Origin of the sequence: Dysosmobacter sp. Sow4_B12, from assembly GCF_052116665.1 — a bacterium.
In the GTDB taxonomy this organism is placed as follows: domain Bacteria; phylum Bacillota; class Clostridia; order Oscillospirales; family Oscillospiraceae; genus Oscillibacter.
The window spans coordinates 1-45,468 of sequence record NZ_JBQKKR010000017.1 but is presented as its reverse complement, the minus strand read 5'-3'; the positions used below and the strand labels follow the sequence as shown (position 1 = coordinate 45,468).

The 45,468-nt window shown below is 51.3% G+C and carries 48 protein-coding genes and 3 pseudogenes; 26 read left to right on the top strand and 25 right to left on the bottom strand.

Annotated features, from left to right (window positions below; all coding sequences use genetic code 11):
• The 15 genes from ACTQ4R_RS12005 to ACTQ4R_RS11935 all read right to left on the bottom strand — a co-directional run.
• Window positions 1–225: hypothetical protein (locus ACTQ4R_RS12005; protein WP_441628988.1), on the bottom strand; the 225-nt coding region annotated here is incomplete at its 3' end.
• A gap of 69 nt (window positions 226–294) precedes the next feature.
• A complete protein-coding gene (locus ACTQ4R_RS12000) occupies window positions 295–1,314 on the bottom strand; it encodes a PfkB family carbohydrate kinase (protein WP_441628986.1) in 1,020 nt (339 codons plus the stop codon).
• Between the two features lie 36 nt (window positions 1,315–1,350).
• Entirely contained in the window at window positions 1,351–2,007 is a 657-nt protein-coding gene (locus ACTQ4R_RS11995) for a bifunctional 4-hydroxy-2-oxoglutarate aldolase/2-dehydro-3-deoxy-phosphogluconate aldolase (protein ID WP_441628984.1), read from the bottom strand.
• Between the two features lie 285 nt (window positions 2,008–2,292).
• A complete protein-coding gene (ilvD, locus tag ACTQ4R_RS11990) occupies window positions 2,293–3,987 on the bottom strand; it encodes a dihydroxy-acid dehydratase (protein WP_441628982.1) in 1,695 nt (564 codons plus the stop codon).
• 111 nt (window positions 3,988–4,098) lie between these two features.
• Window positions 4,099–4,569, bottom strand: coding sequence for a PH domain-containing protein (locus tag ACTQ4R_RS11985; RefSeq protein WP_441628980.1), 471 nt, complete (start codon window positions 4,567–4,569; stop codon window positions 4,099–4,101).
• A 98-nt stretch (window positions 4,570–4,667) separates the two neighbouring features.
• Window positions 4,668–5,780 (bottom strand): DctP family TRAP transporter solute-binding subunit, encoded by a 1,113-nt coding sequence (locus tag ACTQ4R_RS11980; RefSeq protein ID WP_441628978.1) that lies wholly within the window; start codon window positions 5,778–5,780, stop codon window positions 4,668–4,670.
• A gap of 73 nt (window positions 5,781–5,853) precedes the next feature.
• A complete protein-coding gene (locus tag ACTQ4R_RS11975) occupies window positions 5,854–7,143 on the bottom strand; it encodes a TRAP transporter large permease (RefSeq protein ID WP_441628976.1) in 1,290 nt (429 codons plus the stop codon).
• A 2-nt stretch (window positions 7,144–7,145) separates the two neighbouring features.
• Window positions 7,146–7,664: a TRAP transporter small permease gene (locus ACTQ4R_RS11970; RefSeq protein ID WP_441628974.1), complete on the bottom strand. Its 519-nt coding sequence runs from the start codon at window positions 7,662–7,664 to the stop codon at window positions 7,146–7,148.
• 76 nt (window positions 7,665–7,740) lie between these two features.
• Window positions 7,741–9,084 carry a DUF4340 domain-containing protein gene (locus ACTQ4R_RS11965; protein WP_441628972.1) on the bottom strand — a complete coding sequence of 448 codons (1,344 nt, stop codon included), beginning with the start codon at window positions 9,082–9,084 and terminating at the stop codon, window positions 7,741–7,743.
• On the bottom strand, window positions 9,081–10,544 hold the full coding sequence (locus tag ACTQ4R_RS11960) for a Gldg family protein (RefSeq protein ID WP_441628970.1): 1,464 nt from the start codon (window positions 10,542–10,544) through the stop codon (window positions 9,081–9,083). Before ACTQ4R_RS11960 ends, ACTQ4R_RS11965 begins: the two co-directional genes overlap by 4 nt.
• Before the next feature lie 5 nt (window positions 10,545–10,549).
• Window positions 10,550–11,251 carry an ABC transporter permease gene (locus tag ACTQ4R_RS11955; RefSeq protein WP_441628968.1) on the bottom strand — a complete coding sequence of 234 codons (702 nt, stop codon included), beginning with the start codon at window positions 11,249–11,251 and terminating at the stop codon, window positions 10,550–10,552.
• A complete protein-coding gene (locus ACTQ4R_RS11950) occupies window positions 11,248–12,195 on the bottom strand; it encodes an ABC transporter ATP-binding protein (protein ID WP_441628966.1) in 948 nt (315 codons plus the stop codon). Before ACTQ4R_RS11950 ends, ACTQ4R_RS11955 begins: the two co-directional genes overlap by 4 nt.
• Window positions 12,196–12,244: 49 nt before the next feature.
• Window positions 12,245–13,393 (bottom strand): galactonate dehydratase, encoded by a 1,149-nt coding sequence (dgoD, locus tag ACTQ4R_RS11945; protein WP_441628965.1) that lies wholly within the window; start codon window positions 13,391–13,393, stop codon window positions 12,245–12,247.
• A 261-nt stretch (window positions 13,394–13,654) separates the two neighbouring features.
• Window positions 13,655–13,816 (bottom strand): hypothetical protein, encoded by a 162-nt coding sequence (locus ACTQ4R_RS11940; protein ID WP_441628963.1) that lies wholly within the window; start codon window positions 13,814–13,816, stop codon window positions 13,655–13,657.
• A 68-nt stretch (window positions 13,817–13,884) separates the two neighbouring features.
• Entirely contained in the window at window positions 13,885–14,610 is a 726-nt protein-coding gene (locus ACTQ4R_RS11935; protein ID WP_441628962.1) for a FadR/GntR family transcriptional regulator, read from the bottom strand.
• Between the two features lie 129 nt (window positions 14,611–14,739).
• On the opposite strand from ACTQ4R_RS11935, the gene ACTQ4R_RS11930 reads away from it, so the two are divergent.
• Window positions 14,740–15,069 carry a hypothetical protein gene (locus tag ACTQ4R_RS11930; protein ID WP_441628960.1) on the top strand — a complete coding sequence of 110 codons (330 nt, stop codon included), beginning with the start codon at window positions 14,740–14,742 and terminating at the stop codon, window positions 15,067–15,069.
• Window positions 15,070–15,269: 200 nt separating this feature from the next.
• Window positions 15,270–15,626 carry a stage V sporulation protein AE gene (gene spoVAE, locus ACTQ4R_RS11925; protein ID WP_441628958.1) on the top strand — a complete coding sequence of 119 codons (357 nt, stop codon included), beginning with the start codon at window positions 15,270–15,272 and terminating at the stop codon, window positions 15,624–15,626.
• 60 nt (window positions 15,627–15,686) lie between these two features.
• Here the strand turns inward: spoVAE and ACTQ4R_RS11920 are convergent.
• Together ACTQ4R_RS11920 and ACTQ4R_RS11915 are read right to left on the bottom strand one after the other, a co-directional pair.
• Window positions 15,687–15,923: pseudogene (locus ACTQ4R_RS11920) on the bottom strand (transposase); the annotation flags it as partial.
• Window positions 15,924–16,124: 201 nt separating this feature from the next.
• Window positions 16,125–16,859, bottom strand: a complete 735-nt coding sequence (locus ACTQ4R_RS11915; RefSeq protein ID WP_441628956.1) for a DUF554 domain-containing protein — start codon at window positions 16,857–16,859, stop codon at window positions 16,125–16,127.
• A gap of 88 nt (window positions 16,860–16,947) precedes the next feature.
• Between ACTQ4R_RS11915 and ACTQ4R_RS11910 the strand changes: the two genes are divergently transcribed.
• From ACTQ4R_RS11910 to ACTQ4R_RS11890, 5 genes and pseudogenes are all read left to right on the top strand, one after another.
• Window positions 16,948–17,847, top strand: a complete 900-nt coding sequence (locus tag ACTQ4R_RS11910) for a LysR family transcriptional regulator (RefSeq protein WP_441628994.1) — start codon at window positions 16,948–16,950, stop codon at window positions 17,845–17,847.
• A gap of 391 nt (window positions 17,848–18,238) precedes the next feature.
• A complete protein-coding gene (locus tag ACTQ4R_RS11905) occupies window positions 18,239–18,775 on the top strand; it encodes a YgjV family protein (protein ID WP_441628954.1) in 537 nt (178 codons plus the stop codon).
• 6 nt (window positions 18,776–18,781) lie between these two features.
• On the top strand, window positions 18,782–19,405 hold the full coding sequence (locus ACTQ4R_RS11900; protein ID WP_441628952.1) for a YczE/YyaS/YitT family protein: 624 nt from the start codon (window positions 18,782–18,784) through the stop codon (window positions 19,403–19,405).
• A 315-nt stretch (window positions 19,406–19,720) separates the two neighbouring features.
• Window positions 19,721–19,991 (top strand): annotated as a pseudogene (locus ACTQ4R_RS11895) (DUF4160 domain-containing protein).
• Window positions 19,992–20,010: 19 nt separating this feature from the next.
• Window positions 20,011–20,301, top strand: a complete 291-nt coding sequence (locus ACTQ4R_RS11890; RefSeq protein ID WP_441628992.1) for a DUF2442 domain-containing protein — start codon at window positions 20,011–20,013, stop codon at window positions 20,299–20,301.
• A gap of 334 nt (window positions 20,302–20,635) precedes the next feature.
• Here the strand turns inward: ACTQ4R_RS11890 and ACTQ4R_RS11885 are convergent, their stop codons facing one another.
• The 4 genes from ACTQ4R_RS11885 to ACTQ4R_RS11870 form a co-directional block, all read right to left on the bottom strand.
• The gene (locus tag ACTQ4R_RS11885; protein WP_441628950.1) at window positions 20,636–21,958 is read right to left on the bottom strand and encodes a site-specific integrase; all 1,323 of its coding nucleotides are present in this window, start codon (window positions 21,956–21,958) and stop codon (window positions 20,636–20,638) included.
• Between the two features lie 103 nt (window positions 21,959–22,061).
• Window positions 22,062–22,556, bottom strand: coding sequence for a hypothetical protein (locus tag ACTQ4R_RS11880; RefSeq protein WP_441628948.1), 495 nt, complete (start codon window positions 22,554–22,556; stop codon window positions 22,062–22,064).
• A 75-nt stretch (window positions 22,557–22,631) separates the two neighbouring features.
• A complete protein-coding gene (locus ACTQ4R_RS11875; RefSeq protein WP_441628946.1) occupies window positions 22,632–22,883 on the bottom strand; it encodes a hypothetical protein in 252 nt (83 codons plus the stop codon).
• Window positions 22,884–23,330: 447 nt separating this feature from the next.
• Window positions 23,331–24,521 carry a hypothetical protein gene (locus ACTQ4R_RS11870; RefSeq protein WP_441628944.1) on the bottom strand — a complete coding sequence of 397 codons (1,191 nt, stop codon included), beginning with the start codon at window positions 24,519–24,521 and terminating at the stop codon, window positions 23,331–23,333.
• 472 nt (window positions 24,522–24,993) lie between these two features.
• On the opposite strand from ACTQ4R_RS11870, the gene ACTQ4R_RS11865 reads away from it, so the two are divergent.
• The 19 genes and pseudogenes from ACTQ4R_RS11865 (at window position 24,994) to ACTQ4R_RS11775 (ending at window position 43,925) form a co-directional block, all read left to right on the top strand.
• Complete coding sequence (locus tag ACTQ4R_RS11865) at window positions 24,994–25,482, top strand: tyrosine-type recombinase/integrase (RefSeq protein WP_441628942.1); 489 nt, start codon at window positions 24,994–24,996, stop codon at window positions 25,480–25,482.
• A 236-nt stretch (window positions 25,483–25,718) separates the two neighbouring features.
• Complete coding sequence (locus ACTQ4R_RS11860; protein ID WP_441628940.1) at window positions 25,719–26,273, top strand: hypothetical protein; 555 nt, start codon at window positions 25,719–25,721, stop codon at window positions 26,271–26,273.
• Window positions 26,270–27,085, top strand: coding sequence for a glycosyltransferase family 2 protein (locus ACTQ4R_RS11855; RefSeq protein ID WP_441628938.1), 816 nt, complete (start codon window positions 26,270–26,272; stop codon window positions 27,083–27,085). The genes ACTQ4R_RS11860 and ACTQ4R_RS11855 overlap by 4 nt, the downstream gene beginning before the upstream one ends.
• A gap of 11 nt (window positions 27,086–27,096) precedes the next feature.
• Window positions 27,097–29,334, top strand: a complete 2,238-nt coding sequence (locus ACTQ4R_RS11850; protein ID WP_441628936.1) for a glycosyltransferase — start codon at window positions 27,097–27,099, stop codon at window positions 29,332–29,334.
• A gap of 20 nt (window positions 29,335–29,354) precedes the next feature.
• A complete protein-coding gene (locus tag ACTQ4R_RS11845) occupies window positions 29,355–30,836 on the top strand; it encodes a polysaccharide pyruvyl transferase family protein (RefSeq protein WP_441628934.1) in 1,482 nt (493 codons plus the stop codon).
• A 29-nt stretch (window positions 30,837–30,865) separates the two neighbouring features.
• Window positions 30,866–31,507, top strand: a pseudogene (locus ACTQ4R_RS11840) (glycosyltransferase family 2 protein); the annotation flags it as partial.
• Window positions 31,508–31,732: 225 nt separating this feature from the next.
• Window positions 31,733–33,202 carry a glycosyltransferase family 4 protein gene (locus tag ACTQ4R_RS11835; protein WP_441628990.1) on the top strand — a complete coding sequence of 490 codons (1,470 nt, stop codon included), beginning with the start codon at window positions 31,733–31,735 and terminating at the stop codon, window positions 33,200–33,202.
• A gap of 9 nt (window positions 33,203–33,211) precedes the next feature.
• Window positions 33,212–33,979 carry an ABC transporter permease gene (locus tag ACTQ4R_RS11830; protein WP_441628932.1) on the top strand — a complete coding sequence of 256 codons (768 nt, stop codon included), beginning with the start codon at window positions 33,212–33,214 and terminating at the stop codon, window positions 33,977–33,979.
• 11 nt (window positions 33,980–33,990) lie between these two features.
• Window positions 33,991–34,728, top strand: coding sequence for an ABC transporter ATP-binding protein (locus tag ACTQ4R_RS11825; protein ID WP_441628930.1), 738 nt, complete (start codon window positions 33,991–33,993; stop codon window positions 34,726–34,728).
• A 39-nt stretch (window positions 34,729–34,767) separates the two neighbouring features.
• Entirely contained in the window at window positions 34,768–36,255 is a 1,488-nt protein-coding gene (locus tag ACTQ4R_RS11820; RefSeq protein ID WP_441628928.1) for a glucosyltransferase domain-containing protein, read from the top strand.
• 14 nt (window positions 36,256–36,269) lie between these two features.
• A complete protein-coding gene (rffA, locus tag ACTQ4R_RS11815; RefSeq protein ID WP_441628926.1) occupies window positions 36,270–37,403 on the top strand; it encodes a dTDP-4-amino-4,6-dideoxygalactose transaminase in 1,134 nt (377 codons plus the stop codon).
• Entirely contained in the window at window positions 37,403–38,356 is a 954-nt protein-coding gene (locus ACTQ4R_RS11810; protein ID WP_441628924.1) for a glycosyltransferase family 2 protein, read from the top strand. The genes rffA and ACTQ4R_RS11810 overlap by 1 nt, the downstream gene beginning before the upstream one ends.
• 1 nt (window position 38,357) lies before the next feature.
• Window positions 38,358–39,092: a hypothetical protein gene (locus ACTQ4R_RS11805; RefSeq protein ID WP_441628923.1), complete on the top strand. Its 735-nt coding sequence runs from the start codon at window positions 38,358–38,360 to the stop codon at window positions 39,090–39,092.
• A 71-nt stretch (window positions 39,093–39,163) separates the two neighbouring features.
• On the top strand, window positions 39,164–39,550 hold the full coding sequence (locus ACTQ4R_RS11800; RefSeq protein ID WP_441628921.1) for a transporter: 387 nt from the start codon (window positions 39,164–39,166) through the stop codon (window positions 39,548–39,550).
• Window positions 39,543–39,896 (top strand): multidrug ABC transporter, encoded by a 354-nt coding sequence (locus ACTQ4R_RS11795; protein ID WP_441628920.1) that lies wholly within the window; start codon window positions 39,543–39,545, stop codon window positions 39,894–39,896. Before ACTQ4R_RS11800 ends, ACTQ4R_RS11795 begins: the two co-directional genes overlap by 8 nt.
• Before the next feature lie 22 nt (window positions 39,897–39,918).
• Window positions 39,919–40,791, top strand: a complete 873-nt coding sequence (gene rfbA / locus ACTQ4R_RS11790) for a glucose-1-phosphate thymidylyltransferase RfbA (RefSeq protein ID WP_441628918.1) — start codon at window positions 39,919–39,921, stop codon at window positions 40,789–40,791.
• Window positions 40,788–41,858, top strand: a complete 1,071-nt coding sequence (gene rfbB / locus ACTQ4R_RS11785; RefSeq protein ID WP_441628916.1) for a dTDP-glucose 4,6-dehydratase — start codon at window positions 40,788–40,790, stop codon at window positions 41,856–41,858. Before rfbA ends, rfbB begins: the two co-directional genes overlap by 4 nt.
• Window positions 41,855–42,334 carry a COG2426 family protein gene (locus ACTQ4R_RS11780; RefSeq protein ID WP_441628914.1) on the top strand — a complete coding sequence of 160 codons (480 nt, stop codon included), beginning with the start codon at window positions 41,855–41,857 and terminating at the stop codon, window positions 42,332–42,334. The genes rfbB and ACTQ4R_RS11780 overlap by 4 nt, the downstream gene beginning before the upstream one ends.
• Window positions 42,335–42,875: 541 nt before the next feature.
• Complete coding sequence (locus ACTQ4R_RS11775) at window positions 42,876–43,925, top strand: hypothetical protein (RefSeq protein ID WP_441628912.1); 1,050 nt, start codon at window positions 42,876–42,878, stop codon at window positions 43,923–43,925.
• Window positions 43,926–43,949: 24 nt separating this feature from the next.
• Here ACTQ4R_RS11775 and ACTQ4R_RS11770 read toward each other — a convergent pair whose 3' ends face one another.
• The 4 genes from ACTQ4R_RS11770 to ACTQ4R_RS11755 all read right to left on the bottom strand — a co-directional run bounded on the left by ACTQ4R_RS11770 (window position 43,950) and on the right by ACTQ4R_RS11755 (window position 45,307).
• Window positions 43,950–44,336, bottom strand: a complete 387-nt coding sequence (locus tag ACTQ4R_RS11770) for a tyrosine-type recombinase/integrase (protein ID WP_441628910.1) — start codon at window positions 44,334–44,336, stop codon at window positions 43,950–43,952.
• A 105-nt stretch (window positions 44,337–44,441) separates the two neighbouring features.
• A complete protein-coding gene (locus ACTQ4R_RS11765) occupies window positions 44,442–44,699 on the bottom strand; it encodes a hypothetical protein (protein WP_441628908.1) in 258 nt (85 codons plus the stop codon).
• 1 nt (window position 44,700) lies between these two features.
• On the bottom strand, window positions 44,701–44,946 hold the full coding sequence (locus ACTQ4R_RS11760) for a hypothetical protein (protein WP_441628906.1): 246 nt from the start codon (window positions 44,944–44,946) through the stop codon (window positions 44,701–44,703).
• A complete protein-coding gene (locus ACTQ4R_RS11755; protein ID WP_441628904.1) occupies window positions 44,933–45,307 on the bottom strand; it encodes a hypothetical protein in 375 nt (124 codons plus the stop codon). The genes ACTQ4R_RS11760 and ACTQ4R_RS11755 overlap by 14 nt, the downstream gene beginning before the upstream one ends.
• Window positions 45,308–45,468: the final 161 nt, after the last annotated feature.

Below are 45,468 nucleotides of genomic sequence, written 5' to 3'. Positions count from 1 at the left end.
CAGGGAGCCGTGGCAGGTGCCGGCGGCGCCGGCCTCGGACTGCATCTGGATGACGTCCACGGTGGAGCCGAACAGGTTCTTCCGGCCCTTGGCGGACCACTCGTCCACCTTCTCCGCCATGGGAGAGGAGGGGGTGATGGGATAGATGGCCGCGACCTCGGTAAAGGCATAGGCCACATGGGCGGCGGCAGTGTTGCCGTCCATCACGACGTATTTCTTGCCCATAATTTTCTTCTTCCTTTCTTCTGTATCGGCGTCAACAAATCAGATGAAACGCCTCTGCAAGGAAAAATATTATCTCTGAACACGGCCGGAAGCATTGCCGCCGGCCAGGTTCTCCACCTCGGAAATGGAGACCAGATTGAAGTCGTGCTCAATGGTATGCTTCAGGCAGGAGGCTGCGATGGCGAAGTTAATGGCCTTCTGGCTCTCGTAGCCGCTCATCAGCGCATAGATCAGGCCGCCGCCAAAGCTGTCGCCGCCGCCAACACGGTCCACGATGTCAATGCGGTAGGTGGGGGAGAAAAACGCCTGACCATCGCTGTACAGCATACCGGCCCACTCGTTCACAGAAGCGGAAATGCTGCCCCGCAAAGTGATGGCGACCTTCTTGAAATGGAAGCGATCGCACAGCTGCTTGGCCACGCTGATGTAGCCCTCGTGGCTGATCTTGCCGGTGTTCAAGTCGGTGTCAGCGGCAGCGATGCCGAACACATCTTTGGCATCCTCTTCGTTGGCAATGCAGACATCCACATAAGGCATCAGCTTGCTCATGGTCTCGCCGGCCTGCTCCTGACTCCACAGCTTCTTTCGGAAGTTCAGGTCGCAGCTGACCGTGACACCCATCTCCTTGGCGGCCTTGCAGGCCTCCAGGCAGATCTCGGGCAGGTTGCCGCCCAGCGCGGGAGTAATGCCGGTGAAGTGGAACCAATCAGCACCCTGGAAAATGCTCTTCCAATCGAAATCGGAGGGCTGAGCCTGAGAGATGGCAGAGTTGGCACGGTCATAGATGACCTTAGAGGGACGCTGGGAAGCGCCCTTTTCCACGAAATAGATGCCCAGGCGATCGCCGCCGCGGACCATCATGCTGGTGTCAACGCCAAAGCGGCGCAGCGCATTGACCGCGCACTGGCCGATCTCATGGGCGGGAACCTTGGTCACGAAGGCGGCGTCAATGCCGTAGTTAGCCAGAGACACGGCCACATTGGCCTCGCCGCCGGCGTAAGATGCCTCGAATTTCTCGGCCTGGACAAAGCGCTGATATCCCTCGGGATTCAGACGCATCATGATCTCACCAAAAGTAACAATTTTCATAGTCATTATCTCCTTTTCGGAATTCTGTTGCCTTCATCAGGCATTATGCGCGATCTCAACCAACTGCCGTGCCACTTCCGTGATCTTCTCATATTCGCCGGCTTCGATCCATGCCTTGTTGGCCAGATTGCCGCCGACGCCGGCACCGGACATGCCGACCTTCAGGAAGTCAGCGAAGTTCTTCTCGCTGACGCCGCCAACGGCCAGCAGCTTGATGTGGCTTAGAGGTGCACGGATCGCCTTGACATAATCTGTGCCCAGATTTGCGGCGGGGAACAGCTTCACATACTCTGCTCCGCACTCGTGGGCGTATTCGATTTCGGTGGGCGTCATAGCGCCGGGCATTGCCACCATGCCCAGCTCCACTGTGCGGCGGATCACGTCAGCATTGGTATTGGGGGCGATGGTATAGCTGCCGCCGGCCTGAGCAGTCAGTTCCACCTGCTTCACGGTCAGGACCGTACCGGAACCAACCAGCATTTTGCCCGCATACTTCTTGGCGATGGCAGCAATGCAATTGGCAGTTTCCTCATCGGAAGAAGGATCCTTGGGATTGAAGGGTACTTCCATCAAACGGATGCCGCCCTCATACAGAGCGTCTGCGACCTTCAGGCACTTTTCTGTGCTGACACCACGGACAATGGCGATGACTTTTTCTTTATCGACCTGTTCCTTGATTTCTGCGATAGTCATAATAACCTCCTATACTTTTCCGTATTCTGGAAATCATTTTTCGCGTAATCGTACAACAACGGGAAACAACGTTTGTGCCAGTATCCCGTTTGAAAAGTGTGCGGCAGCATAGCGCATTCGGAGCACGCCGAACGTACGCTTTATCCACATACCGCTGACACAAAGGGTTTTCAATATGGAAAAAGGCCGCTTTTCAGCGGCCTTTTCCATTACAGGAAATTTAGGAATAGTCAGAAAACGTCTCCGCTGCGGCGCTTTCTGATAATTGGCGATTCAGGAAGCTGATTACAGGTTCTCCAGCTTCTTCATGTCCATGACAGCACCCTCGGCGCCGGAGCCTGCCAGCTTGCAGTACAGGCTCAGCCAGCCACGGGTAAACTTGGGAGCGGGAGCCTTCCATGCGGCTCTGCGGGCAGCCAGTTCCTCGTCGCTGACCAGAACATTCAAAGAACGCTCCTCAACGTCGATGACGATCCGGTCACCGTCATGCACCAGAGCAATGGTGCCACCCTCGGAAGCCTCGGGAGAGATATGGCCGACAAAGCAGCCGTTGTTGGTGCCGGAGAAACGGCCGTCGGTGACCAGAGCGGTGGACTTTGCCAAGCCACGGCCATACAGGTACTTCATAGCCTTGTACATCTCGCGCATGCCGGGGCCGCCCTTGGGGCCTTCATAGCGAATGACTACGACATGGCCATCATGGACCTTGCCGGCCAGAATTGCCTCCTCGGCCTCCTCCTCAGAGTCAAAGCAGATGGCCTCGCCCTCAAAATGATGCAGGCTCTTATCAAAGGCGCCGGGCTTGGTGATGCCGGTGTTGGGAGCTAGATTGCCCCGCAGGACGGCCACGCCGCCGGTGAAGCCAAAGGGATCATCCACGGTACGGATGGTGCGGCCAGTATTGGGATACAGATACTTGTGGGCGGCGATGTTCTCGCCGATGGTATGCGCTGTGACAGTCATCTGATCGTAATCAAGGAGCTTATCGGTCATGTTCTGCATCATGCGCATCACACCGCCATCCTTGAAGAAGTCGATGACGTTGTAGTTGCAGGCAGGATTCATCTTGGCGATCTGCGGCGTCGTACGGGACAGCTCGTCAAACTCTGCCAGAACGTCGATATCCAGCTCAGCTTCGTGGGCGATGGCGATCAGGTGCATCACCGCATTGGTGGAGCCGCTCATAGCCATGCAGGCCTTGATGGCGTTGCGGATGCTGCCGTTGGTGATGATCTTGCGGGAAGTGATCTCCTTCTCCACCAGCTCCATGATCTTGATGCCGGTTTCCTCGGCCAGAGCCAGGCGGCGAGCGGAGGTGGCGGGGGCCAGGCTGGCATCAGGCAGCGTCATGCCCATGGCCTCAGCCAGAGAGCACATGGTGTTGGCAGTGCCCAGGTAAGAGCAGGAACCGCAGCCGGGGCAGGCGGTATCTTCCAGAGAGACATACTCTTCCTCGGTGATCTTGCCGGCAGAGAGCATGCCGTAGGCCTCAGTGCTGGAGGTCTGGTCGGATTCACGGCCGTCAAACACCTTGCCGCCTTCCATGGGGCCGCCGGGCAGCATGATGCAGGGGATATCCAGGCGGGCAGCTGCCATCAGCATACCGGGGACGATCTTGTCGCAGGAGCCCAGCAGGACCAGTGCATCAAACTGGTTGATCTGCGCCATGGTCTCCACGGAGTTGGCGATGATCTCGCGGTGGGGCAGGATGTAGTGCATACCGACATGGCCGTTTGCCATGCCGTCGCAGCCGCCGATCACGCCAAATTCCACAGGGGTACCGCCGGCGCGGTAGATACCGTCACGGACGCGCTGTGCGACCTGCCGCAGATTGAAGTGGCCGGGGTCGGACTCACTCCAGGAGTTCGCAATGCCGATGATGGGACGAGTCAGATCATCAGAGGTGAAACCCATCGACTTGTAAGTAGCACGATAATACTGGTTGCCAAGACCGGTCAAAAACTTTTTGCTGCGTTCCATAAGCATTCTCCTTATGTCAATTTCAAAACCAGGGCGATCCCCGGAACTTTTCTGAATTTAGTCCGGTCAATACCGGAAAATTGTGCAGATTGGTAATCGCTGAAAAAGGAATCAATCATCTGTCGCGGGCAGTTGCTGGGCATATTCCTGAATCAAAGGCAGTAGTTCAGTAATCTTTTGACTCAGGGCGGTAACGCTCTCTTGGGCCATCCCCACACAGATCGCGTCGTTGGCCAACATAATTTTTACCACGCCGATGGAAGAGTCGTTGTCAAAAGACAAATTTAGAATTTTGTTCAGAGGGACACTTTCTGTGCGGGTGCGCCAGAACGACCGCATCTGGGCCATGATGATACGTTTGTTGGTGAAAGCGTATGCGAAATTCCGCTGATGGGCGGACATGCTGTGAAACCGATGTAGTCCGATGAAAGTCAGATAGGCGAATTCATCCGCGTCCATAGCCTGCTCCACCAAACGAAAGCTGTTAAGACCCCAGGCACGGCTCAAGCCCTTGCCGAAGTTATGGTCGCAGCTGTATGTGTACATTTGCTCCGCTTTTTGCAAACGGACTTCCTGCTCCATAAAAACGCCTCCCTACCCAAGTTGTTTTTGGGAGCTGGCCCGGCAAGCGCCGGGCCAGCTTCATTGTAAACGGACTGCTTAAACTGCGATGGCGGGAATTAACCCTTGGCAGCCTTCAGGAGGTCCATGATCTCAGCGCCGGTATCCTTGGCGATCATGTCCTGAATGTGAGCGGTCTTGGCCAGGAACTCAGCCTTGGCATCGTCGGTCAGATAGGTGACCTCAATGCCGTAATCGTCGATGCAGGACTGCAGGTTCTCAGCAGCGGCCTTACGGTTGATTGCCTTCTCCTCTTCGCCGAAAGCCTTGGCGGCCTCGCTCAGGATAGCCTGGGTGTCAGCGTCATAGGTGTCCCAGATCTTCTTGGACATATCGAACAGGAAGGGGCTGTAGATGTGGTTGGACATGGTGATGTACTTCTGGACTTCCTGGAACTGATAGCTGTAGAAGTTGGCGATGGGGTTCTCCTCGCCGTCAACAGTGCCCTGCTCCAGAGCGGTGTACAGCTCGGAAGAAGACATGGGAGTGGCAGCAGCGCCCAGGCTGTTCCACAGCTCCTGATGGAACTTGTTCTCCATGGTACGGATCTTCAGACCGGCAACGTCGGCGACGGAAGCAACAGCGCGCTTGCTGTTGGTCAGCTCACGGAAGCCGTTCTCGTTCCAAGCCAGGTTGATGATGCCCTTGTCGGCCAGCTTGGCGTTCAGGTAGTCACCGACCTCGGAAGCCAGGACCTTGTCAGCCTCGGCCTCATCATTGAACAGGAAGGGGATGTCGAAGATGCCCAGCTCAGGCACATAGCCAACCAGGGGAGCGGTAGAGGTGTTGTTGATCTCCAGCTGACCGGCAACGACCATCTCGGTAGCGGTGGTATCGTCACCCAGCTGAGCGCCGGAGTAGACCTCAACGCCGATGTTGCCCTTGGAGTTGTTCTCAACCATGGGAGCGAACACGGACAGCTGAGCCTTGACGCCGGGAGAGGTCTCGCCGGCACCGTTGGAAACCTTCACAACGATGGGGTTGGTCTTGCCCTGAGTCTCAGCAGAGGAGCTGTAGGGGCCGACCTCGGTGGTCTCGGTAGCAGCGGGAGTCTCGGCAGCGGGCTTGCTGGATTCGCTTTCTGCAGGGGCCGTGGTTCCGGCCAGACCACAGGCAGCCAGGGATGCTGTCATGGACAGAGCCAGCAACAGTGCAAGGATCTTCTTTTTCATGTGGTTTCCTCCTAAGTGTAAAATATTAATGAACGGGTGAATGGAATGACCCGCACATTTCCAAAGAGAGCTATCAGCCCAGCATATTGGGCACGAACAGGATCAGATCGGGGAACATGGTGATCATCAGCAGGACCAGATACATCACGCCGACGAAGGGCAGGCTGGCCTTAATCAGATCAGCCAGCTTGATCTTGGACAGAGACACGCCGCAGTACAGCACGTTGCCGACAGGGGGAGTAGCCAGACCGATGCACAGGTTGGCAACCATGACCACACCGAAGTACACGGGATCCAGGCCGAAGCTCTTGGCGATGGGCAGCAGGATCGGAGTCAGGATCATAATGGCGGGACCGGAGTCCATCACGCAGCCGACCAGGATCAGCAGCAGATTGACCAGCAGCATATAAGCTACGGGGCTGTTGGTCATGGAGAGAATGGCCTTTGCCAGCAGCTGGGGAATGGCACAGGTGGTGACCATGTAGGCGGCGACCTGGGCGGAACCGACGACGAACATCATGACAGCGGTGGACTTCATGGCGTTGATCATCAGATGGGGCCATTCCTTGAACTTGAACTCACGATACACAAAGCCGGAGACGATCAGTGCGTACAGAACGGCCAGAGCAGCGGTCTCGGTGGCGGTAGCGACGCCGGTGGTGATGCAGAGGATGATGAACACGGGCAGGCAGATCGCCAGGAAGGCTTCCTTGGTAGCCTTAAAGATGCCGGACAGGCTGGTCTTGGGGCCCACCGGATAGTCACGCTTGCGGACATGGAAGAACCATGCGATCATCAGACCGACGCCGATCAGGATGCCGGGGACGATGCCGCCCAGGAACAGAGCGGAAACGGAGACCTCGGCGCAGACACCGTAGAAGATCATCTGGGTGGACGGAGGAATGATGGGGCCGATGCAGCCGGCGGAGCAGATGATGCCGGTGGACTTGCCCTTGTCATAGCCGGCGCCTTCCATGATGGGCAGCATCATGGAGCCGACTGCGGTGGTATCTGCCACTGCGGAGCCGGACACGCCTGCGAAGATCATGGATGCCAGGATACCCACATAGCCCAGACCGCCCTTGAAACGGCCCAGCACGGAGTAAGCGAAATCAACGATACGACGGGAAATACCGCCGCGGGTCATGATCTCACCTGCGATCATGAAGAAGGGGATGGCCAGCAGGGGAACGCTGTCAGTACCGTTGACAAACTTCTGTGCCAGCGTGAAGACGGACCATGCGGTGGGGCGGCTCATAGCCTGCGTGAGCATCATGAAGAAGCCGGTGCCGACCAGAGAGAACGCAATGGGAACACCGATGATAACCAGGCCGAACAGGGCAATCAAAAATACAGCTAACATTCTTATTCAGCCTCCTTACCTGCGTTTTCCAGTTCGTTGCTGCTGATGGTGATGATCTTCACCAGTTTTGCCAGCGTCTGAATGAACATATAGCCAAAACCGATGGGGGCGCAGAGATAAACTGCACCCTTGGGAATGCGGAGCGCGGAAGTCAGCATGGGCCAGGTACCCTGTACCAATTCAATGCCGCCCTTAAACAAAGTGCCGAGCATCACCAGCACCAACAGCAGAGCGACGACCTCCACGATCTTGCGGGGGATCCCGTGGAACATTTCCACTACGAAGTCCATCCGCATGTGCTCGCCGTGGAGAGCAGCGTCGTTTGCCAGGATCGCACCCAGGAAAGTGACCCAGATGAACAGGAAGCGGCAGGCCTCTTCGGACCAGGAAAGGCCGGAATTGAAGACATAGCGCAAGATTACGTTCATGATCACCAGTGCGGTCATCAGAGTACCGGCGCCGATCAAGACGATCTTAATAAATGCCATCAATCCATCGTTGATTTTCTTCAGAACACTCATGATTTGCTTGCAGTCCTTTCTTTTAGTTTATGACAGCCGCAGCGGCGGCGTATCACCAGAAAAAGAGTAGCTGTTCTCAGCCAACAGTGTCGATCAGCTGCTGTACAACCGACTGGCTGCATAGGAATGCGGGTTGCCCGTTTACCGCCACGCCACAGCGGCGGCTATCCAGGAAAAAGAAGGAATAGGTCGTTACTTGTGAGGTCTCATCAGCATATCCGGTCTGTATCACCATCTCCAGCTGAGGCTCGCCCTGTTCCGCACCGTCCCATTCACCTTGAAGGGAGATGCGGTTCAGTACGGTGTAAACACCGTTCTGGAATTCCTCAAGAGGCAGTTCCGTGCCATCCAGCGTTACGTTCAGCGTAGGCGGTGTTCCGGATATCCGATAAACATGGTCTCCGATCTGCAGAGCCATCAGGTTTCCCATGGACACATTGACCAGATTCTGTCCCACTACCTGCAGTGCGGTATCGTAGAAGAAGGAGAGATTGGCTGTGGGCACCAGCATCACCATGCCAGTATCTTCCCGCAGGACATATGTCGCGGAACCCTCCTGTTTTCCCACCCGAATGGCAGCTGTACTGCCGTCCGCATAAGTCAGTGCGAAGAAGTTGCTGCGGTCTGCCAGTGCGTAGACCTCCAGGTCCTCGGGTTGGTCTATGACCTGTATCCCTTTCAATTCACGCAGAGGAGTCAGAATCTCATTTTTGGCCTGCGTGATCCCCAAAGCCATAGAATAGGGGGATGTCATGGATAATACTGCCGTGCTGCCGTCCTGAGAAGCAGCGGACAACTGCAGTGCATAAACCGGTTTTCCATTCCGCTGCACTTCGACGCCGCGCAGGTTGCATACACCGTCTCCAGTCAGAGAGGGATACAGAGCCAGGTCGAAAAAGAGGTCCACATTGCTCAGAAACTGCTGGGCGTAGGTGCGGTCCATGATGAATACCCGTGTATCACCACTCAGGCAGGCGTAGTAGCCTTCACCGTCCGGCGTGGCACTGCCAACGCGGAAGAGCACACCATCCTGGTTGGTATCCTGCAACAGGACCTCAGCTCTGGGTTCCACAAGCCCATACTGGGGATCAGAGGCATTCGCCCCTTCCAGCAAGCGCTTCATGGGCAGACGATATATCGTGTCGAAGAAGTTTTTCACTTCTTCACTGTCAGCCGCCAGCTGGACATCGCCTGCGGCGTAGTAAATGCCGTTGGCCGCGGCAAGCACCACGCTGCCCGTGTCATTTTCCAGGCTGGCCAGCAACAGTTCCTCCGGTGCGGCGTAGTTGGTAAAGTAATATGTAGGTGCCCGGTCAGCCGCCGTCTCACTGCGTCCCGCAAAGGTCAGCAGCAGCGTGGCTGCGATACAGGCTGCCAGGGCTGCGATCAGCCCAAACAATGTTTTTTTCGTTGCTCTCATGAGTGCCTCCGTTTCAGGAACACCCAAACGCCGGTCAGCAGCAGGCTCAGCGGCAGTATTACCACGAAGAAAGCCGCAAACAGCATGATCCCGGTTCGGGAAACAGACAAGCTGTCAGCCGTCAGATTCTTTGTCGGGATATTCAGCGTTACCTCGTTGTCCGTCATATGGGAGAGCACCTGCAGTACCAAATCGGCGTTGCCAAGACTTCCGGTTTTCAGGTAGCTGTCCTGATAAAAGCCTGTGCAGGCCACAGCGAATACATACTGTGTATCGGACTCACCGGCGCTATTTGTAAAGCTGCGCTCACCGGTAGCGGCCACAGTAAAGGGGCCGACTGCGTCTTCCGCACTTTGTGTCAGAGAGCTCATAGACAGAAAATTCTTCGCATAGGAAGAAGACGTGGACCGCAGTACCGTATTCGTAATGCTGGCATTTGCATTGGTCAGTTCCAGTGCCCTGCACTCCGGCAACACCAGATAGGTGGAATGTTCGGAGAAATAGACGTTAATCATACTGACACCGAAATTGGGGATGATGTTCAGCGGACTGTCCATTTGCTGGCGAGGCTCCAGGACGACCTGATCTGTGACCGCGATACCCCATTCAGCCAGATAACCGTCCAGATTGGGAAGACTGTTGATTTCCGGATCACGGAATACGCACAGGTTGCCGCCGCGGTCCATGAATGCCTCCAGGACTGCCAGTTCCGCCTCGGAGAAATCGCGCTTGGCACCGGCGATGACGACCACTTCCACGTTTTCATCAATGGTGTCCACACCCAGCACCACCTGAGACACTTCGTAGTTGCTGTTTGCCACCAGATTTCGCAGGGCATCGCTGTCATCCTCGGAGTGACCTGCTGTAAAAGCGACTCCGGGACAATCCTGCCCGCTGACTGCCACAACGGCAGAGGTCAGCATGGTTTCAGCCTTCAGTCCGGTAATCGCATAGCTTTGACTGCCGTCTCCGCCAGAGGTGGTGCGAATCTCATATAGCTCGCTCCATGGAATGAAGCGGGACTGAATGCCACAGGTCACCAGAACCCCGTCAGGGCTGAGTTCAATTCCTTTTTGGTTATAGGTCTCTACCAGGGCGGGATTGGCGTCCAGGTCCACATACGCGACGTCGATTCTGGAAGACGCAGAAGCGTAGCGGCTGAGGACCTCCTTCAGGTTGGTATCTGCATCGGAGCGGTCATTACAGTATGTAAAGGTTACCGTATCCTCAAGTTCCGAGAGAATGCTTTTGGTCGTATTCGTCAGGCGGAACACCTGGTCTTCCGTCAGGTCCAGCTTCCAGGAAAAACGTTCTGTCGCCGCACTGACAACACTGTACATGCCAAAAATCACGGCGATGGTCAGAAGCAGGCAGGCAATCCGCAGACGGTTTTCTCTCCGCCGCTGGCGCTGCACCTCCGCAGGGATGACGCCGCTGTTGGCTCTTCTCTGATGTTCCATAGCGCTCACCCTCTTTTTCCCCGCACAACCGCGGTAGTCAAAAGCAGGAAAATGACAGTGATGGCCAGATTCAAAGCAATCGCCGCAGGATTCAAGATGCCCAAAGCCAGTTCATAATACATCTGCATCAGGGACAGCTTGTTAAAAAGCGCCAGCAGCACCGGATTTTGAATGGCGGAGCCAAGGCCGTAGGAATACCATAGCGCAAAAATTAAGACATAGGAAATGATCGCTGAGACGATCTGGTTTTCCGTCAGGGCGGAAACGAAGATACCGATGGCAATAAAGGTACTCATCAGCAGAATGATACCGATATAATTGCCCAGCGTGATCCAAACCTGCACGCTGCCGCACAGTGCCAGAATCACAGGAAATGCCAGCGTTACTGCCAGCCCCAGCAGGAACATGCTCTCTGCTGCCAAAAACTTTGCCAGGACTACATGCCCACAGTCCACTGGCATGGTGTACAGAAGCAAATCCGTTTTCTGCTTTTTTTCCTCCGAAAAGCTCCGCATGGTCAACATGGGCATCAGGAACATCTCCAGTGTGATAGTCGCCTGAAAATAGTCCGTGATGTCGCCGCTGCGGGTCAGCAGATTCTGCAACAGAAAATAAAACGCGTTAATAAAGAGGAAGATGGCCAGAAACACATATCCGATGACGGAGTGGAAGTACTGACGCATCTCTTTGCGATACACAGCACTCATGATTCTGTCGTCTCCTGTTCGTTTTCGGTAATGCGGAGGTACAAGCTCTCCAGCGAAACTTCCTCCGGCTTCATCATCAGCAAATCATAGTCGGTAGCGCGCAGCGCCCGGTACAGGGAACTGCGGATATCCGTGCCTGCCCGATGGGAGACCTGATACGTGCCGTTTCCATCTCCCTTGACCGCAAGCACCTCGGGAATGCCGCGGAGCAAGGCGCACACGCCTTCGGTATCACCGCTGATCTCCACTTCCAGCATACGGCAACCGGACAACTGCTCCTGTAGCTGCTGAGGCTGGCCGTCCGCAATGAGCATTCCCTCACAAAACACGAGAATGCGGCTGCATACGGAACTGATCTCCGAAAGAATATGAGAGGAGAGAATGATGGTGTGCTCCTTGCTCAGGTCACTCAGCAAATCCCGGAATTCCCGGATCTGCCGGGGGTCCAGCCCCACAGTCGGCTCGTCCAGGATCAGAATCTCCGGCTCACCTACTAGCAGCTGCGTCACAGCCACCCGCTGGCGATAGCCTTTGGACAAGTTCCGAATCAGCCGGTCCCGGGTATCCAATATCTGCGTGCGTGCGCAGAGCTTGTCAATATATGCCTGCATTTCGGGCTTCTTCATCCGCAGGCCCCGAAGCTCACAGGCGAATTCCAACTGCTCCGCCACTGTCATGTCCATATACAGAGGGGGGATCTCCGGCAGATAGCCGATATGCCGCTTGGCTTCCAGGGGGTTCTCTGCCATATCCACGCCAGCGATTCGGACCTGCCCCCACGACGGGGTCAGATAACCGCAGAGCAGATTCATCGTGGTGGATTTCCCGGCTCCGTTGGGGCCGAGAAATCCCACGATCTCACCTTTTTCAATCGAAAAGTTCGCGTCGAACAGCGCTTTGGCAGTACCATATTGTTTTGTCAGATGGATCGCTTCAATCATCATATCTGTCCGCCTCTGCGCGCCGCGCAATCAGATCAATTCGGAAGGGCAATTACCACTCAGCCACAGAACCGTCAGCGTGACGCCAGACGGGGTTCTTCCACTGGTGGGGATTTGCGTTTTCTTCCAGGACCAGGGCCTTGTTGACCTCAACACCCAAACCGGGCTTGGTGGGCATCTTCGCAAAGCCGTTCTCGAAACGGAAGTCCTCGCGGTTCAGCGCGTAATCCAGAACCTCCTTGCCCACATTGTAGTGGATACCGATGGACTGCTCCTGAATGACCGCGTTGTAGCTGGTGGCGTCCACCTGCAGGCAGGCGCTCAGGGCAATGGGACCAAGGGGGCAGTGAGGAGCCAGTGCAACATCATAGGCCTCGGCCATGGAGGCAATCTTCTTGACCTCCGTGATGCCGCCGGCGTGGCTCAGGTCCGGCTGGATGATATCCACACCACCGGCCTGCAGCAGGCGCTTGAAGTCGTACTTGGTAAACAGACGCTCGCCGGTGGCGATAGGAATGTTGCAGCAAGCGGCGATTTCCTTGAAGCACTCCATGTTCTCGCACAGCACGGGTTCTTCGATGAACATGGGATCGAATTCCTCCAGCTTCTTGGCGAGGATTTTTGCCATGGGCTTATGCACACGACCGTGGAAGTCGATGGCGATTCCGAAATACTTGCCGCAGGCCTCGCGGATGGCGGCCACACGCTCCAGAACGGCGTCGACCTTTTCATAAGTATCGATCATCTGCAGTTCTTCAGTGGCATTCATCTTCACGGCGCTGAAGCCGGCGTCCATGCGCTCTTTGGCCATTGCGCCGGTATCAGCAGGACGGTCGCCGCCAATCCAGGAGTAAACACGGATCTTATCACGGCACTTGCCGCCCATCAGCTCATAAACGGGAACATTGAGCACTTTGCCCTTGATATCCCACAGAGCCTGGTCGATGCCGGACAAGGCGCTCATCAGGACGCCGCCGCCGCGATAGAAACCGGCACGATAGATCGTTGCGTTCAGGTCCTCGATGCGGGAGGGGTCCTGGCCGATCAGGTAGGGCTTATACTCGTTCACGCAGGCCAGGACAGCATCTGCATGGCCTTCCAGAACGGCTTCGCCCCAACCGGTATAGCCTTCGTCGGTCTCAATCTCCACAAAGCCCCATCTGGGACGGACATAGTAGGTGTTGACAGCAGTAATTTTCATGATGACCACACTTCCCTAATTCATATTTTTCCGCAGCGCGGATGTTGTTTCAGTTGTTTCATGAGAGGCACCTTGCACCGCTGGAACACGAAAAAGCAGCCCGACTGAAATACATCATGAGAAGCAAAGGCGGTGCTCCGGCTCCCCGGAAAAATAAGCGATTCTTCATATTTTCCTGATGTCTTCATTATAAATTTTGAATATTGGCGTTACAAGTTATCCGAAATCATTTCTACTTTTTCGGCCAAAAAACAGATTCTCTTATTGATTTTGCATAAAAGCGCGTGGAAAATCAGCTATCTTTCGCTTAAAACAAAGTCTATTTCGGCTTTCTTTTAAAAAAGTCATCGGATGACTTTGGTGAGTTAAAGCGCAGGCGGTTTTTTGAGAATCAGAACCGACACCCACACGATTACCGCTCATGCAAAACAAGAGGAGCCATTTCAAAACTACAATCGTTTTGAAATGGCTCCCAATTGATTTGGTTTGACTTAATTGATCTGATTTGACTTCTGCTTTTGACTTTTTTTGTATTCCTGTTTGATGACATTTCGGTTCAGGGCCAGATGCATGGACATGGCAGCCCGTGCGCCCATGGAATCCTGATCGATAATGCAGTTTACCACCTGATCGTGGGTCACAATGGTTGCCTCCAGGAGTTCCTTACGAGTGATATTGGCAATCAGGATGACTGCTGCATCAATAATGGGCATCAGGGGCTTTACCACCATATTGTGAGAACACTTGGCAATATGGGAATGGAATATGACGTCTTCATTCAAATAATCCTCGCCGGCTTCTATTTTCTTTCGAACATCGTCACAGTATTTCACCAAGAGCTCAATTTCCTCATCGGTCCGATTAAGCGCCGCCATTTCAGCGATACCCGGCTCCAGCATCAATCGCACATCCGTCAGATCCAATGCCAGCTGGAACTTGTCCTCAACCGCTTTCAGACCCAGAAGGTCATCTTGAACTGGCGTTGTCGCGGAAATGTAAGTACCGGAACCGTGCTTAACATTCAAGATTCCGCGGGAGACCAAGAGCTTTACCGCTTCGCGAATCGTTCCCCGGCTGACATTAAACTGATTTGCCAGCTGGTATTCATTCGGCAGTTTGGTTCCAATTGGCAGCTTTTCATCGAGAATATACTGGAAAAGCCGTTCTTCTATCCGCTCAGTAAGCGCTTGATTCTTAATCGTAGATAATTCGCCCATCTTGCACTCCTTTCAAACCTGACTGCCTTTTTCTTGATATGTCTTGTTCATGATTATACCAAACCAGTCTCAGATAGGCAATGAAAGATATCACTTTGGCATATGACCGGAAAGGGCACTGAGCGTAATGTGAATGATGCAATCCGCATGTATCAGCAGGCTGCAGAACTCGGAGAGCGCGGTGCAATGTTCGTTATGGGACAGTTTGAGAAATCGCCCAATAAATTGAAGTCCGCTTATTGGTATGGCTTATCACACACAAGAGGATTTGAACACGCACTGCCTGGCTTGATGGATTTAGTGTATCCCACGCATTTCTTCTCGGTCTATGACCTGTCGATCCCGGAGGAGGACGGGGATATATTTGAGTATCTCATGTCTGATAGGCTGTCTGCATCTGCGGAGGAGATCGTCCTTCGGGCACTTACGATGAAATCTCTGTATGAGCAGTTGCTGTAGACTACAAACTGGATTGGCGTTAGTCCAAATTGAAAAATTGAATTATTCATCTGGAATGTGTTCGCCTTGTAATCCCGCATAGTTTATTCCACCGTCCTTCACTGTATTCATTTGCAATTCCATTTTATAGAACGGATGTGCGATTTGCCAATGCCGCATTTGTAACCTTTGGTGTGCGTCAGCACGGAAAGGTAGGGCGTATGGCATATCTTAACGCATTTCTCTGCGGTGGACTTCTCTGCGCCGTGGGGCAAATTCTGATTGACCGCACCCGGCTGACCCCCGCCTGTATTCTGACGGGCTATGTGGTCGCCGGCGTGTTCCTCAGTGCCGTGGGTCTGTATCAGCCATTGGCAGATTGGGGCGGAGCCGGGGCCACGGTGCCCCTGACGGGCTTTGGCCACGCGCTGGCCAAGGGCGTTGAAAAGTCGGTGGCGGAGCAGGGCTGGCTAGGCGCCCTCACCGGCGGACTGTCCGCCGCAGCAGGCGGTATCACCACAGCGGTAGTCTCCGCCGTGGTGATGGCCCTGATCTTCAAGCCGGGGGACAAGCGATAAACAAACCGGGAGCGGCTATGCCACTCCCGGTTTCAGTCTGTCGAGGAACCCGGTCTGTACTCAGGAGCAGACTGGATCTCGAACATATATGAGCGAAAAAACAGCAAAGCAAAACGAGGGCAACAGATTCCTCCATTTCCATGTGGCCAACTTTTTCAAGTTCATGACAGCAAACTTAAGCTTCACCCAGTTCGTCACCTAAGCCAAGCCTCTGTATTGCGTATAACGCATCGCGTGTTTTTCCTTGGCGTCCGCGAAGACCCGTTCAATGGTTTCCTTTCGGCACTTATAGAGCTGCGCGTACGCAGGCGTATCCTGAGGGCGCTGCCAAAACGCAGCTTTTCAAGAAAAGTCCCAGCAGGTATCCATGGTCAAAAATGCAGAACGGCCAGCAAAATGCTGGCCGTTCTGCGACTCTGGAAATCTATGCGCTTCTGCTTGGCATGGGCAAATGGCGTGGAACATCTGCCAAGGCCATACAAGGAGTGCCAAAGGAGATTAAAAGAACCGACACAAAAAAATCGGCAGAAAAATTGCGGGAATCAGATTCATGATCTTGATTTTTGTCAGGCCCAGCAGATTCAGGCTGATGGCCAAAATCAGAAGGGAACCCACACAGGTCATCTCCGCAATGACGCTTTCCCCGAGAAAGGGCGCCAGTACAGCCGCCGCCAGTGTGATCGGCACCTGGTAGCAAAATACGGCGATGGCGGATAACGGGACCCCCACCCCCAGCGACACGGTGAAAATGATCGATGCCGTCCCGTCCAACAGTGATTTTGCAAACAGCATATCATGGTCTCCCATGAGACCACTGTTCAATGCACCTACAATAGACATGGCACCGACACAGTACAACAGGCTGGCAGTGACAAAACCCTCTGCAATCGTAGATGTTTCGCCCTCTGAACCAAACCGGCTCATTTTCTCCTGCACCCAGTCTCCTGCCCGCTTCATCGCCCCATCCAGATCCAGCAGTTCTCCGATCAACCCACCGATGACCATGGACAAAATCATGATCAGACTGTTCTGTCCCTTCAGCGAGCCGCTGATCCCCATGCAGGTCGTACATAGCGCCAGTCCCTGCATGATGATGCTTTGCAGCCGTTCTCCCAGCTGGCCGCTGCCAGCGGAAAACAGAGCTGAAAACCGTCGGATGCCCCATCGAAGGAGCAGCCCTACTGTTGAACCGGCCAAAATAGCCGCAACATTGACTATGGAACCTATCAGCATTCTCTCACGCCCTTCTTTCCCCTTTATTTTAAGACAGATATTGCGCTTTGAGAAATGTCAAGTTAAAATAGGGGTATAAGCAACTCAAATACCCAGGAGGCGAACCGATCTGAACATCACACAGCTTCAATATGTTCTGGCCGTGGCCGATCACGGCAGTATTTCAAAGGCGGCAGAAGCACTGTTCGTCTCGCAGCCAGCCATTTCCCTGCAAATCAAAAAGCTGGAAAGTGAGTTGGGCTTTTCCCTGCTCTACCGTACAGCACAGGGTGTCTCCCTGACGCCTGCGGGGGAAGAATTCTGTGATGGGGCCAGGCTAGTACAGCAGTCATGGGCACAGTTGCAGGAAATCAATGCCCGCCTGAGCCAGCAAAACCGGGAGCATCTGCGCATCTATCTGGGGCCGCGGGTCTTCTCCAACGGATTGTTCCCGAAAATCATGGCTTTTTTCGAGCGGTATCCCCATATAGAACCCACATTCATCCAGTCCTGCGAAAACTTTTTGGAGGATTTGAAAAACGGCGATATTGATCTGGCGCTGAATTACTTATCTTCTTCAGAGACCCGCCCGGATCTCCATCGCTTTTTCCGTTGTGAATTGATCCGAGAGCCCCAGTGCGTCCTCACCAGCCACGGAAGTCCCCTGTCAAAACAGGCCCATGCTTCTTTTGAGGATCTGCGAGGCTGTGCGATTATTGCCGCCCCGCAGGACTTCATGGAAGCACAGGTCTTAAAAAGAGCGCTCCAAAAGCACGGGGTTGTCCCCGGTAGAACGTACCGTCTTGATGGCGTAGAAACATCCATGGACATGGTGCGCAATGGAACAGGCATCATCCTGGGTCCCAAATCATTTGCGGAATACTACGGAGTCTGCGCGGTCCCCCTGTGGCCGCCATTTGAGGAGAGCCTTAGTTTTGTCTGCCTGCAGGAAAATAAAAATCATGTCGGCCTCAAAGCACTTCGGAAGTATCTTTTGGAGATTTGCTGAGTATCTCCAGTTCAAACTCCCAGGGTTTTAGTGGATGACGTGAAGTATCTTGATTATGATGGAAAAACGGTCTTAATCGTATATGGCGAATAACCGCCAGATTCCAATTTGTTGGACTGAATAGCACATATTCTCCGATAGGAGCAAGGTTGAAATACACCTTGCTTTTGCTATGCTTAGAGTTTCGTCAAAATGACGGATGGGGTGTGATTATGGGCCTAAATCAACACAAAAGGTAAAAGGGATCATTCTTGTTGCGGATTGACAAGTGAGCCTTTACTATGGTAAAATATAATTCCAAAATTTGTGTAGATTTTTCTGGAATATCGCATCCATTTTTCGCCACGCACCCTTGCTGGGTGCGTGGCTTTTTTCATGGGAGGACAGACGAATGAATGTGCTTTATCAGATGATCGGCTTTGGTGCATTAATTACTATGGGACTCAGCTACTGGCAGAAGGACAAGCGCATGATCTTGCTGTGGCAGGTAGTTGCCAATTTGATTTTTGCCATCCATTATGCACTACTTCACGCCCTGTCCGGTGCAGTATGTAGCTTTTTTCAAATTATCGTGTTGATGCTTTTCCTATTACAGGAGCGGTTTCGTTGGAACAAGGTCGCCACGGCGATGCCCATCGCAGCGGTGTTCCTGCTGATTGCTGTGTTAACCTACGAAACGCCAGTGACGCTGCTGCCTATTTTGGCATCGTTGGTGGCCCTGCTGCCCTTCTTCCAGTCCAACAAGCGGGTGATACAGGGCGCGGGCATTGTCAGCGGCCTTTCGTGGCTGGTGTATGTCATTGCGGTGCGTTCCTATTCCGGCATGGTGACGGAGTCCGTGCTGACGGTGATCACGGCGGCATCCCTGATGAAAAAAGAGCCGAAAGGCGGCGCGGAGCAGGAATACGCCCGGATAAAGGGGAGATAGAATAATATGTCTTGTAAAAAGATGATATTAAGACTTTTGACTGTCATTGTAGGAACAGTAATTGCTGCATTCGGATTGGATATAGCAATTTATGCCGGTTTTGGTTCCGCAACACTTGCGGTATTATGGCAGGGGATGGCAAAGACAATCCGTATAACCATTGGGCAGGCATCGTTGATCATTGCCGCGGCAATGGTGGTCTTTTGCTGGTTTTATGACAGAAGGCAAATCCATATAGGGACGATACTGTATCAAGTGGTCTATAGTTTTTGCATCGATTTATTTGCCCCGTTTTTGCATTATAGCAGCTCAAAAATGGTGAATTTTCTTATTATGATATGTGGACTTGTCATATTCAGCTTTGGTTCAGCACTTTATTCCCTTGCGGACTTTGGAAAAGGACCCTATGAAGCTTTAACGTTTGCTTTTGTACATAAAAATCAATGGCCCATTCAAAATGTAAGAATCATATTAGATGTGATATGTGTTTTGTTTGGGTGGATTTTAGGAGGTACTGTTGGAATTTGCACGGTTGCAACAATTATGCTGTCAGGTGCGTTGTTACAGAAGTTTGTAAAAATCCTAAAGCCTGCTATAGACACAATTGTTTTGGGAAAGGCAACCCATTAAGACTGTTTTTGAACTAAAGTTGTACTAAACTTGAACTGTTTTCGAATTGCATCTGTATTCTATATAGAGCCTACTGAATGACTGGCTATTTTGAGAAGATCACAAATCATATGTCAGAATTACGGTAAAACAAGCTGAAATCAGCAGAATTGCGAAAAGGAGCGGGATCATTGCCCATCTGTAAAAATATAGTCTGTAGTCTTTTTCCTAAATAACCGCAATAAAGTTATAACGTTTCTAATCAAAGCAGAGAAAAACCTTTTATTTCTCTTATCCTTATGGTATATTAAATTCGAATTGGGAGGTGCTTACGGTATGCCCGAAGTCAGTTTGTTTTATGGAATTCGTATCACAATGTTTTATAGCGTTTTATAGCGACCACAATCCGCCGCACTTCCATGCAGAGTACGCCGGGAACAAAGCATTGGTAGACATTCAGGGTGGTTATGTGATTCGGGGTGCCTTACCTTCCCGCCAGTTGAAATTGATTCTGGCATGGTGCGAGTTACATCGTGACGAACTCATGCAGAACTGGGAGCTTTCCAAGGATGCCAAGCCCCTCAATCGCATTGCCCCGCTTGTTTGAGAGAAGGGAGTGTGTTTTGATGATTCCCAAAGTCGTCCAGGTTGTCGCGGGAATCGATTTTACAGTCTATGTCTATTTTCTGGATGGCTTCATTCGATTGTTGGATGCAAAGCCGTTATTGGAAAAAGGCGGCGTATTTGCTCCGCTCCAGGATGGGGAAAACTTTCGGAATTGTCTGACTGTATTGAACGATGCTGTCGCTTGGGATCTGGATGGTACCAGAGACCCCTGCACCTGCATCGACCTTGATCCCTGTGAATTGTATGATCATTGTCCGGCTGTCGAAGATCCTCTGCGAGAGGCTATTTGAGCGCTTGACCCAAACCGTGACCCAGACTGGAATTGGGGCAGGTAGTAGACAACGGAAACAACGGAGCGGACAGCAAATCATTTTGAGCCAAAAGGGGCGGAAAGGACAGGATAGCTCGTTCTTTCCGCCCTCGACGCATCTTCACACGCAGGAGGTCACTGGTTCGAGTCCAGTAGTCTCCACCATTCGGAATCCCTTGTAGTCATTGTGCTGCAAGGGATTCCAACTTTTTATGCCTGTTTTTGATGTCCACGGTTTGCGGACAATTTCCCGGCTTGTGTTACGGAATATTGGGGGATTTTAGGTCTGCAGCTGTATGAAGCTGTACGGCTTTTTAAGCGTAGCGCACCTTGATCTCCACGTCCTCGGATAGCAGCGGGTCCAGCTGCCGCAGTTGATCGCGGACTTGCGTCTCGTTCATTTTCGGCGTGTAGGTCCCCGCCAGTAGTTTCTCGGATGCGTCGTTCACAGCTGTCGTCACGCCAGAGAACACCTCCGGCACCACATGGGTATAGACCCCCAGCGTGGTACTGACATCCCGGTGGCCCAGCAGCTTTTGCACGATCTTCGGGTTGATCTCCTGCTCCAGCAGCATGGAGGCGTAAGTGTGGCGGAACCTGTGCAGGTTCAGCCCCTCCGCTTCAAAGCCATTCCGCTCCAGGAAGTGGCGGTAGCTGGCCCGGAAACCGGAGTACGTCCGCATCCCCATGGTGCGGGTGCTGATGAAGATGAAGCCCTCTGGAACCAATACCTTGAGACCGCCTTTCAGCGTAGCCACATACCGCATCCATTCCCGCAGCCGTGTCAGCACCAGGTCCGGTGCCTGAATGACCCGCTGCGATGTCCGCGTCTTTGTGGCTCCCAGAGCATCCACCATTCTTTGGGTCTTGCCGTCCTCGTCAAAGGTCAACTCCCGGGTCAGGGATTGCCGGATGGTGATGGTCTTGGCCTCGAAGTCCACGTGCTTCCACTGGAGGGCCAGCAGTTCCCCAATCCGCATACCTGGCAGCATCAGCGTTGTGATGGCCGGGCTCATAATGGGATCCTCTGCGGCGGCTTTCAGCAGGGCTTCCCGCTGTGCAATGGGGAGGACCTTATTCTCCTCTTCCCCCGCTTTCCGGGGCTGTCTGGGTAGCTTTGTATTGCGGGCAGGATTGCTCTCCACCAGTCGAAGCTCCATGGCATAGTCGTACATCTGGATCAGCACGCTGCGGATCAGCGAGATCGTCCGGTTGGACAGTTGCTTTTCCGATTGCAGCTGATACAGAAACGTTTGGACCTTCAGCGGTGTCACCGCATCCAGGGTGCAGTTGCCCAGGGCCGGAACGATGTGCAGCCGCTCACTGGAATAATACAGCTCCATTGTCCTGCTGCATACCTCATGGACCTTGAAGGTGGTGAGCCACTTGTGGAGAAAGTCCTTCAAGATCAGATCCTCTGAAATCGGATGAGTCTCTTTATCCAGTTCTGTGGTCAGCGTCAGAGCCACCCAACGGGCGGCTTCCTCCCGGGTGTTTGCGTAGGTGTATTTCCGAATGGGCTTGCCATTGTCCGGCCGGTATCCGACTGTCACCTGGCCGACCCATTTTCCATCCTTGCGACGGTAGACGCTGCCCTCGTTTTTTCCTCGTCTGGTTACTTTTGGTTTGCGCGGCATAATGAAAAATCCTCCTTTCGCCGCGCAGAGAAAATCATGGCTTCATGATACTCCCTGCGCGGCAAGCGGTCAATCGAACAAATTGTGAAATCTGGCGAGGCAGTCAGTCAACGCTTGACAGGTAGTCGATCAGTGCCTGTTTGGGAATGCGGAGCTGCTTACCGATCCGAATGCTGCGGACTGTTCCACAGCGGACCAGCTCATAAGTCAACTGTTTTCCAATTGCTTTGCGGGTCATCTGTGCGGTATGCTTGCGGCATCTGGTGTATTTCAGGTAATCTTTCCGGGCACGCTGGCGGTAAGTCCGGGGCTTCTTCCCATCTGCGGAATCATGGAGAACATCCAGAATCTTCTCGGCGTTTTCTCTGGCCTCGTTGAGCAGGGAAACGTCCTGGGGATAACGGATATTGGACGGCGCGCAGGTGGCGTCCACGATCATAGTGCCGCTGGTTCCTCCAGCTCCCGGGTGGTCATCAGAGTCATCACCGTCATCCTTGGATTTGACCTCTTTTTCCTGACGATTCTTTGCGTCCCGCACGATCATCTCGTTGATCTCACCCAACACTTCCGGCGTCAACCGCTTACGGAAGTACACCATCAAAGATGGGGCAAAGGGCAGCTTTTCATCATCATAGCCGGGATACCCACAGAAGTACTGCAGATACGGGTTCTCCTAAATCTGAAGCGCAGTCTCTTCGTCAGAATAGCCATACTCTGCCTGAATGATGCAGGCGCCCAGAGCCAGCCGCAGCGGCTTGGCTACATTGCCCATGCGGTTGGTAAACAGAGCGGCGTACCGCTTCTCAATCTCCAGCCAGGGGATCGTTTGGGCTTTCTTCACCCAACGGTTGCTTTCCTTCAGATTCATGCCAACCGGCTGCTTGAAATCCGCCAGACTGATCTGTCCATTACTGTAACGATACATAGCTGTCCTCCAAGTGCAAGGTTTTTGCCTGATTCTTGCGTTTTTCGATACTCTTATTATATCAAAAATCAGCCTCAACAGCTTGCACCGCAAGGATTTTTCAATTATTCAGCAGACATTAAATACAGCTTTATTCTACCATCCGGCACAGGCTCTGTAAACTTGCGGTTGCCGCAAGGGAGAAATATACAAAAAGGCTGTGATCACCCACAGCGACCACAGCCTTCAACATTTATATGGCTTGCTTGATTGTCAGGTTTCCAGAAAAGATGAGCGTACCACAACACTCTTAGGCATGACAACAGAAGCATCAGCACCCTCAGCAGGGTGCAATAATCATCACAGCCTCTTCATAACAATAACACAATATACGGCCAAACTACCCCTTAACTTGCGTAGTAATGCGCATTAAGATGTGCTATTCCATGAGCGCGTCAAAGGTGCCCATCAGAATGAAGCTTTCTGCGCTTTCATAATGACCTTCAATCGGTGTACGATCTGGCCGCTTTTTAGTTCCTCAAGATCGATGACAGCAATACCAAGCTGAGCGGCACGGTGCCGGGCGGCTGCATTACAGGGTTCCGTGCTGATGATCGCAGCTTTCGCGCCTTTCCCTCCAAATCGATCCCGAAGGATCGCAAGTTCATTGAGCGCCTCGGTCCTGATATCGCAGGCCTTGCAGCTGAGAAACAGAGGAATGACACCACGTGCGGCCATGACATCGATCTCATTGGAAACGCTGCCGTGCCCTACCGTGTCATCCCAACGCACAACTGCGCTGCTGATCACATCGTTGAAGATACCGGTATCGATGCAGGCCTTGTAAGCGTACAGCTCCAAAACGCTGCCGACATCACGAAGCCATGCTCTGGTATTCTGATCCCGGAAGCGGAAGGAAACCGACTCATCCCGCATGATCGTGAGGTCCTGAATAAAGTAGATCCGTGCAAGCTCTTGCAGGGCAGCTTCATTGGCGGAATTCCTGGCCCCGTGATCGCCTTTTACTGTGTAGTTCCCTTGGACGAACAGCGGGGGTATCTGACCGTATTCTGCAGGAGATATTCTTTGAATATAGGAAATAATATCCGTCCAATCACGCCGGAAGCGCAGAAAGCACGAAAAGAAGGGATCAAAATCCTCCAGATACTTGGAGAGGATCCCGTTATCCACACGTCCGGGGAGCAGTGTTCCGCCTGCCATTAAGAAAAAGTCCTCTACGGAATAGGAGAGGTCACAGTACAGGTCATCGGCAAAACCGGCGCCCGAGATGTCGTAGAAACGATTCTTTTTTCGGGAGTAGGTGAATGCAGGGGCGCCTGTCTGAGCAGTGAACATACCCGCGGCAAACAGCGCGGCATCGCTGCCGCCGGTGACATCCAGCGCGCAGTCCGGGTATTTCTCGCCAATGGCAAGCAGCTGGCGAAGGATGCGGTCTGCTTTAAATAAGCTTGTCTCCATAAAGATGAGTTCAGGCGTCCAGCCGCGGCGGCGGAAAAAGGCTTCCAGTTTCTCCTGCCGCTTTCGATCCTGCGTAATTTCACCGGGGCAGAGGTAGATAATACGTTGGGGGCGGAACATGTCCGGAGCCAGAATATTTTCAATGGCACGTTCATCATACAGCTCAATTAATGTGTCCATCGTATGTTCCTCCCTTCTTTACTTTCTCAATTATACATTTTTCCGCGGTGATTATCAACTCTGTTAAAGACAGCATTCTGCTCCTGCATCCCGGTTTTTCGGGCAGCAGTTCATTTGCTGAATATCCTGCGCCGCATGGAATTTTCAATATGAAAATCTCTCCCTGACACTTGATAATTAACCCAATATGGGGCAATATAATTGCCATAATACCCATTTTGTATCTATTGATTTTGGGCGTATTACAGCATTTCTGCCGAGATAGGGTGCGCGTCCAGATTTTTGAGCGTTTTCTGGATGTTGTTGGTACAATGGAAGGAACACGAATTTGGGAGGCGCGCCATGAGAAAAAAGATGCAGTTGACCCGGCGGGAAATGGAGAAGTTTGAATCCTATCTGCGGCACGGTGAGCGGGAACCGGCCACCATTGAGGCATACCTGCGTTCTTTACGGAAGTTCGCGGAATGGGCGGATGGTCGGGCGGTCACCAAGCATCCAGGTCAGCGAGGTGAAATATATCACGGCGGAGGCAGTCCATTCCGGGGCGGCGGAGATCGCGCTGAAAGGGAAGATCCGCACGATCCTGCTGCCGAACCGCCTGTGCCGCAAGCTGCAGAAATATGCCAGACAACAAAAAATCGCCTCGGGTGAGATCTTCATCACCCAAAGCGGTACGGGAATGGACCGGAAGCAGATCTGGGCCGAAATGAAAAAGCTGTGCAGATTGGCAGGCGTGGAGCGGGGGAAGGTATACCACCACAACCTGCGCAGCCTGTTTGCCCGGTCGTTTTACAGCACCTGTCACGATGTGGTGCGGTTGGCGGATGTGCTGGGCCACAGCAGTATCGAGACGACCCGGATTTATCTCCTGTCCACGGGAAAAGAGTACATCCGACAGCTGGACAAATTAGGATTGGTGCAGCAACGGCATAATTGTTGTTTTGTACCTTTTCTCTGCTAATCGCACCCGATTTAGCAAAAAAATAAGCTCTGCAAGAAACTTGCAGAGCGAAAAGTTGCAAAATGCACTTGGGTCGGTTTCAGATCAATGAAATCGGCCCCGATTGTACATCCAGAGATTGCCTGTAACACTTGCCTTTTTTATGGGGAAGTGTTATCTTTATTTTGTATTTTTGAAAGAATTTATCCATCATACCGCTAAACAACAATTATGTCCTAACGGAACAGGGAGGAACCATGGGGCGGCTGAAAACAGAGGCGATTAAAATTTCACCGGCGCTGCTCCACCGGACGCCTAACGCCGCGGAGCTGACCCGGCGGGAGTACGTCCGGATGCTCCAGACGGCGCGGTCCCTGGAGGACGAGCGGGGTTACGTGCTGACGAAGCTGTTTGCAACCACCGGCATCGCGGTCCTGGACATTCCGTCCGTGACAGTGGAGGCGGTGCGGTCGGGGCAATTGCTTATCAAGTCCGGGGAAAAGACGGAGATCATCCGCTTCCCGGCCAGCCTGCAGGAGGACCTGCTGCGGTACGCGGCTGACAATGGCCGTACCGCCGGCATGATCTTCACCAAGAAGAACGGGACCCCCATCGAGCGGACGCAGGTGAGCCTGTATGTCCAGAAGCTGGCGCAGGCGGCGCAGGTGCCTGCGGAAAAGGGCAACATCCGTGCCCTGCGGCAGCTGTATAAAACGACGATTTCCGGGATCGAAGCCAACTTTGATCTGCTGGTCCGGCAGGCCTACGAGCGGCAGCTGGAAACCGAGCAGCTCAGCGTGGGGTGGGAATGATGGATAATCGTCCTTTAATTTCTGTCATCATGGGTGTCTATAACGGTGCTGCCACACTGGAACAGGCCGTCCGATCTGTATTGGACCAGACCTATCGGAATCTTGAGCTTATCATCTGCGATGATGCCTCGACAGATGGCACATGGGAGCAGTTGCAGATCTGGGCACAACGGGACTCCCGGATCCGTCTGGTGCGGAACACCCGCAATCAGGGCGCCGGAGGCGCGCGGAATCGCTGCCTGGAACAAGCCAGGGGCAGCTATATTGCGCTGATGGATGCCGACGATGTCTCTATGCCGACCAGATTGGAGAAGCAGGTTGAGGCGCTGAGGAATGGTCCGGGACTGTCCTTTGTTGGAACCAAGGGACAGTTTTTTACGGAGCAGCCGGGGGACCTGCAGAAGTGTTACTGGTTTGTGGTCGAGCCCGGGAAAGAAGACTTCCTAATGACCCTGCCCTTTGTACACGCCTCCCTGATGTTCCGGGCGGAGGTCCTGCGGGAGCTGGGCGGATACAGCGGGAAACGCTATGTAAAGCGGTCGGAGGACTATGACCTGCTGATGCGGGCATACGCCAAAGGCTTTCAAGGAATCAATCTGCCGGTTTCGCTGTATGGGATCCGCCTGGATGCGGGAACTTACCAGCGCCGGAAATACTGCTACCGATTCCATGAGTGCGCTGTAAAGTGGGTCGGGTTTACCAGGATGGGACTGATGCCCCGGGGCATCCCCTACGCCGTCAAGCCGCTGATCGTAGGGCTGCTGCCGGTGGGGCTTTTGGATCGGCTGAAAGAGAAATACTATGGCCAATAGGAGAAGGATCCATGGAGTTTGACTATACAAAAGAACCCGGGCGAAAGCTGCTTCAGCGCGGTCTGACTCACGGGGGAATGCCGCTGGTCAGCATCATCACGCCGTACTACAACGCGGGGAAGTACTTCGAGCAGACGTTTAACTGCGTCATGGACCAGACATTTCCGTGGTTTGAGTGGATCATCGTGGACGACGGCAGCACGGACGAAGGCTCCGTGGAGCTGCTGAAGCGCCTGGCCGCGGCAGATGAGCGGATCGTCCTCAAAAGGCAGGCCAACGGCGGGCAATCTGCCGCCCGAAACGCCGGGATCAAAGCCAGCACCACCGAGATCGTCGTGCCTCTGGATGCGGACGATTTGATCGCCCCCACGTTTTTGGAGGAGACGTATTTCGCGTTGACCAAACATCCGGAGGCCGCCTGGGCCTATACAGACAGCGTGGGCTTTGGATCGCTGGAGTATGTCTGGCGGCAGCCGTTCTCAGCTTCCCGCATGAAGGATGAAAATCTGTTGGTCTGCACAGCTGCGATCCGAAAGCAGTGGCTGGAAAAGGTGGGCGGCTATGCGGTGGCCGATCACTATTACGATGAAGACTGGCACCTGTGGCTGCAGCTGCTGTCCCAGGGAGCGGCTCCGGTGCATCTGAGCGGCCTGCGGTTCTGGTACCGCCGGAGCGCAAGCGGTATGCAGCAGAGCGTGCAGCGTGACCGGACCTTGTGGGAGGCTTCTAAGAAAAAGATCGAAGAAGCCGGGAAAAATGTTGACACATCGGTCTCCGCAAAAGAGTTTCCGTGCGGCAGTGCTCCCGGCGGATACTTTGCGCCGAAGCGGTCCGATTGGGACCGGAAGGTGTTCAAGAGCCACGATAAGATCCATGTGATGATGCTCCTACCCTGGATGGAGATGGGCGGGGCAGACCTGTTCAACCTGGACGTCTGCAGAAAGATCGACAAGAGTCGCTTTGAGGTCAGCATCCTCACCACCGTACCGGGAGAGCAGAGCTGGCGGCAGCGGTTCGAGGAGTATGTGACAGACATCTTTGACCTGCCCAGCTTTCTGGAGCCGAAGGACTTCCCGGAATTTATCAGCTATTTCATCCAGTCCCGGGACGTGGACGTGCTGTTCCTCAGCAACTCCTATGACGGCTATTATCTGGTGCCCTGGCTGCGGAAGGAATTTCCGGATCTGGCCATCATCGACTATGTCCACATGGAGGAATGGTACTGGCGCAACGGCGGCTATGCCCGCACCGCCGGAGCCATGGGCGAGGTGCTGGAAAAGACCTACGTCTGCAACGAGCGGACCCGCCGGGTGCTGATCCGGGACTTTGATCGGAAGCCGGAGAGCGTGGAGACGCTGTATATCGGCGTGGATCAGGAGCTGTACGACGCGTCGAAGGTGGAGAGTGGTCTGGTCCGGAAGGAACTGGGCATCGGGGAGGACCGGCCCATCGTGCTGTTCCCCTGCCGCATCCATCCCCAGAAGCGTCCGTTTTTGATGCTGGAGATCGCCAAAGAAGTCAGGAAGCAGATCCCTAATATCGCCTTCGTGGTGGTGGGCGACGGCCCCCAGTTTGAGGAGCTGAAGCTCGCCGTCCAGCGGGACGGACTGGAGGAGACGGTCTATCTGGCAGGGCGGCAGAAGGAGATGCGCCCCTATTACAAGGACAGCGCCATGACGCTAATTTGCTCCCTGAAGGAGGGACTTGCCCTGACGGCCTATGAGTCCTTGTCCATGGGGAAGCCGGTGGTCACGTCGGACGTGGGCGGACAGGCGGAGCTGATCGACGATACGGTGGGCCGGGTCCTGCCGCTGCTGCAGAGCGAGGCGGAGGAGCTGGACAGCCGGGCGTTCACGGCGGAGGAAGTCCGGCAGTACGCCGACGCCATTGCGGAGTTGCTGGAGGACCCTGCCGCCTATGAGCGGATGTGCGCTGCCTGCCGGCGGAAGATCGAGGAGGGCTTCTCCTCCCAGATCATGATCCGGAAGCTGGAGAAGATCTTTGAGGACCTGGCGCGTGACCCGGCGGCCATGGAAAAGAGGAGAGCTGCGTCGGCGGAGCTGGGGCGCTATTCGCGGGTGTGCAATGAATTGCCCACGCTGATGGCGGAGATCGACGCCTATGAGTTCATGTACAAGAATGCGTATGCGCCGGACATGAAAAACGAACTGATGCGCATCGCCAACTCGAAGTGGGGCCGCCGTGCCATCAAGCTGGCGTTCAAGCTGAAATTGAATAAGCTATTTTGAGAGGGAAAACGGAGGGGCCCATGAAATTTGGACTTGTTCTCAACAAAGGAACAGATAATATTGGCGATGATATCCAGAGCTATGCTGCCATGCGGTTTCTGCCGTCTGTTGATTATGTGATCGATAGGGAAAACATGGATACCTTTGGATCGAATGGCGAGCAGGTCAAGGCCATTATGAACGGCTGGTATATGTACAATAAGTTCAACTGGCCTCCCGCTACAGCCATCGATCCGTTGTGGGTGTCCGTGCATATTTCAAAAGACGACTATTTTGGGATCGGAGAACGCTTTCTGGACGGGCTTGGTGGGGAATACCTGAAGTACTATGCACCGATCGGAGCCCGTGATGTATCTACACTGGAAGTCCTGAAAAGGAAAGGGATCCCGGCGTATTTATCCGGTTGCCTGACGCTGACGCTGCCCAAAGTCACGGAAACGAGCAAAACGGATGAGGTCATTCTGGTGGATGTTGACCCGGAGAGCGAGCGTGTGATTCGTGCGGCATATCCGCATCAGAATTTTGTGAAGATCACCCACGCCGTCGATGCCGCAAGCTACCGAGAAATGAGCGTGGATGAGCGGTTCGGTAGAGTGGAAGCCCTGCTAAAGCGTTATCAGAACGCAAAATGCGTCATTACCAGCCGGCTCCATTGCGCATTACCATGCCTGGCGTTGGAAACCCCGGTCTTGCTGATCTACAAAGGTGAATACGCGCCGCGGATGCAATCGTTCTTGAAACTGCTTCATTATTCGGAACTGGGCGAGCTGAAGGAAAAGATCCTGGAGTTCGATCTAAGGCACCCCAAGGAAAACAAAAGAGACTATCTAGAGACCAGAAATGATCTGATCAGTGTTTGTAGGGAATTTTTGAAAAAAGACAGCGATAAATCGTCAGGAAGAATCTCCTTGAAAGATATCTATCTATGGCAGAAAGAGTTGCTGAGTTCTGCGGAATTTACATTCCGGGCGGAGATCACCAAACAGACCGATTGGATCCACCAGTTGGAGGCGAGCAAAGAATATCTGGCAGATCAGTGCGAAAAGAAGGATGCACGTATCGCGGAACTCCAGCAGTGGAATGGTGAGATTGAAACGGGAAAGGCGTATTTGGAAGAGCAGGTCACAGCAAAAGAGACCCGTATCGCGGAGCTGCAGCAGTGGAATGGGCAGCTGGAAGAGGGGAAAGCGTACCTGGAGAAACGGGTGTCGGAAAAGGACATGCGGATCTCAGAACTGGAGCGATGGACCCGACAGCTGGAAGAGGGAAAAACGTACCTGGAAGATCAGATATCAAAGAAGAACGCTCGGATCGAGGAATTGGAACAGTGGTGCCGGGAAGTGACAGAGGGGAAAGCGTATGTGGAGGAACAGTGGCATCTGACGGAGGCGGCGCGGCAAGAAGCAGCGATGGAAGCAGCGGAGAGCCAGAAAAAGCTGGAACTCCTTTTGGGCGATGAGAAGATCCGGAAGATCATCAGAAAACGCGGCTATGAATTATAAAAATACAGAGATATAGGTGGATACACGGCATGGAGTTTGACTATACAAAGGAGCCTGGGCGGGAGCTGTTTCAGCGGGACCTGAACCATGAGGGAACACCGCTGGTCAGTATCATTACGCCGTACTACAACGCGGGGAAGTACTTTGAGCAGACCTTCAACTGCGTCATGAACCAGACATTTCCTTGGTTTGAGTGGATTATCGTTGATGATGGAAGCACAAAACAGGAAGACATTGAAATTCTTAGAAAACTTGCGGAGAAAGACAATCGGATTACTGTAATTAGGAAGGAAAATGGCGGAATATCCACCGCAAGAAATGCAGCAATCCGCATAGCTACGGCAGATATTATCGTACCATTGGACGCAGATGATTTGATTTCTCCAACCTATGTTGAGACTTTATACTGGGCCTTGATAAAGAATCCAGAATATAGTTGGAGTTATTCCTGTAATGTAGGCTTTCAGAATCAAGAATATTTGTGGGATAAACCATTTGATGCAGAGACTCTGAAAACTTATAACTTTTTGGTATATAGCGGTGCAATTCGTAAGAATGCCATTGATCTAGTAAATGGCTATGATGAAATAGCCAAGCATTATTATGAAGACTGGCGCATGTGGTTAAAATTGTTATCTGCTCATTTAAAGCCAGTTAAAGTAAGAAGCTATTCGTTTTGGTATCGCCGGTTAGACACCGGAGTATTGTCCATCGTAAATAAAGATCCGAGTATTCAGAATTTAGCCCAGAAGTTAATTGATGAAGTAGCTGCGACTGCAGATACTTCTATTTCCGCAAAAGAGTTTCCCTGCAGCAGCGCCCCCTGCGGATACTTCGCGCCGAAGCGGTCCGATTGGGACCGGAAGGTGTTCAAGAGCCACGATAAGCTCCATGTGATGATGCTCTTACCCTGGATGGAGATGGGCGGCGCGGACCTGTTCAATCTGGACGTGTGCCGGAAGATCGACAAGAGCCGGTTCGAGGTCAGTATCCTCACCACCGTGCCGGGAGAGCAGAGCTGGCGGCAGCGGTTCGAGGAGTATGTGACGGACATCTTCGACCTGCCCAGCTTTCTGGAGCCGAAGGACTTCCCGGAATTTATCAGCTATTTCATCCAGTCCCGAGAAGTGGATGTGTTGTTCCTGAGTAACTCCTATGATGGTTATTACATGGTCCCCTGGCTGCGGTCCCAGTTCCCTAATCTGGCCATCATTGATTATGTCCACATGGAGGAATGGTACTGGCGCAACGGTGGCTATGCCCGCACCTCCGGTGCCATGGGCGAGGTGCTGGAAAAGACCTACGTCTGCAACGAACGGACCCGCCGTGTGCTGATCCGGGACTTCGGCCGGAGGCCGGAGAGCGTGGAGACGCTGTATATCGGCGTGGATCAGGAGCTGTACGACGCGTCGAAGGTGGAGAGCGGTCTGGCCCGGAAGGAGCTGGGCATCGGAGCGGACCGGCCCATCGTGCTGTTCCCCTGCCGCATCCATCCCCAGAAGCGGCCGTTTTTGATGATGGAGATCGCCAAAGAAGTCAGAAAGCAGATCCCTAATATCGCCTTCGTGGTGGTGGGCGACGGTCCACAGTTTGAGGAACTGAAGATTGCCGTCCAGCAGAATGACCTGGAAAAGACGGTCTATTTAGCTGGGCGACAGAAGGACATGCGCCCCTATTACAAGGACAGCGCTATGACGCTGATTTGTTCGCTGAAGGAGGGGCTTGCCCTGACGGCCTACGAATCCCTGTCCATGGGAAAACCGGTGGTCACGTCAGACGTGGGCGGTCAGGCGGAGCTGATCGACGATACGGTGGGTCGGGTTCTGCCGCTGCTGCAGAGCGAGGCGGAGGAGCTGGACAACCGGATGTTCACGGCGGAGGAGATTCGGCAGTACGTGGATGCCATCACGGAGCTGCTGAAGGATACGGACGCCTATGAGGGGATGTGCACCACCTGCCGGCGGAAGATCGAGGAGGGCTTTTCTTCCCAGATCATGATCCGGAAGCTGGAGCAGATCTTTGAGGACCTGGCGCGTGACCCGGCGGCGATCCAAGAAAGAGGATCGATCGCGGCAAAATTGCAAAGTTTTGAGCATTTGATTTCAGATCACTTCACCATGTATCGCCTCTATGAAGCACAGCAGGCAGAGTCTGAGGAGGTCTGGAAATCGAGAGAGTGGTTCCGTGAACTGTATGAAGATGCGATCGGGCAAGGGACGGTCAGGCAGGACATACTGCAGGATACGGGAACGACGCTCCCGGAAGCAACGCTCCGACTTTACAGGTCCGGCAAGATTGGGTTTAAGTACATCCTCAAATACATCCTTGCGTGGGCAAAGTACAAACTTGCAAGGGAGAAATCGTAAAGAGGCGCTATGATACAAAAGTTTAAAAGATACCAGTTCCTGTTCGAGGAATTGGTAAAGCGCGATTTCAAGAAAAAGTACAAAAGAACGGTGCTGGGCATGACGTGGAGCCTGCTCTCCCCGCTGCTGACGCTGCTGGTGATGCGGCTGGTCTTTACCCGGTTTTTCGGCGCCACGATGGAGCACTATACCACCTATCTGTTCTGCGGCAACCTGATCTTTGCCTGCTTCAGCGAGTCTACCGGACTGGGGATGACCTCGCTGCTGGAAAACGCGGATATCTTCTCCAAGGTCAATGTGCCGAAGTACCTGTTCCTGCTGTCCAAGAACATCCAGGGACTGATCAACTTCGGATTGACATTGTGCGTGTTTTTCCTGTTCTGCGTTCTGGATGACATCACCTTCACCTGGAAGCTTATCCTGCTGCTGTACCCTGCCTGCTGCCTGATCCTGTTCAATATCGGCATGGGCCTGATCCTGTCGGCGCTGTTCATGTTTTTCCGGGATATCCAGTACCTCTGGTCCGTGTTCACCCAGCTTTTGATGTATATGTCTGCAATCTTCTACACCATCGACCACTACAGCTATGCTGTGCAGTGCCTGTTTTTAGCCAATCCGATTTATCTGTTTATTCGCTATTTCCGGAAGATCGTCATCGATGCCACAATCCCCACCGTGTGGTTCCACCTGCTGATGCTGGCGGACGTGGTGATCGTGCTGGCCCTGGGCTGCTGGATGTACAAGAAGTACAATCACAAGTTCCTGTACTATATCTGACGGAGGACATGATGGAAGTTTTAAAACTGGAAAATGTCTCCATCCGGTATATGACAGGAGACTTCAAGGACATCGGCCTGAAGGAATATGTGGTGCGTCGCTTGAAAAGGAATTACCACGTTTCGGAATTCTGGGCGGACCAAAACATCAGCTTTTCCTTGGAGCAGGGCGATATGCTGGGGATCATCGGCACCAACGGCGCCGGAAAAAGCACGCTGCTGAAGGCAATATCCGGGATCATGGAGCCTACAGAGGGAACGGTGGAGCGGAAGGGAAACATCGCCGCATTGCTGGAACTGGCCTCCGGCTTCGACGGTGATTTGACCGTGCGGGAAAACACCTACCTGCGGGGTGCCATGCTGGGGTACACCCGGAAGTTTATGGACAAAATGTACGACCAGATCATCGAGTTTTCCGGCCTCGGGGAGTTTCAGGACCGCCAGTTCAAGCATCTGTCCTCTGGCATGAAGTCCAGACTGGCGTTCTCCATCGCCAGTCTGGTGGATCCGGATATCCTGATCCTGGACGAGGTACTTTCCGTGGGTGATGGCGCCTTTAAAAAGAAAAGCGAAGCCAAGATGCGGGAGATTATCGCGGGCGGCGCCACAACGATCCTGGTGTCCCACTCCCTGGCGCAGGTGCGGGAGATGTGCAACAAGGTGCTGTGGCTGGACAAGGGTCGGCAGATTGCATTTGGCGGGACGAAGGAGATCTGTGACAGGTACCAACAATTCTTGAGTGGAATATAATGCGTTCATTATACTGGGTAAGCCGAGGGAGAAGTTCAGATGATAAAACGGAAAAACTTGTATATTTTTGGAATGGCGTTGCTTTGCTTAATGGTTGCATATTTGCCCTTTGTGCAAATGCACTTTTCTTCAGATAGTTATGCCAATGTTCGAGGGATAGATACGACTGTTCATTTAGTAAACGGTCGACTTGTTACCTATGTTGTGCAGAGTATTTTTAATGCATTTGGCCTCAGCGTTATCAAATACCAAAGTGTAATTACTTGTGTATTCATTTGTGTTCTTGGGATAAGTATTACGTTGTTCTATGGAGAAATCTCTAAATATCTGGGTAAAAACATACGCGCAAGAATAATGGTATTCATAGGCAGCTTGTACATTTATATCAATGCTTTTTTTGCAGAGTGGTTTCTATATGTAGAGTCATTAACAAGTACGAGTGTTGGGATAGTATTTCTCACAATAGCAATAGTGCTGGCCAGCCAAAGTGTAGATACAAGGCACATTGCTTGCTCGTTTTTGCTATTACTTGCTGTACTGAATATGTACCAGCTTTATGTGGAGTTTTTCTTGATATTGAGCCTTTCAATTGTATATGTAAAATATTGTGGACAGTTAAATAGAAAATCTTTTTTCCATTCACTCGTTATCGTGTGTGAAGCCGGAGTAGCGTCAATCATTACAATTTTGTCTCAGCCTCTGATTGCTCAGGTTTTTGGAGTATTTGTTTCTGATAGAGCAGCAACATTTGAATTGGGCAAAATTGCGGACAATACTGCATCAATTATTGCTTCACAGAAAAGTATTTGGGGTAAAGCATACGGACTACTACCCGACGGAGTATTGGTCGTATTTGCAATACTTTTGTTGACCGCTTTTTTAATAAATAAGTTGATTTGCCAAAGAGATATTAACGGCTTCATATATGCTGTACTGATTATAATTTCCGGACTGGTAATAACATTTGCTCCGCATATTATTGCAAGCGTTGTATGGATGGCTCCACGTACAATACCTGGAGTTTTCCACATTCTGACATTTTTGGTGATTGCAAATGGTATTCAAAGTATGGGCAATAATTGTGACAAGTATTTGAAGAGTACTGTCATTGCTGCGGCATGTATTCTTTTGGTTTTAAATGCGTATGCATCTAATGGTATTCTTAGCAATAATGTGGCGACAAATCGCATTGATAGAACCTATGCCATGCAAATTAACTCTAAGATAGAGGAGTATGAGGCAGAGTCCGGAATAGAAGTGTATAGAATTGCAACCGTTAATGATGTAAGTCCTACGTATAGCTATGGAGGGATCAAATATGTGACGCATGATATGAACATACGTGGTTTGGTGGTTAGCTGGGGGGATGTAAATCTTATCAATTACTACTGTAATGAAAATTATGAAAAAGTAAGTATGCCAGATGAAATTTACAATACTTACTTTGAAGGGAAAAATTGGGATTTATTTGATTTGAATGAACAAGCCGTTTTTGTGGGTGACACTCTTTATATAGCGATGTATTAAGAAGGACTGAGACTATGATACCATTTAATATTCCGCCTTTTGTAGGGACAGAAATTGAAGAAATCAGACGAGCGATTTCTAATCAAAAAATTTGTGGTGATGGGGAATTTACAAAAAAGTGTCAGAACTGGTTAGAGGAGAAGACTGGTGCCAAGAAAGCGCTTTTGACGACTAGCGGGACAGATGCGCTGGAAATGGCTGCGCTGCTATGTGGCATACAGCCGGGCGATGAGGTAATCCTGCCAAGTTATACGTTTTCTTCGACGGCAAACGCCTTTGCTCTGTTCGGAGCGAAATTGGTGTTTGTGGATATCCGGCCTGACACGATGAATATTGACGAAAAATTGATTGAATCTGCCATAACAGAGAAAACTCGGGTTATTGTTCCAGTTCACTATGCGGGTGTTGCATGTGAAATGGATACGATTATGGACATTGCCAAGCGCCATAATTTGTTGGTGGTGGAAGATGCTGCACAAGGCATCATGAGTACATATAAGGGACGAGCTCTTGGCTCCATTGGCAATATTGGGTGTTATTCTTTTCATGAGACAAAAAACTATTCCATGGGCGAGGGAGGAGCTATACTAATCAATGATCCAAAACTTGTAGAACGAGCTGAAATTGTTCGCGAGAAGGGAACAAATCGATCTTGCTTTCTGCGAGGACAAGTGGACAAGTATACATGGGTGGATTGTGGCTCGTCCTATCTTCCTAGTGAGTTGAATGCAGCTTATCTTTGGGCCCAGTTAGAACGGGCAGATGAAATCAACGAGAACCGGCTGGGCACATGGAATTATTATTATGAAAAACTGAAGCCTTTGGCTGACACTGGAAAGATTGAGCTTGCTCATATTCCCACAGAATGTGAGCACAACGCTCATATGTTCTACGTGAAGTTAAGAGACCTTGAGGAGCGGACACGGTTCATAGCGTACTTAAAGGAGTGTGAGGTACAAAGTGTGTTCCACTATGTTCCACTGCATTCTGCCCCGGCTGGTTTAAAGTATGGGCGCTTTGCAGGTGAGGACGAGTACACCACGAAGGAAAGTGAGCGCTTGGTGCGTTTGCCAATGTATTATGGAATGACAGAAGCAGACAAAAGTGATATAGTTGAGTCTGTTTTCCACTTTTGGGATGAAGTATAATGAGTAAGGTTTCAATTATTATTCCCTGCTATTGCTCCTCAAGTTTTTTGCCAGGGGTCGTTTCGAGAGTCGCAGCAGTTATGGACAGACAAGACTATGAGATTGTCTTAGTCAATGATTGCTCTCCGGATAATACTTTTGATGTCATATCGTCTTTAGCTCGAAATGATAGTCATATTATTGGGATCAACTTGGCACATAATGCGGGTCAACACGCTGCTATTTTTGCGGGTTTCCATTATGCAACAGGCGAAGAAATCGTTTGTATGGATGATGACGGACAAACGCCCCCTGACGAGATTCCTGCTTTACTGGAAGGTATTCGAGGGGAGCACGATGTTGCATACGCACGTTATCAAACAAAAAAGCATTCTGCGTTTCGAAATTTTGGAAGCTATATAAATGATGTAATGGCATGTATATTAATTGGGAAGCCAAAGGATTTGTTTTTATCGAGCTTTTTTGCAATGAAACGCTATGTGATGGATGAACTCCTTTGCTATGAAAATCCTTTTGTATATTTGCCGGGTCTAGTCCTGCGGACAACAAGCCATCTATGCAATGTTGATATTACACATAAGGAACGTTTGTCCGGAAATTCGGGCTATACTTTCAAAAAATTGTTAGGACTCTGGCTGAACGGCTTTACGGCGTTTTCTGTTAAACCGCTTCGCATTGCGGATTTTTTGGGAAGTATTGTGGCAGGAATGGGTTTTCTGTATTTGATTTATACACTTGTTATGTATTTCCTTCGGCCAGGACAGGTGGCAGGCTGGAACTCTCTCATGGCAGTGCTGCTGATCCTTGGCGGCTCCATTATGCTGATGTTGGGAATGATTGGAGAATATCTAGGGAGGACATATATCTCAATTAATAAGGCTCCTCAATTTGTTATTCGCGAGACAGTACATATGGAAAATGATGAATACAGGGATTTAAGAGAGGAAAAGTAGAATGGAAATCGTTGATGCAGTATGGGAGAAAACCAACATTGGCGTTGAAACGAAGGAAATTACAATTGAAAAAACGGACCGCAAAGCCGATATTTTAGATGAATTGAAACGATTGAACGCTGAATACTTAGTTGTAAAAATCCCGTCAGACTATGAGTCGATGTCTTTCGAGATGGCTGAACTGGGTTTTGTGTTTATTGAAACAATGCATCAGCTTAGCAATGACTTGCATCTAAAGCCGCTTTCCGAAAGGAAACAAAAAATAGTCGAAGAAACAGACTTTGTTAAAATGACAGGTGCGGATTTTGATCATATGTGCAACCGGATTATCAATGATTGTATGTTCCGTACGGACCGTATATCCAGAGATCCTCATTTTTCCATTGCGCAAGCGAATAGGCGGTATGTGAATTGGTTGAAGAGCGAACGCGACCGTGGCGCGCAGCTTTACAAATACGTATATCGGGGAGACAATGTGGGGTTTGATTGCTTTCGACATTTAGGACAGGGCATATATGACGATTTCCTGTCTGGTATTTATAGCGACCATGCCGGGAAGAGCTTGTCGGTCAATATTACACACAAACTCAATGATTATGTGACGAATGCAGGCGGAAAGAAAATCATTACATGTGTAGCTTCAACAAATACTCGTGCTCTAAATCATCATGTTGATAATGGATATGTTATTGACAAAAGCAACTACATTTTTGTAAAGCACGCCGCAAAATATTGAACTTAGGCAAACTATCTGAGGGAAGAACCTTGCTTGAAAGAAAAGATGACTGAACTGGAAGATGGAACTATATGGAACGAGTTGGTGAGTGTGGTTTGAAGGGTGAAAAGGTAAAAACTCTGATTTCACTGCATCTGATGCTGATGATCTATTCCATGAGCGGAATCTGCAGCAAGCTGGCAGCGGGAGAGCCCTTCCTGAGCTTGAAGTTTTGCGTTTATTACGCGGTTGTCATTCTTTTACTGGGTTTCTATGCGATCGGCTGGCAGCAGATCATCAAGCGCCTGCCTTTGACAACGGCGTTTGCCAACAAAGCGGTCACTGTGATTTGGGGAATTATTTGGGGTGCGGTTTTCTTTAACGAACCAATCAAAGCCGGCAAGGTGATCGGCGCCGTTTTAGTTATTGCAGGCGTGGTTCTGTTTGCGGTTGCGGATGGAGAGCAGAACGATGAATAAGACACAGATTTTGTGTGCTGGGCTCTTGCTCTTTGGTGTATTTATCAGTGCGGTTTCTCAGGTGATGCTGAAAAAGGCTGCGTTGAAGACATATGCCTCTCCCATTCAGGAATATCTAAATCCCCAGGTGATCTTTGCTTATGTGCTGTTTGTCGGTACAACGCTCCTCGCCATTTTTGCCTACCGCGGGCTTCCGCTTTCCCTGGGGCCTGTATTGGAAGCGACGAGCTATATCTACGTTACATGTTTCGGCGTCATAATTTTTAAGGAAAAGATCACTGGGAAAAAGATATTGGCGCTGTGCCTAATTATTGCAGGTATTTTGGTGTCTGCACTATTTGGATAAGTAAAAAGGACGGGTGGGAACTATGAAAGGTATCATTCTGGCCGGCGGCTCCGGCACGCGGCTGTATCCAATCACCAAAGGCGTGTCCAAGCAGGCGCTGGCGATTTATGACAAACCCATGATTTATTACCCGCTGTCCACCTTGATGCTGGCGGGGATCCGGGAAGTCCTTATCATTTCTACGCCTAAGGACATCCATGTTTTTGAGGACATTCTGGGAGACGGCACCCAACTGGGGATGAAGTTTTCCTATGCAGTGCAGGAACAACCCAACGGACTGGCTGAGGCTTTCCTCATTGGTGCAGAGTTTATCGGCGATGACAAGGTGGCGCTGGTACTGGGAGACAACATTTTCTATGGTGCTGGCTTCTCTGCAACGCTGAAAGAAGCAGCGGCAGTAGAGGATGGCGCAGTCATTTTTGGGTATCCTGTACATAATCCGTCCAGCTTCGGCGTTGTAGAATTTGACAGCGACGGACGGGTGTTGTCTTTGGAGGAAAAGCCTGCAAAGCCCAAATCCAACTTTGCCGTGCCCGGACTGTATTTTTACGATAATTCCGTGGTGGAGATCGCCAAGAACGTAAAACCCTCTGCCCGAGGTGAATTGGAGATCACGTCGGTGAACAACGAGTATCTGCGCCGGGGCAAGCTGCGGGTGGTCAAATTCTTCCGCGGTATGGCGTGGCTGGATACCGGTACATACGAGGGACTGCAGGAGGCATCCCAGTTTGTCAATATCATTCAAAAGCGGCAGGGCCTGTATGTTTCCTGCATCGAGGAGATCGCGTATCGGCGGGGCTTTATTGACAAAGCACAGCTGCTGGAGTTGGCCAAGCCGCTGATGAAGACAGAATATGGGCAGTACCTGATTGCCATTGCGGAGGAAAAAGTGTGAAGAACATTTTAGTTACCGGAGGAGCCGGTTTTATTGGTTCCAATTTTATTCACTATATGCTGGAGCAGGAGGAAGATGTTTCTCTGCTGATAAATCTTGACCTGCTGACCTATGCCGGCAATTTGGAAAACCTGAAAGACATCGAAAACGACACGCGTTACCGCTTTATCAAGGGAGACATTCGGGACAAGGCCCTGGTTGAAAATTTGTTCCAACAGTATGACTTTGATACTGTGGTGCACTTTGCGGCGGAGTCCCATGTAGACCGCAGCATTGTGGAGCCTGAGATTTTCCTGACTACCAACATCGTTGGCACCCAAACTCTGCTGGACGCCGCCAAGCGGCACTGGAAGCTGGAACCGGGCAACAAGTATTCCAGAGAATACCGACAAGGTGTGCGGTACTTGCAGGTCTCTACGGACGAGGTGTATGGTGCGCTGGGAAAAACGGGAATGTTTACCGAAAGGACGCCGCTTTCACCCAACAGCCCTTACTCGGCTTCCAAGGCCAGCGCGGATATGGTGGTGCGGGCGTATCATGAAACTTATGGGATGCCGGTGAATATCACCCGCTGCTCCAATAACTACGGCCCGTATCAGTTCCCTGAGAAGCTGATTCCGCTGATGATCCATAACGCCTGCCACGACTTGGCGCTGCCGGTTTATGGCGACGGCATGCAGATTCGGGATTGGCTGCATGTAAAGGACCACTGCTCTGCTATCCATACGGTGTTGACAAAGGGTAAAATCGGCGAGGTTTATAATATTGGCGGCAATAATGAGAAGGCCAATCTTGAGATTGTCCGGTTGATCTTAGCGGAACTTGGGAAGCCGGAAAGCCTGATTACATATGTAAAAGACCGTCCAGGCCACGACCGCCGCTACGCCATTGACAATGCGAAGATCACTGCGCAGCTTGGCTGGAAACCTTTGTATACCTTTGAAGATGGAATCCACGAAACGATCCAGTGGTACCTTGGACATACGGATTGGGTGGAACGGATCACTTCTGGCGACTACCAAAATTACTATCGGAACATGTATGACAAGGCAGAACCACTGGCATGATCGCATGGCTGACAGAAACGATTTTGGGAAAGACTTTCGCGACATTTTGCATCTCCATGCTCCCTGTGGTGGAGCTGCGCGGCGGATTGCCTTATGGGATCGCGCTGGGTTTAGATTATCCGCTGGCATTGATTGCGGCGGTCTTGGGCAACATGGTTCCGGTGCCGTTCATCATCCTGTACATACGTCACGTGTTTCAGTGGCTTCGAAAGCGCAGCCCATGGTGGCGTAGGAAAATAGAAAACCTTGAGAAGAAAGCTCATCTCAAAGGAAGGCTGGTACATAAGTACAGTGCCATTGGCCTTTGTATTCTGGTAGCGATCCCGCTGCCGGGTACAGGAGCCTGGACTGGCGCTCTGGTGGCGGCGGTGTTGGACATGCGGCTGAAAAACGCGGTTCCTACGATCTTTCTCGGTGTCTGCATTGCAGGGGCCATTATGACGGCGGTGACCTTCGGAATAATCAATATTCTATAAAGGAAATACTACCAGTAAAGCACCTGGTTAAGCGGTATTTTGCTTCTTCCCGGGGTAATGATCTTCTCTGCGCAGCTTCAAAATGTTGATTGATAACAGCTTGTGTCAGGTAATAACTGGAAGTGTTTTTTGTCGGGCGCACAATTGCTGTAAAAGTCCAAAAATCATACAGCTTCAGCAATTTGCGGCTAAGGAAACAGCTGCGGCCCAAGCGGTCAGGCGATCACAGTCACCTGCGCTAAAATCCCCGCATTTCTTCACACGCAGGAGGTCACTAGTTCGAGTCCAGTAGTCTCCACCACACGAAGCCCTAGAACTGCAATGGTTCTAGGGCTTTTCTTTTTTTGGCATGTTTCCAGAAATGTGAAATTACGACAAAAATACGACAAAGCTCCATATTTATACCTGAATATTATTGCTTTTGGATTTATACTACGGAAATAATTGCTTCTTATATAGCGATAAGATATAATATTTAAAAAACTTTCAAACGGTTTTTTCACTTCAAAAGCAAAGTCATATATATCGAGGTGCAATATAGATGTTTTTCTTTTTGAAGCAGCCTAAGTGGAAGGTCGTTGAATACTCTCGGAGTAAAATTATTAAATCTGGAAAAATAATGAAGAGCTCAGATGCGTCACCAGCTCAGATCAAGGAAGCCACTAAAGTTATTGACAACTGGAGAGCAGCACATGCATATCCATTACATGTGATTTATATGCACCTGCGCAGGATGGCTGGTGCCCATTCTGATATTGTTGTTGCCGAACGCCTAAAAAGATTGGATTCTATTATTGGCAAACTGAAGCGGGAACCCACCATGAGTTTATGGATGATGCAAGATTTAGGTGGTTGTCGTTTTATTGTCCCCACGCTTGGGGACGTCTATAGATTTGCTGATAAATTTGAGAGTTCTAGGAAACGCCATATATTTAAGGAAAAATATGATTATATTGCTACGCCAAAGCCGTCCGGTTATCGGAGTTTACATGTGGTTTACGAGTATCATAGTGATAAAAACGATACTTATAACAAAAATATGTTAATTGAGATACAATTCCGGACACATCTCCAGCACCTATGGGCAACTGCTGTTGAAACAATGGGCCTATTCACAAAACAAGCCATAAAATCAGGCCAAGGCTCCGCGGATGTTAAGCGCTTCTTCTCGTTGGTTTCTTCTTTATTTGCAATCAAAGAGAATTGTGCTGTTATTCCAGGGACATCCGAGAATATAGAGGAGTTAGTCTCGGAAGTAAAAGAGATTAACAGTAGATGCAATTTTCTCGACATGTTAAGTGCAATACGAGTAGCTGTTGATAACCAAACTTCTCAAAAGCTCAATCAGCAAGGGTATTACATTCTGATTCTTAACTACAATACTAGGAGGTTACGAATCAAATATTACAAACCAAGCCAAATGGAGGAAGCAAACGAAACGTACAGTCAAATTGAGAGCACCCGTGCAGAATCCAAAATTGATGCCGTTCTTGTCCGAGTCTCTTCATTTCAGGCACTAAAATCAGCATATCCCAACTATTTCTCAGATATTGGAGAATTTGTTGACTTAGTAAAATCCTATCTCACCTAACACCAAAAAAGAAACCGCTTCACTTCACGAAGCGGTTTCTTTTCCTTTTACGGATGTATTCTCTTTTTCTTTGACCGAGAGGAGTGCTTTCCGTAAGGTTTCTGTACTGGTGTGGTCATAGATTTTTGTAAGCATCTTCAAATCACTGTGCCCCAACAACCGCGCTACCATATACGGGTCCATACCTTGCGCGATCCATAAGGTCGCTCTCGTATGACGCAGTTCATGCGGGGATAACTCCGGGACTTCCGGGTACGCGTTATGAAGTGCTCGCATAAAAGGGCGGTATACACGGTTTTCCCAGTTGTTGGGCTGATAGGGTTTACCTTCCGGGCTATGGAATACTTGCTCAGTCAGAAGCGTGTTCTTTCCAAGAGTTACTGTTTTGGGGGCGTGACATATCCTTTCCAAGATTCACTTTGTACTCAAAACGTTTTTTCTGCTTCGACACCTAACTGACTCCTTTCCAATAAAGTGTGGAGAGGGCTTGCCGCCCTCTCCCGCAAAGTGGTAAAATTATGTAGACATGACAGCTCCGTGGGTAAGCCACGCTACAAAGGCCAAAGTCGGCACCTTGTAAGCCATCCGTTCGCCCAGGCTCCAGCAGAAGCCAAAGGGACAACGCCCCTGCTCGATGGAGGCACGCAAAGACTCCGGCTTCAGATGCAGGAGCTCGGCTGCTGCCAGAACAGGAACATACAGGGGGTACTGCTCCACAAGCTGACCCAGTTCAGACATTCTACTTTCGAGAATATATTGAGCCGTTTCACGCATGTTATACCTCCCTATAACGCTTGGCAAAAACGGGACGGTTGACAGACAGAGAGAGCGTTGCATTGCTGGAATTGGGAAAACGATCCGCGAATGCCTGAAGAGCAAAATCTTCGGCGTCGTAGAAGTCATCAAAGCCCGTAGCGCTGGTATTGCGCAGATACTTACGCATAGCGCAGGCAGAAGCCCAACTATCGGTAACGGCAACGCCATTCCGCCCTAAAACGGCATAGTAGTTATAATTTGCCATAATTATTTTTATCCTCCTTTAATTTTAGGCCGAGGAAACCGTAAATCGGATTTCCGCCGGTAATGATACGATGACGATGCTTTTGGATGTTGATTCTGCTGCTCTGACAAATTTGGAGAAGCAGGCGGGAGAATGTGTTTTTCGAACACCCAGCGCCATATTTGGCGACGAAAGCAGCATATAAGGTATTTGTGGAAACCCAAGCGTCTTTGACCTGCTCGCAGGAGCCCTGCAAGAAGGCTGCAATATTGTCAATGGTAGAGTGTCCACTATTTGCCGCCACAGCTTCATTTATCTGAAAATCCCCAGAAAAGATGAAATTATTACGGACCAAAGCCTGATAGTAGCGAAGTGCCTGCACAATAATAGCACTACGCTCTCTATCCAACTTCTCAGACAGGTGGAAATCCTGATTAGTAATATATAAGCGAGGGTGTTACAGCCTTCGCTTTTTCCTTTATGATGAAGGTGATTGGCTGACGGAATTTCCGATTGGGACCCCACGCCCGCAGACAAATGTGT

Excerpts from the sequence above, each read along its gene's own strand:
- ACTQ4R_RS11950 (WP_441628966.1), bottom strand. The coding sequence starts at position 12,195 with ATGATGATTGAAGCGATCCATCTGACAAAACAATATGGTACTGCCAAA.
- ACTQ4R_RS11965 (WP_441628972.1), bottom strand. The coding sequence starts at position 9,084 with ATGAGAGCAACGAAAAAAACATTGTTTGGGCTGATCGCAGCCCTGGCA.
- ACTQ4R_RS11800 (WP_441628921.1), top strand. The coding sequence starts at position 39,164 with ATGGAACGAGTTGGTGAGTGTGGTTTGAAGGGTGAAAAGGTAAAAACT.
- ACTQ4R_RS11765 (WP_441628908.1), bottom strand. The coding sequence starts at position 44,699 with ATGCGTGAAACGGCTCAATATATTCTCGAAAGTAGAATGTCTGAACTG.
- ACTQ4R_RS12000 (WP_441628986.1), bottom strand. The coding sequence starts at position 1,314 with ATGAAAATTGTTACTTTTGGTGAGATCATGATGCGTCTGAATCCCGAG.
- ACTQ4R_RS11905 (WP_441628954.1), top strand. The coding sequence starts at position 18,239 with ATGAATGTGCTTTATCAGATGATCGGCTTTGGTGCATTAATTACTATG.
- rffA (WP_441628926.1), top strand. The coding sequence starts at position 36,270 with ATGATACCATTTAATATTCCGCCTTTTGTAGGGACAGAAATTGAAGAA.
- ACTQ4R_RS11810 (WP_441628924.1), top strand. The coding sequence starts at position 37,403 with ATGAGTAAGGTTTCAATTATTATTCCCTGCTATTGCTCCTCAAGTTTT.
- ACTQ4R_RS11805 (WP_441628923.1), top strand. The coding sequence starts at position 38,358 with ATGGAAATCGTTGATGCAGTATGGGAGAAAACCAACATTGGCGTTGAA.
- ACTQ4R_RS11985 (WP_441628980.1), bottom strand. The coding sequence starts at position 4,569 with ATGGAGCAGGAAGTCCGTTTGCAAAAAGCGGAGCAAATGTACACATAC.
- ACTQ4R_RS11935 (WP_441628962.1), bottom strand. The coding sequence starts at position 14,610 with ATGGGCGAATTATCTACGATTAAGAATCAAGCGCTTACTGAGCGGATA.
- ACTQ4R_RS11980 (WP_441628978.1), bottom strand. The coding sequence starts at position 5,780 with ATGAAAAAGAAGATCCTTGCACTGTTGCTGGCTCTGTCCATGACAGCA.
- ACTQ4R_RS11955 (WP_441628968.1), bottom strand. The coding sequence starts at position 11,251 with ATGAGTGCTGTGTATCGCAAAGAGATGCGTCAGTACTTCCACTCCGTC.
- ACTQ4R_RS11870 (WP_441628944.1), bottom strand. The coding sequence starts at position 24,521 with ATGGACACATTAATTGAGCTGTATGATGAACGTGCCATTGAAAATATT.
- ACTQ4R_RS11975 (WP_441628976.1), bottom strand. The coding sequence starts at position 7,143 with ATGTTAGCTGTATTTTTGATTGCCCTGTTCGGCCTGGTTATCATCGGT.
- ACTQ4R_RS11940 (WP_441628963.1), bottom strand. The coding sequence starts at position 13,816 with ATGAGCGGTAATCGTGTGGGTGTCGGTTCTGATTCTCAAAAAACCGCC.
- ACTQ4R_RS11970 (WP_441628974.1), bottom strand. The coding sequence starts at position 7,664 with ATGAGTGTTCTGAAGAAAATCAACGATGGATTGATGGCATTTATTAAG.
- ACTQ4R_RS11885 (WP_441628950.1), bottom strand. The coding sequence starts at position 21,958 with ATGCCGCGCAAACCAAAAGTAACCAGACGAGGAAAAAACGAGGGCAGC.
- ACTQ4R_RS11960 (WP_441628970.1), bottom strand. The coding sequence starts at position 10,544 with ATGGAACATCAGAGAAGAGCCAACAGCGGCGTCATCCCTGCGGAGGTG.
- spoVAE (WP_441628958.1), top strand. The coding sequence starts at position 15,270 with ATGGCATATCTTAACGCATTTCTCTGCGGTGGACTTCTCTGCGCCGTG.
- ACTQ4R_RS11890 (WP_441628992.1), top strand. The coding sequence starts at position 20,011 with ATGATTCCCAAAGTCGTCCAGGTTGTCGCGGGAATCGATTTTACAGTC.
- ACTQ4R_RS11880 (WP_441628948.1), bottom strand. The coding sequence starts at position 22,556 with ATGGTGTACTTCCGTAAGCGGTTGACGCCGGAAGTGTTGGGTGAGATC.
- ACTQ4R_RS11780 (WP_441628914.1), top strand. The coding sequence starts at position 41,855 with ATGATCGCATGGCTGACAGAAACGATTTTGGGAAAGACTTTCGCGACA.
- ilvD (WP_441628982.1), bottom strand. The coding sequence starts at position 3,987 with ATGGAACGCAGCAAAAAGTTTTTGACCGGTCTTGGCAACCAGTATTAT.
- rfbA (WP_441628918.1), top strand. The coding sequence starts at position 39,919 with ATGAAAGGTATCATTCTGGCCGGCGGCTCCGGCACGCGGCTGTATCCA.
- ACTQ4R_RS11795 (WP_441628920.1), top strand. The coding sequence starts at position 39,543 with ATGAATAAGACACAGATTTTGTGTGCTGGGCTCTTGCTCTTTGGTGTA.
- ACTQ4R_RS11900 (WP_441628952.1), top strand. The coding sequence starts at position 18,782 with ATGTCTTGTAAAAAGATGATATTAAGACTTTTGACTGTCATTGTAGGA.
- ACTQ4R_RS11875 (WP_441628946.1), bottom strand. The coding sequence starts at position 22,883 with ATGTATCGTTACAGTAATGGACAGATCAGTCTGGCGGATTTCAAGCAG.
- ACTQ4R_RS11845 (WP_441628934.1), top strand. The coding sequence starts at position 29,355 with ATGAAATTTGGACTTGTTCTCAACAAAGGAACAGATAATATTGGCGAT.
- ACTQ4R_RS11830 (WP_441628932.1), top strand. The coding sequence starts at position 33,212 with ATGATACAAAAGTTTAAAAGATACCAGTTCCTGTTCGAGGAATTGGTA.
- ACTQ4R_RS11820 (WP_441628928.1), top strand. The coding sequence starts at position 34,768 with ATGATAAAACGGAAAAACTTGTATATTTTTGGAATGGCGTTGCTTTGC.
- ACTQ4R_RS11915 (WP_441628956.1), bottom strand. The coding sequence starts at position 16,859 with ATGCTGATAGGTTCCATAGTCAATGTTGCGGCTATTTTGGCCGGTTCA.
- ACTQ4R_RS11775 (WP_441628912.1), top strand. The coding sequence starts at position 42,876 with ATGTTTTTCTTTTTGAAGCAGCCTAAGTGGAAGGTCGTTGAATACTCT.
- ACTQ4R_RS11865 (WP_441628942.1), top strand. The coding sequence starts at position 24,994 with ATGGTCGGGCGGTCACCAAGCATCCAGGTCAGCGAGGTGAAATATATC.
- ACTQ4R_RS11855 (WP_441628938.1), top strand. The coding sequence starts at position 26,270 with ATGATGGATAATCGTCCTTTAATTTCTGTCATCATGGGTGTCTATAAC.
- ACTQ4R_RS11860 (WP_441628940.1), top strand. The coding sequence starts at position 25,719 with ATGGGGCGGCTGAAAACAGAGGCGATTAAAATTTCACCGGCGCTGCTC.
- dgoD (WP_441628965.1), bottom strand. The coding sequence starts at position 13,393 with ATGAAAATTACTGCTGTCAACACCTACTATGTCCGTCCCAGATGGGGC.
- ACTQ4R_RS11835 (WP_441628990.1), top strand. The coding sequence starts at position 31,733 with ATGATGCTCTTACCCTGGATGGAGATGGGCGGCGCGGACCTGTTCAAT.
- ACTQ4R_RS11825 (WP_441628930.1), top strand. The coding sequence starts at position 33,991 with ATGGAAGTTTTAAAACTGGAAAATGTCTCCATCCGGTATATGACAGGA.
- ACTQ4R_RS11995 (WP_441628984.1), bottom strand. The coding sequence starts at position 2,007 with ATGACTATCGCAGAAATCAAGGAACAGGTCGATAAAGAAAAAGTCATC.
- ACTQ4R_RS11850 (WP_441628936.1), top strand. The coding sequence starts at position 27,097 with ATGGAGTTTGACTATACAAAAGAACCCGGGCGAAAGCTGCTTCAGCGC.
- ACTQ4R_RS11760 (WP_441628906.1), bottom strand. The coding sequence starts at position 44,946 with ATGGCAAATTATAACTACTATGCCGTTTTAGGGCGGAATGGCGTTGCC.